Genomic DNA, 57,671 nt, shown 5'->3' with positions numbered 1-57,671 from the left:
GCCGATCTGGAACTCGACCACGCCAGCCAGGAACTGCTGGACGACCCGATGATCGAACCCTCGCTCAAACTCAAGTACACCCTCGCGCAGGAGTACGCGGGCGGGCGGCGCGATCCGGCGAACAAGCGGATTGTCTTCCGCTACCTGGCCTCGCCGATCGCCGTGCACGGCTCCGACAAGGTCGAATCCCTCGAATTCGTGCACAACGAATTGTTCAACGAGGAAGGCCAGCTGGTGGCGCGGGCGACCGACCGCACCGAGACCATCGAGACCGGCCTGGTGCTGCGCTCGATCGGGTACAAGGGCGAGGCCGTCGCTGACCTGCCGTTCGACGAGCGCCGCGGCGTGGTGCCCAACGAGCACGGCCGGGTCATCAGCGCCGACGGCACCCCGCTGGACGGCGTGTATGTCAGCGGGTGGATCAAGCGCGGGCCGCGCGGTGTCATCGGCTCGAACCGGATCGACTCCGAGGAGACGGTCGAGCACTTGATCGCCGACTTCACCGCGGGCAAACTCGCCGCGCCGCAGGGCGACCGAGCCGCGTTGAAGGCGCTGATCGGCGCGCGGCAGCAAGATCTGGTCGATCGGGCGGGCTGGAAAGCCATCGATCAAGCCGAGAAGACGGCCGGTAAGGCCGCCGGGCGCCCTCGCGTCAAATTCACCACCCGCGAGGATCTGCTCAAGGCCGCACGCGACTGAACGGGTTCGGACGCCGGTCGGATCGTCACGTTCCGGCCGGCGTCCGCGTATCCGCTTCGCGCTAAGGAAGCGGCATGATGCGGACGACCGTCGTCGTCGTCCCGCCGACCACGAACCACAGGCGTAGGACCGGCCGCCCCGACCGATCGCCCGGCTCGTACCGGCTGCGTACCGACACATGCTGGCGCGCCAGCACCGGCGCGACATACTCGATCACCGCGCGGTGCGGCCCGGCGACCAATTTCGGATACTCCACCAGGAACTGTTCCACCGCCTGCCAGTAGCAGGCATTGTTGACGTGGTTGTACTGGTCGATATCGGTCGCCCGCACCGGAAACGGCAGGTCGATATCCGATTCGGGGGGAGTGGCATCGGTGAGATACGGCCGCCACCGCAGTCGGTGCTCATTGGTGGTCTGCGCCATGTAGGCCAGGCCCTCGTCGCTGATCCTGGCGGGCATATTGCTCGACTCGCTGATATTGATCCAGAAACCCTCTGTCTCGATCAATCCACCGTTTCCACTGGTGATCCGCACTCGCATATTGGTCCAGCGGGTCGACATACTCGAGCACCACCGCAGCAACCGCACCTCGTCAGGCCACAGGATCGGCCGGATGACATCGATGACCGTGCGCCGGACGATCCACACCGGATCGGTGCGGTGCAACGAGGTCTGATGCAACTGCTCCCAGGCGATATCCTGCAGGTAGCGGGCGACGCCGTCGAACCGCAGTCGGTCGTACGGATCCACATCACCAGCCCGGATGGGCCACGCCGAAGCAAAGCCCATGCCCTCCTGGGGAAGCGGGGCGAGTGGCTGATCGAGTGACACTTGTGCTCCTCGCGCTGCACGGTGTGCCGCGTTTTCTTGCGGTGCTGTTGTGAGACGACTTTACGGGGCCTGGGTCACACCCACGCGTCGAGCCGTCCGTACTCGCAGGTACACCATCCATCGGGGGGTGCCCCGATACCCCGCCCACCCGGTACTATCCGGCTAGCACCGAGGGGAGGGGCGAGGGTGTGAAACCGCTGGGGCGAAACGATCCACAGACCGTCGGCAGGCACCGGTTGGTCGCGGTAATCGGACAGGGGGCGATGGGCAGGGTTCTGCTCGGCCGAGCGCCGGACGGCCGATCGGTCGCGGTCAAGATGATTCATCGTCACCTCGCGAGCAGCCCGGAATTCCGCGCCAGATTCCGCCGGGAAGTCGAGGCATCCCGGCGTGTGACCGGGGCGTACACCGCCGCCGTTATGGACGCGGATCCGGACGCGCCCGAACCGTGGCTCGCCTCGGTTTTCGTTCCCGGGCCCTCGCTGCGCGACGCGATCGACCGGTTCGGTCCGATGGCACCCGGTGGGCTGCGGCTGCTCACCGCGGGGTTGGCGTCGGCGCTGATCGAAATTCATCGCGCTGGGATCGTGCACCGTGACCTCAAACCCGGCAATGTGCTGCTCGCCGACGGCGGTCCTCGGGTCATCGACTTCGGTATCGCGCGAGCGCTGACCGCCGATCTCCAGTTGACCAGCACCGGATCGGTGGTCGGGTCACCGGCGTTCATGTCACCCGAGCAGGCCCAAGGACGGACACTCAGCGCTGCGAGCGACGTGTTCTCTGTCGGCGCGATGCTGGTACTGGCGGCGACGGGGGAGAGCCCGTTCCATGGCGCCTCGACGCCGCAGACGTTGTACAACGTCGTGCACAACCGAGCCGACACCGCCGGGCTGCCTCCCATGCTGCGCTCGGTGGTCGAGGCGTGTCTCGACAAGAATCCCGCGCACCGTCCGACCCCGAACCAGCTCCTCGAATCTGTGGACGCCACGACAGCGGGTGCGGGCTGGCCTGCGGGGTTGCGGCGGGAGATCGCCCGGCAACGAGTGGCAGCCGAGACGTGGATCGCTTCTGATGGACAACCATCGACCGAGCCCGGTCCGCGCCGGACCGTGCGGTGGTTCGCCGCAGCCTCAATCCTGACCCTTCTTGCCGTGGGCATCGCCGCGGCGGTGCTGCTCGGAAAGGGTTCCGAGGTTACCGATCCGATCGGGAATCGCACCCTCGACTTGAGCGACGATCAGTTGCGGCTCATGAATACCTGCGCACTGCTCGGCGATGACGTCGTCGGTGCGCTGGGACAGCCGGGTACGGCCGAACTCTCGAACTCGGCCGAATGCGCCGTCGATCTGACGACATCGGAGGGGAGAAGAATGCGCGCGAGCGTGGGGGTGGGAACTGCGGTAGCGCCGTCGGATCCGGAGGTCGGCGCCGTTGTCGCGGGTAGGCAGATCGTCGGGCACTCCGAAGCCGGATTCTGTGGTCGGGCGGCCATCATCCGGGAACAGCCGAAGCTCGGTGTCGGAGTGACCATCGCCGCCGAGAGCGACGCCTGTGCGCTCGCCACCGAAGCGCTGGAGGCCGTCGTCACCCGGTTGATCACCGATCCACCGTTATCGAATCCGCCGAGGCAGTCGGTACTCCGGGTCGATCCGTGCGCCGCGGTCGATCGCGGGGTGCTCGACGCCGTGGTCGGCACCGGCGCGCAGCCTGCGCCGGTCGACGGGCATACCTGCAGGTGGGAGGGTGCCCCGTTCACAGTGACGGTGCGACCCATCGAGCAGCGCCGGGTCGACGCCGATCCTGCCTATGCGCGACTGGCCGTCGACGGGGGCAAGCTCGGCTTTCTCGATATCTCACGGCAGGCGGCTGCCGATGGAACGTGCTCGACCTACCATCTGTTGCGCTCGACCGTGGCGGATCGGGGTGAGTTGATCGTCGTATCGGCCCGGCCGACTTCGCCCGAAGCTGAGCAGAACGCTTGCACGGCAACGGAGTCACTGGTGATCTCGATCGTCGCTCGCATCCGGAGTTCATGATGGTGAAACAACTCGAGCCAGGCGACCCCGTGCGCATCGGCCGTTACCGCCTCCTCGGTCAGCTCGGCGCAGGCGGTATGGGACGGGTGCTGCTCGGCATTGGACCCGATGGGCGTTTGGTCGCGGTCAAACAGATCCATACACATCTGGTGCACGAGGAGGACTTCCTCCCGCGCTTCCGTCGCGAGGTACAGACCTCCGCACGGGTTTCGGGGGCGTACACCGCCGCGGTCATCGACTTCGATGTCGATGCGGAGATGCCATGGCTTGCTTCGGTGTTCGTCCCCGGTGTGCCACTGGATCGGGCGGTAGAACAATTCGGTCCGCTGTCTACACAGCAGGTGCGCACACTCGCGGTCGGCCTTTCCTCGGCGCTGCACGCGATACACGGCGTCGGATTGATCCACCGAGATCTCAAGCCCGCCAACGTGATACTCGCCGAGGACGGTCCCCGAGTGATCGACTTCGGCATCGCCCGAGCGGCCGAGGAACATTCCGAACTGACGCATACCGGCTCGATCATCGGATCGCCCGCGTTCATGTCACCGGAGCAGGCGCAATCGATGCCGCTCACACCGGCAAGCGATGTGTTCTCCTTCGGGGCCGTGCTTGCGATGGCGGCGGGCGGCATAAGCATTTTCGCCGGTTCCTCCATGCCGCACACGCTGTACAACATCGTTCACACCGAACCGGACCTGGATGGCCTGCCGGCTGAGGTCCAGCATCTTGTCGAACCGTGTCTGCGTAAAGATCCAGGCGCGCGGCCGACCGCTGCCGAAATTCTCGACTTTCTCGGACCTCTTCCACCGCAGGCATATCCGTGGTCGGTTGCCGTGCATGAGGCGATCCGCGCGCAGACCGCAGACCTGTCCGTCCTGTCCAACGACCCCGAGAGCACTCGGATCATCGGCGCGGACGAGGTGACTCTGCCCGAGCCGAGTTTCGATGAGCGACTGCGTCGGCTGGAGGCGCAGGCACATGCCGAATCCTATCGTCGTCGGCGCCGACAACGATGGCGACTCGCTGCCCTTGCGGGGGCGGTTTCGCTGGTGATCGCCGCTATCGGCGCCGCGGTAGTGATCAGCCGTGACGGTGATGTGTCGAACGAGACGAATCCGCTCGGCGGCCTCGACCTGACGGCGTTGCGCTCCACCGATCTGTGCGAGGTGATGAGGGATCCGCTGGTTCGATCGGCCGAAAATTGGACGGTGGAATCCGCTACGCCCCAATGGGGTACATGCGCCGCGACGTCGGGTTCGTCCCGATACGTCGCGGAAGTCGGGCGCACGGAAGCGTATCGGGACGCCGGACGTAGATCCGCCGGTGTTCCTGTCCTCGATGAGATCTCGGCCTCGAATGGCGTCTGTGCGCGCGCATTGCGGCCTGCCGCCATGGATCCGCAGTTCGGACTCGTCGTGCGGGTCACCGGCACGGAGTCCGCCGACGGATTATGTGCAATCGCCGACGAAGCGACAACGCAGATGGCGCAGCGGATGAAGAAGAATCCGCCGAAACTACCGAATATTCGGAACTCATTGGCACGGCTCGATCCATGCGCACTGGTTGCACCCATCGAGATTCAACTCTCGGTGGGGCCCAAAGTTCCCGGAACGCCCGAGCAGTCGCATTCGTGCACATGGTTCGGCACCAACGCGTTGACCTTGACGCTGGAGCGGACGAAGAAGTTCACCGACGCGCCGAAGTCCATTCCGTTCGACGCGGGGGGCAGGGTGGTCTACCTCGACGGCGAAGAGTTGACGGCGACGACCTGCGTCCGTCGATACACCTACCGATCCATCGATGCCGACAATGTGGAGGCAGTGCGTGTGCAGACGACGAATCCATCTATGGATCATCCGGAAACCAAATGCCTTGCCGCGCAATCCGTTCTCGACCATATTGTCGCCAATCTGCCACAGGTGAACTGAATGCCGCGAAACGCAGGCCGGGTGCTCTCGGCGCTCGTCCTCACCGTGCTGCTCGTCCTGGTCGGCTGCGCGTCGACCATCGACGGTACGAGCGTCGCCGGTGAGGTTGATGTGCGAACCCTGGATACGGGACGGTTCCCGACGGAATCCCCGACGTTCATGGCGCAACTCTTCCGATCGGACTACCTCGGCCTCGAAGCCGCGCGAATGGCCGATGCTGTGTTGAGCCCGCATCTCGTCGATTCCGACTATGCCTTGGGGGCGACCGCGAGTGCGCATATCGCGCCGGAATCGGTAGTCAGGTATCTGTTCGATACGACCGTTCCCGTGCTGCGCAAATACGGGATGATCGTCGCTTTCTCCACCGCCTCCGCGGATACCCGCGTGCCACCGGAGAAGGCGCTGTACGACACGACCGGACAGCAGCGCGAGGGATTGACCGTCACCGTGACTCGATTCCCCGATGAGTCCTCTGCGCGGGCCGCTGCCACCGAACTCGATGCAGTCGACGCGGCGGCCAACGCCGACAATGTTCGGGTCCAGCTTCCGAAATATCCGCGCGCGGTCGCCCATTGGCGTCCCTCGTCTCCGACACTGGGCAGCACGACCCCGCACGGTGTTTTCGTCGTCAGTGTCTATGCCGTCACCCGTAAGACGGACCTGGCAGTCCTGACCGAAATGACCCAGAAATATCTGGATGCCGAAGTTGCGGCTCTGGACGCCTTCACCCCGACACCCCTCGGAAAACTGTCGGAGCTGCACCAGGATCCGGATCGGCTGCTGATACGCACGCTGCACGACAACGGCGCTGTCGGGCGACCGGACGGCAACAGCGAAGTCGTCTACACCACCCGCGGCTACCTCAACTATGTTCTGGATCAACCGGGCCGGTCGAAGGTACTGAACGATGCTGGGGTGGACCGGGTCGCGGTGGCACCGCTGACGTTCGCGTTCCGCACACGTGACGCCACCGCGGCGCGCCGATGGGTCCGAGATTCCGCGGGGCTGGGCGATCCCGCCGACATACGCGCGGTCGATTCGCCGGTCGATGTGCCCGACAGTTCGTGTGTGGAAGACCGATTCACCAGCACCCCACAGCGTTTCCGCTGTTTCGTCGCCTACGACCGCTACGGCGTATTGGTCCTGGGTAGTCGGCTCTGGGAGACGCAACAGCGCGCGGCGGCTCAATACGCTCTGCTGGCGAACACGCGGTAATCAGTAACCCTGGTAGGCCCCGCCACTGTTGACGGCGGCGACACCCGGCACGTTGGACAACGATCCGTATCTGTCGATGGCGTACCGCGTGCCAGCGATGATGTTGTCGACCGGGTCGAAAATATTGTCGTGACCAGGTGCTTTGTAGGCGTCGAAGGTGCTGTCGATGGTTTGCATCAACCCCTTCGACGGGTGGCCCGCCGAGGCATTGCTGTCCCAGCCGTTCACGATCAATGGGTTACCGCTGGACTCGTGCTGGATGATCATCGCGAGGGCACGTTCATCGATCTCGTCGGGGCTGTAGCCCATCTCGATCAGTTTGGCCTTGGCCTGCTTGATCCATTCCGCCACGTCACCGGTCGGCATAGGCCCGGTGGAGTTGTATGTCGAGCCGTTGGACGATGGTGCGCCCGAGTGTGAGCCGGAACCGTTGCCGCCGTTATTGCCCATGGCGTAGTTGGGTTTGTTACTCGAACCGGATGACGGCGAATAGGACGCGACGGGGGCGGCGGCAGCGGGGGTGGTCGGGGCCGGAGTGGCGACCGCATTCGGATCGCCGAGCCCGTCGTAGGCTCGCTGCAAGGCGGCGACCGCGTTCTGCACGTTGGTTTTCGCCTCGTTGGCGACGTTCTCGGCCTGGGCGAGGGCGTTGACGATGTCGGTATGCCAGTTGGCGGCATCGAGGCGGGCTTGGTCGGACAGGCGGGTGGCTTCGTATTCGCTGAGATTGTCGCGGTACCACTGGATTCGGGCGTCGGCGTTGACGTCGCCGTTGGCGGCGACCTCGAAACCGGGTTCGTGTTTGCCCTGGTCGGCCCAGCACTGTCCACCGGATCGGGCTGTCTCGCGCAGGCTCAGTACTTTGGATTTGGCTTCGTTCAGGTTGCCGACCTGGGAGGTGAACGCGGTGTGGAGTTCGAGAAGGGCGCGGCTCACTTCGGAGGCGCGGGTCTTCTCGGTGCCCATGCGGGTGTCGGCGGCCTCGGCGGCGGCTCCGGACCATACCTTGTCGGTGCCCAGTACGGCCGTCTCGTCGGTGGCTGTGCGGATCGCGGTGTCCAGGCCGGTCGAGATCGTCTGCGCGTTCGTGCCCGCCGTGGTGAGCTGGTCCGGCTGCCAGGCGGCGACGTCGTCGATGGTGAGGGTCATGACAGCCGCAGCCCGATCGTCTCGAGCCTGGAGGTGAAATCGTCTTCGGCCACTTCGTAGGCCTTCGCCGCGTTCTGGGTGCTGTCGGCGATCTTGGTGAGCCGCTCACCGATCCGCCGCAGACACCTGTCGACGACGTCGGTGGCCTGCTGGGTGGCCGCGCCGAATTCGGTACCGGGTAGTGCCGCGAGGGCGAGGTGGAAACCGTCGTCGGCATTCAATCCGGTCACCGCGCCGGATTCGGTGCGCAAGTTATCCGCGAAGCGGCGTAATCCCTCCGGATTCACCCGCAGCGTTGTGCCCGCCGACTGATCCGCGCCCTCCATGAGATCCCCCTTCGCCCCGACCTGGAAGTCGCGGCCAGCATAGCAAAATGAGGGCATGTGAACAGGGGGTATGGGTTCGGCGGGGCTGCTCCGAACGCGCCCGTTATGTTGGTGCGAGCGTCGGCGGCGGACCGTGTCGCCGAAGTCAGAAGAGAGGTCGGCACATGCGCGCAGCCCAGGTCAGCAAGTTGGAGGGACCGGAAGCGATCGAGATCGTCGAGATCGCGGAGCCCGCCGGATATCCGGGGGGTGTGGTCATCGACGTGCACGCGGCGGGGGTGGCCTTTCCCGATGTGCTGATGACGCGCGGGAAGTACCAGATGGATCCGGGACTGCCGTTCGTCGTCGGCGGTGAGGTCGCCGGTGTGGTGCGAGAGGCTCCCGAAGGCGCGCACGTCGCGCCGGGCGATCGGGTGGTGGCGCTGACCATGCTCGGCAACGCGGTCGCCGAGGTCGCGGTGGCCCCGGCGGAGATGGTGTTCAAATTGCCGGACAATATTTCGCTGGAGGCGGGGGCAGGCATCGTCTTCAACGATCTGACGGTGCATTTCTGCCTACGCACCCGGGGCAGGCTGGCCGAGGGCGAGACGGTGCTCGTGCACGGCGCCGCGGGCGGTATCGGCACCTCGACCCTCCGCATGGCGGCGGCGTTGGGCGCGGGCCGGGTGATCGCGGTGGTGAGCACCGAGGAGAAGGCCGAGGTCGCGCGGGCCAACGGCGCGACCGATGTGGTGCTGACCGAGGGCTGGCTGGCCGCGGTGAAGGAACTGACCGGTGGGCGCGGCGTCGATATCGTGCTCGACCCGGTTGGCGGCGATCGTTTCACCGACAGCATCCGGTCGCTGGCGTCGGCCGGGCGTTTGCTCGTGGTCGGATTCACCGCGGGTGAGATCCCCACCGTGAAGGTGAATCGCCTGCTGTTCAAGAACGTCGAGGTGACCGGCGCGGCGTGGGGCGAATGGGTGATGAGCCACCCGGGGTACCTGCGGGAGCAGTGGGCCGAGGTCGAGCCGCTGCTCGCGTCGGGCAAGATCGCGCCGCCGACGCCGGTGATCTATCCGTTGGAGCGGGCCGCCGAGGCCGTCGCCTCCCTCGATAATCGCACCGCGGTAGGCAAGGTCGTCGTCGCGCTGCGCTGATCCGTCCGCGATGGTGATCGGTCCGGCGTGGGCCGATCACCATCGTCGCGAAAACCGGCCCGCGAGTACTGTGATCGCATCATGAAGCTGTCGAATCGGGTGCTGAACAGGACCCTGCTCGCCCGCCAGCGTCTGCTGGAACGTTCGGCGCTGACGGTGCCGGAGATATGCGATCACCTCATCGGGTTACAGGCCCAGGATGTGCTGCCGCCCTTCATCGGATTATGGAGTCGCATAGCCGATTTCGACCCCGAGACGGTGTCGGCGGGGCTCGATGATCGTTCCCTCGTCCGGATCACCCTGATGCGCGGAACCATTCATCTGGTGACATCGACGGACGCGTTGCGGATCGCGCCGCATATCCAACCCGAACTCGAAAAAGTGCCGTTCCGTAAGGGTTTCAACTTCGGGGCGATGGTCGGATTGGATCCCGACGAGGTGCGCGCACACGGTGAGGCGGTCCTCGGCGACGAGCCGATGTCGTCGTCGGCGATCCGCGCCGAGGCGGCCCGGCTCTACCCGGACCGCGACGCGGGGGCGGTCTCGCAGGCATGGCTGGCGCAATTGCCGGTTCTGCAGATCCCGCCGCGCGGGAAGTGGAAGAACAACAGCAGGCCGATCTGGTCACGGATCGAACCGTGGCTCGGTGCGCCGCTGGATAGGGATTATCCGTTGGCGGAGTTGCTTGTTCGATATCTGCGCGCCTTCGGTCCCGCGTCCAGCATGGATATGCAGACCTGGTCCAAGTTCACCGGGATCAAATCCGCGCTCGACACCCTCGGTGACCGGGTGCGCACCTACACCGACGACCGTGGCCGCACCCTCTACGACCTCGCCGACGCCGAACTGGCCGATCCGGACCTGCCCGCACCGGTGCGCCTGCTCGGCTGGTACGACAACGCGGTGCTCTCGCATCAGGATCGAACCAGGATCGTGCCCGACGGCAAGGCGCCACCGTTGCGCGCGTTCGCGACAGCGGTCGCGCCGGTGCTGGTCGACGGATACCTCGCCGGGCTGTACAAGATCTTTCCGAAGGGTGCCTCGGCCCGGCTGCGGGTCACCCCGAGCCGTCCGTGGACGACCGCCGAACGCCGCGAGGTCGACAGTGAGGCGTACGCGCTGCTGGCCTTCGTGGAGGGTGATAAGGAGCCCAGCGTGGAAATCCTGGAACCGGGTGCGGATCTGCGTCTCTGAACCGGGGGAGCGGGCATTCTCGGGCGATCCGGGCAGGTATCCGTCGCGCGCGGCGCGCAGTGTCCGCCCAGGCCGGGGCTACTCGGCCTGGGCGGACACTGCCCGATAAGCGGGCGCCTTACTGCCGTGAGTCGGCGCGAGGGTCCGCAACAACGGCAGCGAACGCCGCGGCACCACCGTGGACAGCACGATGACGCTGTGCGATCGCACCACAGAACTGGTGCGATCGATACTGAGCAGCACAGTCTGCAATCCGGCGTGGGAATCCGCGCCGATCCGGCACAGGACGTCACCCGAGCCGGTGGTCGCATACGCCTCCAGCACCCCGGCGATGGCATCCAATTCGGCCGCGACCAGGTCGAGCGCGCCCTGCGCGATCTCCAGGGTGACGAATGCCTGGACGTCGAAACCCGCTGCGGTGACATCGATCTGCGGATCATAGGAGGCGATGACGCCCGATTCCTCCATCCGGCCGATCCGGGATTGCACGGTGGCCCGTGCGACCTTCGTGCGACGCGACAACTCCAGGATTCCCGCCTTCTGGTACTCGTGCATCGCGGTGAGGATCGCGAGGTCGAGCTCATCCAACTTCGCCTGCGTGCGGGACATGACGGCCTCCCTATCGGCGAGGGGCGCGGTTGCTGGCGGTCCGGCCCATGCTATTCAAATTGTCCAGCATCAGCGCCGTCTTGCTAGGCGAATTCGCCACAGTGTCTACCGAAATTAGATGCGGTTGCCTACCAGTGGGCGACAGCGATTTGCTTGGTTGCATGACCATCGAACAGCTGCCCTCCGACGGTGAGCTGCGTGGACTCGTCGGTCTGATCGACCACGACGACAGCGTCGACCCGTTTCCCGTCATCGGCTGGGACGCCCTGGTCTGGGTTGTCGGCAACGCCACCCAGACCGCGCATTTCCTGCAATCCGCCTTCGGTATGCGAATGGTGGCGTACTCGGGGCCCGAGACCGGCAATCGCGACCACAGGGCATTCGTGCTGCGCAGCGGTGCGGCGCGCTTCGTCGTGAAGGGCGCGGTCGACCCCGGCAGCGCGCTGATCGCCCATCACGATCGACACGGTGACGGCATCGTCGATATCGCGCTGGAGGTGCCGGATGTGGACCGGTGCGTCGAGTGGGCACGCGGGCACGGCGCCACGATCCTGGTCGACCCGCACGAGGAGAGTGACGAATTCGGCTCCGTGCGTCTGGCTGCCCTGGCGACCTATGGCGAGACCCGGCATACGCTGGTCGATCGCTCCGGCTACCACGGGCCGTACCTGCCGGGATATGTGACGCGCGGTTCCGGCTACGAGCCGCGCGAGGGCCGTCCGGCTCGGCTGTTCCAGGCCATCGATCACGTGGTCGGCAATGTCGAACTCGGCATGATGGATCGCTGGGTGGAGTTCTACCGCCGCGTCATGGGCTTCACGAATATGGCCGAATTCGTGGGCGACGATATCGCCACGGAGTATTCGGCGCTGATGAGCAAGGTCGTGGCGAATGGCAATCACCGGGTGAAATTCCCGCTCAACGAGCCCGCGGTCGCCAGGAGGCGATCGCAGATCGACGAATATCTGGAGTTCTATCGCGGCCCCGGCGTCCAGCACATAGCCCTCGCCACCGGCGACATCCTGGCCTGCGTCGACGCGTTGCGGCGCGAAGGCGTCGAATTCCTCGAGACGCCCGACGCCTACTATTCCGATCCGGGATTACGCGCCCGCATCGGCCGTGTCCGTGTCCCCGTCGCGGAGCTGCGTCGGCGTGGCATCCTCGTCGACCGGGACGAGGACGGCTACCTGCTCCAGATATTCACCAAACCTCTTGGCGATCGGCCCACCGTCTTCTTCGAATTGATCGAGCGGCACGGCTCGCTCGGTTTCGGCAAGGGCAATTTCAAGGCGCTGTTCGAGGCGATCGAACGAGAACAGGACGCGCGGGGAAACCTGTAGTAGGCAGCGGTTCGGGTCGGTATTCCAACCCGAGTGCGGTTGTGCGGCGGTCCTGATTCCGGTTCCCGTGCGCTGCGCTCGTAGTGTTCACGCCATCATGCCCACATCCAATGGTTCACGCGCTCACGACATTCGAGCTGTCGTCTTCGACTGGCGAGGCACACTCGTTTCCGAACTCACGCCGGTGGGCTGGGTTCGCGAGGCCCTGCGCCGGGTAGGTCGCGACTACGACGACCACGCCGTCACCACGGTGCTGCGGGCCATCCAAACGCCCGAGTCGCTGAGACGAATGCGATCGCCGCAGGGCAACACCAGTGCCGAGCGGCACCGCGACACCTATTACGGGGTGTTCACCGCGGCCGGCCTCGATTCCGAACTCGCCGACGAACTCTGGGCGGTGGAATCGGATCCGGCCTACAACCGGTTCGCGGTCGATGCCGCGGAAACGTTCGCATCCCTCGCGAAACGCGGCTGCAAGATCGGCGTTCTCAGCAATATCCACTTCGATATCCGCCCCGTCTTCGAGCGGGCGCGACTGCTCGACTCCGTCGACGCCTTCGTGCTGTCGTGCGAGCACGGCATCCAGAAACCGGATCCGGCCATATTCCACCTGGCGCTCGAGGAACTCGGCACCGGCCCCGAATGCACCCTGATGGTCGGGGACCGGCCCTCGCGCGACGGCGTCGCCGTCGATATCGGGATGTCGACCCTGCTCGTCCCGACATTGCTCGACCACGAGCGACGCAGGCTGCACCTCGTCACCAGCACCGTCGGCGCACACCGTGAGCACCGAGGCGCTCGTCGGGCCCGGCGTCGTCATCGCGCCACGGCGGCGGTCGCGCCGAACACAGTAGAGTTCACGGCATGCGGATCTCGTCGGCGCTCCTCACCGGAATGGCCCTGACGCTGGTGCTGTCGGCCTGCGGCTCGGATGGCGATTCGGGCGATTCCGCCCCGCTGCGCCCGCCGCCGAAGGTGGCCTCGCTCGGCCCGTTCGTGGGGGAATGCGGACATGTCAGCGACGACGAGGTGCGCGATGTCGCCGGGCTCGCCCAGATCTCGCGGGTTTTCAAGAATTCGACCGGCTGCAACTGGCAATCCGCCGGGCTGTCCTCGCCGAGTGTCACCTTCGCCTCCTACCGGGGCAGTCCCATCGACCGGGAGAAGGCCTGGGTGACCAGCGTCGGCCGGGCGCCGGACGCCATCGAGGTCGGCGGTCACAAGGGATGGCGCGCGCTCGACCCGAGCGGGTCGGTCTGCGATCTGGCGATTCAGCTCGATGACGATTTCTTCGAATGGTCCATGTCGTACGGGATTTTCGAGGCGAGGGGCAATCCGTGTGACAAGACCTACAAACTGGCTGAGCTGACCGTGCAGCGGCTGAAATGAGGGGTGCGGAATTGAGCGGGGCACGGATCGGCATTCGGCGGACGGGTATCGCGGTGATCGCGCTGGCGCTGGCCGCCACCGCGGCGGGCTGCGGTCAGACCATTTCGGGTACCGCCTACCCGGCGGGCGGCAGCCAGTCGGTGAACACCAACTTCGACAAACTGCTGCGCGAATGCGAAGTGGTGGAGCCGGAGAAGATCGGCGAGGCGGTCGGCGACGCCAAGTATGTCGACGGCTCGTTCAACGGCGCGGTCTGCATGTGGGACGTGGAGGACGCACCGGGCGGCAACGCGATGGTCACGCTGAACTGGTACGAGATCGGCTCGCTGAACAACGAGAAGACCACTAACGATAAGCTCGGCTACACCACGGGGAATATCACCGTGCAGGGCAGACGTGGTCTGGAGACGCGGCGGCCCAACGATCCCGATTCCTGCGGTGTCAGCGCCAGCGCCGCCGATACCGGTGTCGTCGGCTGGTGGATCAACTATCGGGCGGGTTCCACCCACCCGGATCCGTGCGCCGCGGCCAAGAAGCTGGTCGAGCTGACCTTGAATCTGGCCAGGTAGGCGTGTCGGTTGCCTACCCCGCTTTGACCCTGTAGAGGGACCACGGGTATCGTGGATCGCTGTGCCCGGAACCTTGCGGGCAAATTCGTGCTCTGACGTAAGCCAGCGAAAGCGGCCGACCTCTCCGGCATGCCCGGATTCCGGGACATGTCCGGCGCACGACACGCCCGACCTCGGGACGCGAGAAACGTGGTCGGACGTGCGAGTGAAGGCTCGATGAAAGCGGAATGAACGTTGGTCCCGGAGGCGCGTGCCCGAGGAACCCGGGAACGCCGCCAACTGAACAGACATGAAGTTCCAGACACCGCGTTACTAATAAGGAAAGCCGGTCTATGCCAACCATCAACCAGCTGGTCCGCAAGGGTCGTCGCGACAAGGTCTCCAAGACCAAGACCGCGGCCCTCAAGGGGAGTCCGCAGCGTCGTGGCGTGTGCACCCGCGTGTACACCACGACCCCGAAGAAGCCGAACTCCGCGCTGCGCAAGGTCGCGCGTGTTCGCCTGACCAGCGCGGTCGAGGTCACGGCGTACATCCCGGGTGAGGGCCACAACCTGCAGGAGCACTCGATGGTGCTCGTGCGCGGCGGTCGTGTGAAGGACCTCCCCGGTGTCCGCTACAAGATCATCCGTGGCTCTCTCGACACCCAGGGTGTGAAGAACCGCAAGCAGGCCCGCAGCCGTTACGGCGCCAAGAAGGAGAAGAGCTGATATGCCACGCAAGGGCCCCGCACCCAAGCGTCCGCTGATCAACGACCCGGTCTACGGGTCGCCGCTGGTCACTCAGCTGGTCAACAAGATCCTGCTGGACGGCAAGAAGTCCACCGCCGAGCGCATCGTCTACGGCGCGCTGGAGCAGGCTCGCGAGAAGACCGGCACCGATCCGGTCGTCACCCTCAAGCGCGCGCTGGACAACGTCAAGCCCGCCCTCGAGGTCAAGCCGCGCCGCGTCGGTGGCGCCACCTACCAGGTGCCGGTCGAGGTTCGTCCCGGCCGCTCCAACACCCTCGCGCTGCGCTGGCTGGTCAACTACTCGCGGGCTCGCCGTGAGAAAACCATGGTCGAGCGTCTGGCCAACGAACTGCTCGATGCCAGCAACGGCCTCGGCGCTTCGGTCAAGCGTCGCGAGGACACCCACAAGATGGCCGAGTCGAACCGGGCCTTCGCGCACTACCGCTGGTGATGCCCTCCCGGCCCGTCGCTCGTGTCGGCGCCGGAAGGCACACGGCAGGACCGGTCGGGGCCCGGCGGCGGCAGCCAGTCGCCACCACGTAGGGCCTCCCGGATCTGCCTGGTCGATACAGTCGGGCGGGGCACCCAGGTGTCGCTTCCGGCGTTGACATAGCGATGACCCGACAGGGTCTCGTACCCGAAGATCCCAACTAGCTGATCTACGACAAGCAGAGCGGGGAAGATTTCCGTGGCACAGGACGTGCTCACCGACCTGAACAAGGTCCGCAACATCGGCATCATGGCCCACATCGATGCCGGTAAGACCACCACTACCGAACGCATCCTCTTCTACACCGGCATCACCTACAAGATCGGTGAGGTCCATGACGGCGCGGCCACCATGGACTGGATGGAGCAGGAGCAGGAGCGTGGCATCACCATCACCTCCGCCGCCACCACCTGCTACTGGAACGACAACCAGATCAACATCATCGACACCCCCGGGCACGTCGACTTCACCGTCGAGGTGGAGCGGTCGCTGCGCGTGCTCGATGGCGCGGTCGCGGTATTCGACGGTAAAGAAGGCGTCGAGCCCCAGTCGGAGCAGGTGTGGCGTCAGGCCGACAAGTACGACGTGCCGCGTATCTGCTTCGTCAACAAGATGGACAAGCTCGGTGCCGACTTCTACTTCACCGTGCAGACCATCAAGGATCGTCTCGGCGCCAAGCCGCTGGTTCTCCAGCTGCCGATCGGCGCGGAGGACACCTTCGAGGGCATCGTCGACCTGGTCGAGATGAACGCGAAGGTCTGGAAGGGCGAGACCAAGCTCGGCGAGAAGTACGAGGTCGAGGAAATTCCGGCCGATCTCAAGGAGCGGGCCGAGCAGTACCGTCAGGAACTGCTGGAGACCGTCGCCGAATCGGATGAGGCGCTGCTCGAGAAGTTCTTCGGCGGCGAGGAGCTCACGATCGATGAGATCAAGGGCGCCATCCGCAAGATGACGGTCAACTCCGAGCTCTACCCGATCCTGTGCGGCTCGGCGTTCAAGAACAAGGGCGTGCAGCCCATGCTCGACGCCGTGATCGACTACCTGCCCACGCCGCTGGACGACGGCGGCACCGACGGTCACGTCCCGGGTAAGGAAGAAGAGATCATCCACCGCGAGGCGAGCGTCACCGCGCCGTTCTCGGCGTTGGCGTTCAAGATCGCCGTGCACCCGTTCTTCGGCAAGCTGACCTACGTCCGCGTGTACTCGGGCAAGGTCGACTCCGGCGCCCAGGTCATCAACTCGACCAAGGGCAAGAAGGAGCGTCTGGGCAAGCTGTTCCAGATGCACTCCAACAAGGAGAACCCGGTAGGCGAGGCCCAGGCGGGCCACATCTACGCGGTCATCGGTCTGAAGGACACCACGACCGGCGACACCCTGTGCGATCCGCAGAACCAGATCGTGCTGGAGTCCATGACCTTCCCGGACCCGGTCATCGAGGTTTCCATCGAGCCGAAGACCAAGTCCGACCAGGAGAAGCTGGGCACCGCGATCCAGCGTCTCGCCGAAGAGGATCCGACCTTCTCGGTGAAGCTGGACGACCAGACCGGTCAGACCATCATCGGCGGCATGGGCGAGCTCCACCTGGACATCCTGGTGGACCGCATGCGTCGCGAGTTCAAGGTCGAGGCCAACGTCGGCAAGCCGCAGGTGGCCTACCGCGAGACCATCACCAAGAAGGTCGAGAAGCTCGAATTCACCCATAAGAAGCAGACGGGTGGCTCGGGTCAGTTCGCGAAGGTGATCATCGCCCTGGAGCCGTTCGTCGGCGAGGACGGTGCGCACTACGAATTCGAGAACAAGGTCTCGGGTGGTCGCGTTCCGCGCGAGTACATCCCTTCGGTGGACGCCGGTGCGCAGGACGCCATGCAGTACGGTGTGCTCGCCGGCTACCCGCTGGTCAACCTCAAGGTGACCCTGCTCGACGGCGCTTACCACGACGTCGACTCCTCGGAGATGGCGTTCAAGATCGCCGGCTCGCAGGCTCTCAAGGAAGCGGCCCGTAAGGCCGGTCCGGTGATTCTCGAGCCGCTCATGGCGGTCGAGGTCATCACGCCCGAGGACTACATGGGCGAAGTGATCGGCGACCTCAACTCCCGCCGTGGCCAGATCCAGGCCATGGAGGAACGCAGTGGTGCCCGTGTCGTCAAGGCGCTGGTTCCGCTCTCGGAGATGTTCGGCTACATCGGTGACCTGCGGTCGAAGACCCAGGGCCGGGCGAACTACTCCATGGTGTTCAACTCGTACGCGGAGGTTCCGGCCAACGTGTCGAAGGAGATCATCGCCAAGGCGACCGGCGAATAAAGACAGGTTCGGGGCTGGGTTTGCGCTCTAGTGGCAAACTTGGCCCCGACAACCGGGCGCAAGTACCACCCGATCCCCGCGCCCGCGGGGATGATCCACGCACTGCTGCAAATGCACGCACCAACAAGTCCAGGAGGACACCACAGTGGCGAAGGCGAAGTTCGAGCGGACGAAGCCGCACGTCAACATCGGCACCATCGGTCACGTCGACCACGGCAAGACCACGCTGACCGCAGCGATCACCAAGGTGCTGGCTGACAAGTACCCGGATCTGAACCAGGCCTCGGCCTTCGATCAGATCGACAAGGCGCCGGAGGAGAAGGCTCGTGGTATCACGATCAACATCTCCCACGTCGAGTACCAGACCGAGAAGCGCCACTACGCGCACGTCGACGCCCCGGGTCACGCCGACTACATCAAGAACATGATCACCGGTGCGGCGCAGATGGACGGCGCCATCCTCGTGGTCGCCGCGACCGACGGCCCGATGCCGCAGACCCGCGAGCACGTGCTGCTCGCCCGTCAGGTCGGCGTGCCCTACATCCTGGTCGCGCTGAACAAGTCGGACATGGTCGACGACGAGGAAATCCTCGAGCTCGTCGAGATGGAGGTCCGCGAGCTGCTGGCTTCGCAGGAGTTCGACGAGGATGCCCCCGTCGTGCGCGTGTCGGGCCTGAAGGCGCTCGAGGGCGACCCGAAGTGGACCGAGTCGGTTCTGGAACTGATGGCCGCCGTCGACGAGTCCATCCCGGACCCGGTTCGCGACACCGAGAAGCCGTTCCTGATGCCGGTCGAGGACGTGTTCACCATCACCGGTCGTGGCACCGTCGTCACCGGTCGTGTCGAGCGCGGCATCATCAACGTGAACGAGGAAGTCGAGATCGTCGGCATCCGTCCGGACAAGACCAAGACCACGGTCACCGGTATCGAGATGTTCCGCAAGCTGCTCGACCAGGGCCAGGCGGGCGACAACGTCGGTCTGCTGGTTCGTGGCATCAAGCGTGAAGATGTCGAGCGCGGCCAGGTCGTCGTGAAGCCGGGCACCACCACCCCGCACACCGAGTTCGAGGGCCAGGCGTACATCCTGTCGAAGGACGAGGGCGGTCGCCACACCCCGTTCTTCAACAACTACCGTCCGCAGTTCTACTTCCGCACCACGGACGTGACCGGCGTCGTTACCCTCCCCGAGGGCACCGAGATGGTCATGCCGGGCGACAACACCGAGATGCTGGTCAAGCTGATCCAGCCGGTCGCCATGGACGAGGGCCTGCGCTTCGCGATCCGCGAAGGTGGCCGCACCGTCGGTGCCGGTCGTGTCACCAAGATCATCAAGTGATTCTCTGAATCTCTGATCGTCGAACGGCGTCGCTCCGCAAGGGGCGACGCCGTTTCGTCGTTCGAGGGATAACGCACCGGGCCTTGGCATGAGCGAGATCGGTGGAACCGGAAGGCGATCTGTCGCGTCGAAGGAGTATGAGGCGCGATCCCGGTTCCTCGCGTTCTGCGTCCTGTTCGGTCTCGTCCTCGGCTGGCTGCGGATGAAGTCGGGCAGTGTCTGGCCGTGCGTCGTCGCGCACGCGGCGCTGAACGCGAGCGCGCTGGGCGTCAGTCCTTTCTCCTCCTTCGACGACTCGCTGAGCCACCGTTCCGATCGTCGTCCTGGCAAGATAGCGCCATGGAACGTGTGCTCGGTATCGGCGGATACTTCATGCGGGCCGCCGACCCGGTGGCCCTTGGCTCGTGGTATCGCGAGTGCCTCGGCCTGGACGCCGATGAGAATGGCCTGTGGCGTCAGGAAGCCGGGCTGACGGTGTTCGCGACGTTCGAGTCCGAGACGGACTACTTCGGATCCCGTGCCCAGCAGGCGATGATCAATTTCCGGGTCCGCGACCTGGACGCGATGCTCGCGCAACTGCGCGCCAAGGGAGCGGACGTGGCTACAGAGACCCAGGATATGGAGGGTGTCGGCCGATTCGGCTGGGTCACCGATCCCGAGGGCAATCGGGTCGAGCTGTGGCAGCCGGCCTGACCCGCTGACCCCGACGCGATATTCGCCGATAGACGATCTCACCTCACACGATGTCGCCATCTCGGTGACCATGGAGGACATGAGCAAGCTCGACGTCGAATTCGCGGTCACCGAGGGCGCGCTCGCCCACGGCCTGCCCTATGTGGCCTTCGGCGCGGGCAGGCCGCTGGTCTTCCTGCGCTGGTTCAGCCCGGATCACGCGAATCCGGCCGGATGGATACGGAACTCCGAGATCAAGACGCTGGCGCGGCTGGCACGGCGCTTCCGGGTGTATGCGGTGAGTCGCGCGCCCGGGATGGCCATGGGAACCACGATGGCCGATATCGCGGATCAGCACGCGGACGCGCTGCGATCGGAATTCGGCGGCCCGGTGGATGTGCTCGGCATCTCCTCGGGAGGTTCGGTCGGCCTGCAACTGGCCGTGGATCACCCTGAGTCCGTGCGCAGGCTGGTGATCGCGGCCGCGGGGTACCGGTTGGAGGAGCAGGCGCGTGTCGATCAGCTCGGTTATGCCGAAGCGGCGGCGGCCGGCCGGCGCGCGCTACACCATATGGCGCCGCATTCGTCGCGGGTGCGGGATCGGTTGTTGACCGCGGCGATGTGGCTGGCCGATCCCTTCCTCCGCCCCGTCGATCCCGCGGACACCCTGGCCTTCGTGCGCGCCGAGGACGCCTTCGACCTCTCGGCGCGCCTCGGTGAGATCCAAGCGCCCACGCTGGTGATCGGCGGTGAGCGCGACGAGTTCTATTCCACCGCGAACTTTCGCCGCACGGCCGACGGAATTCCGCGGTCACACCTGATCATCTACCCGAATGCCGGGCATATCGCCGCGATCACGCACCGCAGGTTCGCCCGCGATGTCGCGGATTTCCTCGAGGCCGGGTGAGCGGGTCAGCAGTTCGTCGGCGCCGGTTCGCCGCGGAAGCGGGCGTCGACCCAGGCCAGTGCCGCGGGCAAGCCGAGGATCGCAGCGGACATATGTTCGAATGCGATGCTCGGCTCCGCCTGGAGTCGGACGCCCGCGTCGCAGTAACGCCGGTTCGTGTTGATGATGGAGTCGACCGGAATCAAGGGATCGGAGGGCGAATGCCATTCGAAGATGGGGATTCTCGGCACGCCGTCGAATAATTCGAGACTGTTCTCCTCGACGACTGATCGAGCTTCGGGATCAGTGACGAGCGACATACTGCTGGCGAAATCATGCACACTGCGGCCGGCCCCGGCGGCGAGAATTTCGTTGGTGCATCCGTTCGCCAGGGATTCTCTGGCCCGCAACCCTTGGACATTCAGCGAATCGCCGATGGGGAATCGATCGGGATATTCCCGTTCGAGTCCGATCGCGGCGGCCATGATCAAACCGAAGGCCGGATGTGGATTGGTGTTCACCCCCTCGACCATCCGCACCAGATTCGCGGGTATGCCACCGGCCGCGGCTCCGACTATGTCGAGTTCGGGTGCGTAGGTCGGCGCCAGCGCTGCCGCCCAGGCCGTCGCCATACCGCCGCCGGAATAACCGGCCATGGCGACCGGGCTGTTGTGCAGATTCAATTCCGGCACCGCGCGCGCGGCGCGGATCCCGTCGAGCGTGATCTGGCCGCCCAGGCGTGCCGCCCCGTAGGCGAAGGTGGGACCGAGGTGGTCGGGCAATGCGACACTCCAACCCCGCGCCAGCACCGCGTTCAGTGCGACGGCCTCGCGGACCTGCAAATTCGGATCGGGGCTGTAGAGCACCCGGGAGACAGCGCATCGGGGGCCGAGGCCGTTGATGATGTGCTGGTAGGACAGCAGCGGGCCGCCGGGGGTCCGCCATTGCGGGGTGAGCAACGTCGTCACCGCCGCGATCGGAAGTCCGCGCGAATTTGTCGAACGGAATTTGACGAGTGTCACCGTGGTGCCGGGAAATATCAGCAGCGGGGGCATCGCGCGGGTTTCGAGTACCTCGCCCGGAGATTTCTCGGCGATATCGGCGGGGGCCGAGTAGATGGGATCGGGATCGGGTTCCGGATAGAGCGGAACGGCTCCGGCGCTACCGGGGCCGAGCATTGATAGCGCGGTCGCGCTGCTGATGAGCGCCGCACCGATGGCGCGGAATACATGATTTCGATCGGATATCGGAATCTGCACGACGCGATGATTACCACGGACCGGGCTCCGGAATCGTGAACGCGCGAATTTCAGCCCAGCTGTGTCATACCCGCGGCGACCACCTGGGCGACATTCACGACCTCGTCGGCGCTCGGCAGCGGCACGCCGTCGAGCGCGTGCAGCCGGTCGGTGCTGGCGATGGCGAACATCGCCGAAACCCACGCGGCCGCGCAGGCGCGCACGGTGCCGGGCCGCACGGGTGCGGGGGCGCTGGCCTGGAGTACCCGGGCGGTGACGTCGAGGAGTTGATCGCGCAGTCGGCGCAGTCGCCTTCGTACGTCCGGGTGGGTGTCGGCCTCGCGCCACATGATGACCCGCAGCACCGAGGAATGGTGGGCGCGCAGATTCAGGGCGGTGTCGAGATTGACCAGACTCGTCGCGGGATCGCCCGGCGCGACGACGGCGCTGATGTCATCGATGGGGTGGGCGGGCACCCGTTCGTCCATCAGCGCGGACAGGATCGAGTCCTTGGTGGGGAAGTAGTAGAACACCAAGCCCTTGGGCACGCCCGCGGCGGTGGCGATGGCGGCGGTCGGGGTCGCGTCGAAGCCCTGGGCCGCGAAGAGTTCTTCGGCGGCGTCCAGGATGAGATGGCGGGCGTCGCCGTCGACTTTCGCGCTACGGCGACGCCTGCCCGCTCGGCGCGGTTCCGGCATGTGCATCGGCGGTGCGCCTTACCTCTCACTGCCGGGTCGCACCGGCGTCGGTCGTATCAGTGGTGCGCCGCCGTATGGTGCAGCCGCGCGGACATGGCGGGGAGTGCCGCCACGGCGACCACGACCGTCACGACCCCAACGACCCATGCGGTCCAGGATGCGCCTCGGTAGGCGGTGAAGTCCATCGCCCACGGCGACAGGAACAGCAGCGCGCCGAACAGGCCCATGGCGTAGTCCAGCGCACTCATGGCGGGGCGATAGATCTGCGCCAACCCCGTCAGGGCGATGAGTACGCCGAGCACGATCAGCGACCACATGGCGCGGTTGTTGGTATCGACCCACAGGGGCGACAGCGCGGCGACGGCGCCGAGCACGACGGCGAGGCCGTCCTGTGCGCGGTTCTCGGTGAACATGAGCTACCTCCTCGGGCTTTCGAAATATGTCCTGACCTCGGTATAGACCTGATTGACCGACCGGTCAATACCGACCTGGATAAGATTGGGCGGCGACATCACCCGCACGGTGACGGGGGAGCTGGTAACCCACTTCCTCCCGAGCGGGAGTTATGGTGCTCGGTAACAGTTGGGTGAAGGGATGGCCGCTATGACCGCGCCGATCGTGATTATCGGAGCCGGGCTCGCCGGCCTGCGCACCGCAGAGGAACTGCGCCGAGCCGGATACGAGGGCGGACTCGTTCTCGTCGGCGAGGAATCGCGCCTGCCGTACGACCGTCCGCCGCTGTCGAAGCAGTTCGTGCGCGGCGAAACCGACGACACCACGCTGCGGCCCGCCGAATTCTTCGACGAGAAGGCCATCGACGTGCGGCTCGGCGCCGGGGCGACCGGTGTGGACACCGCGAACCGCCGGGTGACGCTGGCCGACGGCAGCACCCTCGATTACGACCAGCTCGTCATCGCGACGGGTCTGCGTCCGCGCCGACTGCCGGGGCTGCCGGATCTGAAGGGCGTGCACGTGCTGCGCGACCATTCCGACGCCGCCGCGTTGCGCGACGAGCTGAAGAACGCCGGGACCGCGCTCGTGGTCGGTGCGGGATTCATCGGCTGCGAGCTGGCCTCGAGTTTCCGCGACAGCGGTGTCGAGGTGGTGCTCATCGAGCCACAGCCGACTCCGTTGGCATCGGTACTCGGCGAGAAGATCGGCGCTCTGGTCGCCAGGCTGCACCGCGCGAAAGGCGTCGACCTGCGCTGCGGGACCGGCCTGGATACCCTGCTCGGTGACGACGAGGGCCGGGTGCGCGGTGCGCGACTGTCCGATGGCACCGAGATCGCCGCCGATCTGGTGGTCATCGGCGTCGGTTCACGACCGGCCACCGAATGGCTCACCGATTCCGGCATCGAACTGGCCGAGCCGGCCGCGGGCGGCGGGGTGCTCGCCGACGAGGTCGGACGGACCTCGGCCGAGGGCGTCTGGGCGCTCGGCGATGTCGCGGCGTGGCTGCACGAGACCGGACAGCGTAAGCGGGTCGAGCATTGGACCAACGCGGGTGAGCAGGCCAAGTTGCTCGCGTGCGCGTTGCTCGGTGTGGAAGTGCCCAATATCGCACGGGTGCCGTACTTCTGGAGCGATCAGTACGACCTCAAGATTCAGGCGCTCGGCACCCCGGGGGCGGGCGATGACGTCGATATCGTCACCGATGACGGCCGCAAATTCCTCGCCTACTTCTCCCAGGACGGCACTCTCACCGGTGTGGTCGGCGCGGGAATGACCGCCGGGGTCATGAAGGTCCGCGCCAAGATCGCCGCGGGCGCTCCCGTGGCGGACCTGCTCGCTCCGACGACCTGACGCGGGCGCGGGCGGCGGCCTCGGGTGCGGCGTGTGTGGCTCCGGCCGTGTCGGGGCGCGCGACGGCCTGTAATACGGTGGTCGGTGTGATCGTCGCGCTCATTGATTCCGGATTGGGGTTACTGCCCACGGCGGCATGGTTGCGCAAGCTGCGGCCGGATGTCGATCTGCTGCTGCAATTGGATCCCGACGGCGCGCCGTGGGGACCGAAGCCCGAGCAGTGGGTGGTCGACCGTGTGGTCGGGGCCGCGCGAACCTCGTTACGCCACGGCGCCGAGGTGATCGTGCTGCCATGTAATACGGCCAGTGTGACCGCGCTGGAGCACGTGCGCGCCGAGGTCGGTCCGGGGGTGCCGGTCATCGGCACCGTGCCCGCGATCAAACCCGCTGCGGCGGTCTGTAGTTCGGTGGCGGTCTGGGCCACCGCCGCCACCACCGCGAGCAGGTACCAGGCCGATCTGATCGCGCGATTCGGGGGTGCGGCCAAGGTGATCGGCGTGGCCTGCCACGGACTCGCGGACGCGATCGACGGCGGAGATCTGTTGGCCGCCAGGGAATCCATCGCGGCGGCCGCGGCCGAGACGCCCGGTGACGTCGAGGGCGTGGTGCTCGGCTGCACCCACTATCCGCTCGTCATCGATGACATCCTCGCGGCGCTGCCCGAGGGCGTTCGACTCTTCGACAGCGCGCAAGCTGTTGCCGCGCAGACCATTCGGCGCATGGACGCACTGGGCCGACCGGCGACGGGCAGCGGGGCGGTGCGGGTGATGAACAGCGGTCGCTCGGGTGAATTGCCGCCGGGAGCGGCGGCTTTCGAATCCGGACGGGTGCTCGGCGCCGAATTCTGACCTGCCCGCGGGAGTGATGCGCGATGACCGAGACGACGCCGACCGCCGCCGAGGTGGCGCGGGCGCTGGCGGCGGTGGCCGATCCCGCCGCCGCGATCGCGCTGCGGCGCTTCTTCAAAACCGGTATCGGCGAGTACGGCGAGGGCGATGTGTTCATCGGCGTTCGGGTGCCCGCGACCCGTGCCGTCGCGAAAAAGTTCGCGGCGCTGCCGCTCGGTGAGATCGACACGCTCCTCGACAGTGTGGTGCACGAGCACCGGCTCGCGGCGCTGGTCATCCTCAACGCGCGCTTCGCGAAAGCGGCCGGGCCGCGCACCCTCGACATCGACGCGCAGGAGCGGATGGTCCGGCTCTACCTCGACGCCGTCCACCGGGGCCGGGTGAACAACTGGGATCTGGTCGACGTCTCCGCCGAGAATATCCTCGGCCCCTGGTTGCTCGACCGGCCGCGGGATCTGTTGTTCGAACTCGCGCGCTCCGATTCGCTCTGGGAGCGGCGGGTGGCGCTGCTGAGCACCTTCGCCTTCATCAAGGCGGGTGACGCGACGACGACCTTCGCGCTCGGCGAACAACTGCTGACCGATCGTCGCGATCTGATCCAGAAGGCGCTCGGCTGGATGCTGCGCGAGGTCGGCAAGCGGATCGATCGCGATCTGCTCACCGGCTTCCTCGACAGCCACGCCGCCGTGATGGGCCGGACCGCGCTCAGCTATGCCACCGAACATCTCGACCCGGCCCAGCGGGCGGCCTACCGAGCGCGGTAGGCCGGGTTCAGAACTGGATCTTGAGGTGATCGGTGACCGGGCGCGCCTGGCAGCCGAGGATGTAGCCGTTCGCGATGTCCTCGGGATCGAGGATCTCCGAATTGGCCATCTCCACCTCGCCCTCCAGCACCGTGCAGGCACAGGAGCCGCATTCGCCTTCCTGGCAGGAGTACGGCACGTCGAGACCTTTGGACAGCATGATGTCCACCAGCGTCTGGGTCCGCGGCCAGCTCAGTTCGTGCACCTCGCCGTCGAGTTCCACCTCGACGGTGGCGGCGTCGGCGGCGTCGGCGTCGCTGACCTCGATGGGCGCCTGATCCGCGAACGGGTCGCCTGCCAGCGAATTGAACACCTCGGCGTGGGTGCGCGAGCGCGGCACGTCCAGTTGCGCCAACGCGTCGTGCACCCGGTCCATGAAGGGTTTCGGACCGCACATGAAGGCGTGGTACTCGCGGTAGGGCGCGACCAGGGTCGCGAGCCCGTCGGTGGTCGGTAGTCCCTGGAGGTTTTCCAGCCAGTGCACGACGACGAGTCGCTGGGGATGTTTGGCGGCGAGTTCGCTCAACTCGCCCGCGAAGATGACGCCGTCCGGATCTCGGTTGGCGTATACCAACACGATTCGGCCGTCGCCGCGCGCCAGCGCCGATTTGAGGATGGACATCACCGGGGTGATACCGCTGCCCGCGCCGAAAAGCAGCAGATCCTGGTCGAGATCCTTCGGGGTGAAGACGCCCGACGGCGGAAGCACTTCGATGCTGTCGCCCGCTTTGACGTTGTCGCACACCCAGTTCGAGCCATAGCCGCCCGCCGTCCGCTTGACGGTGACCTTCGGCTTGTCGTCGGTATGCGGCGAGCTGGCCAGCGAATAGCAGCGAGCCACCGAGCCGGTGAGGTCGCTGGGGATCCGCAGGGTCAGGAACTGTCCCGGCTTGTACGCGAACTTCTCTCGCGATTCCTCTGGCACGTCGAAAACCAGTGAACAGGCGTCGGCCGTCTCGGCGATGACCGCGGCGACCCGCAGCACGACCGATCGCGAGCCGTGCGGCACCTCGACGGTGCTCACGACAGGACCTCGCGGTGGCTCGGCTCGGTGCCGAACACCGCCTCCGATGCTCGCTGGCTGCGCTCGTTCACTCTCGTCCTCTCGAACGTCGCGACAAAACTAGAACGTGTTTCAGTTTCATCGTACGTCGGGGTCCGGCCGATGGACAAGCTGAGCTTCCAGACCGGCGATCAGAACCTCCATGCCGAAGTCATAGGCGTACTTACCGCGCAGGTCGGGCAGGTATTTCGCGGCCCGCGCCACCACCTCGGGCAACGCGACGTCCGACAGCGCCGCGCTGTCGCGTGGATTGACCCTGCTGCGGCCGAACAGATACGTGTGGATGGTCGCGTAGGCGGCGAGCACGTTGCGATCGGTGAAACCCGCCTCGAACAGGATCTCCATCACAGCGGTGATCAGGTCCAGCTGTTTGCCGAGCATCTGCTCGATCAGGACGTCACCGAGTCCGGGATGTTTGCGCAATTTCTCATCGATCTGATCGATGAGCTCGCGCAGCCGCCGCTGCCACGATCCGGATTCCGGAGGTGGGGTGCGTACCCCCGTCAGCGCCGCGGTGGCGACGAGATCGAGCAGCTCCCGCTTGTCGGCGACGTAGTAGTAGGGGGCCATCGGGGAGACGCCCAGTTCGCGGGAGAGTCGCCGCATGGATAGTTTCTCCACACCGTCCTCGCGCACCACGCGCAACGCGGCCTCGACGATCTCGGACTCCGACAGTGTGCTGCCGCCCCCGCTCGCCTGCATTCGTCCGACTCCCATGCCACCTCTACCGCCGCGGGCGCGTCGGCGCCCGGCACGAACTTGTCCAGCTGCTTACCTCGGGAATTCTAGAGTGCGCCACCTCGGGCCGGTCCGGCTGCTGGTCGACGACTTCTCCGCCGGCTCGTTCCCCGGGTGGTCGGCCGGCTCTCGATTCGCCGTACCGGCGACGCGGGCGCGTTCGGTTCTTCGGGCCCGCGTCGTCCGTATCGTCGCGTCGCACCGTGGATCCGGGCTTTTGGCGCGATCCCGCGCGGATGCGATGATCGTCGGCGCGCCGCGCACGAGATCGGCGCCCGCGGGTTCTGCGCCCGCGGCGGCGCGGACCGTCCGGCCCGACGCGGGGGTGGTCCCGCGGTCGGACGGTGCTGTGCCCGGCGTGCGGTATTCGTGTGGCCGTGACCGGCGTCGATTCGATTGCCGTCGATCCGGATTGCCGGGGATGCGCTGGAAATTCGAAAAGGTACCGCCGTCGCGGGCTGATTCGATGATTGCCTTCGCGTTGCCGGATGAGGGAATCCGAGTGTCGGCAACCCTGTCGCAAACGGATCTTCCTCGCCGCTGGGAACTCCCGCGAACAGATTCACGCGGAATTCCGTCCTTTTTTCCGTACCGATGATGCCTGCGCGCGAAAGTCCGCCTAGCATGCCAGGAATGCGCCATGATCGCCTGCCCGACGGATTCGGGGTGCGGATCGATCCTCGGGTGCGCGCATACTCCGGAGGACGCATCCTGATCGGCGGCTCACCCGCCCGGTTGCTGCGTCTTGCCCCGGAGGCCGCCGAGATGATCGGTGACGGCTATCTCGAGGTCACCGGCCCGAAGTCCGCCGTTGTTGCCAGACGGCTGCTCGACTCCGGGGTCGGCAATCCACGCCCCAGGCTGCTGCCCTCCCCGGACGACGTGACCGTGATCGTGCCGCTGCACAACAACGCGGACGGTCTCGCCCGGTTGCTCGCGGTCCTGCGCGGTCACAACGTGATCGTCGTCGACGACGGCTCGGATCAGCCGGTGCAGATTCCGAACAACCGCGGCACCCGCTGCCGGGTGACGGTGCTGCGGCAGGACCACAAACAGGGGCCAGCCGCCGCGCGCAACGCGGGGCTGCGGGCCGCGACAACCGAATTCGTCGCCTTCCTCGATTCCGATGTGGTGCCGCGCAGCGGTTGGCTGGAGGTGATGCTCGGCCATTTCAGCGATCCGGAGGTCGCGCTGGTCGCGCCGCGCATCGTCGCGCTCGATCCCGAATCCAACGCGCTGGCCAGATACGAGCACACCCGCTCCTCCCTGGATCTGGGCAGGCGCGAAGCCGCGGTGCATTCGCGTGGCGTGGTCTCCTACGTGCCGAGCGCGGCTCTGCTCGTGCGCAGGCGCGCACTGCTGACCGAGGGCGGTTTCGACGAATCCATGCAGGTGGCCGAGGATGTCGACCTGTGCTGGCGGCTGGAGCAGGCGGGCTGGCGGCTGCGCTACGAGCCCGCCGCCCACGTGGCCCACGACCACAGGATCTCCTTCCGCGCCTGGTTCGGCCGAAAGCTGTTCTACGGCACCGGAGCCGCGCCGCTGGGTGAGCGGCACGACCCCAGCATGGTTTCGCCGCTGTCGGTGCCGTCCTGGACGGTGCTCGCGACCTTCCTGTTCGCCACGCTGTCGAAGTGGGGACTGATCGGCGGACTCCTCACCCTCGCGACCGCCCTGATTCGATTGCGGCGGGTTTTCACCGAATTGGACAACCCGACCAGAATCGCCGCGATCTATCTCTCGCGCGGATTCTTCGCTGGCCTGTGGCGGCTGGCCTCGGCGATGTGCAGGCATTACTGGCCGGTGACCCTGGTGGCCATGGTGGCATCGCGCCGTATCCGGCGCATCGCGGTCACCATGGCGGTGGCCGACGGATTGGCCGACTGGTTCACCCACCGGGACGCGGGCGGGCTCGATCCGCTCCGGTACCTGGCCTACAAACGCATGGACGATATCGCCTACGGCAGCGGGCTGTGGCTCGGCGCTTTCCGCGCCCGCAGCCTCGAGGCGCTGAAGCCGACGGCCCCGCGTCGCTGAGACCACCGCGTCGCCGGACCGGATGATGGTGTTCGTGGTCGATACGTTGATCGTCGGTGCCGGCACCGCGGGCTGCCTGCTCGCGGCGCGGCTGAGCGCCGATCCCCGCCATGTCGTGCGACTCGTGGAGGCGGGGCCGGTGTGGTCGAGCGCGGCCTCGACACCGCCGGAGGTGCGGCGCGCCGACCTCATGCCGATCGGTCCCGAATCGCCCTGGGTGTGGCGCTATCCGGCGTTGCTGGCGGCGGGCGGCGGCGATCCCGATAACGTGGCCGAACTGGTGCGCGGCCGGGTGCTCGGGGGTTCCGGCGCGATCAACGGCGGCTATTTCGTCAGGGCCGTAGCCACGGACTTCGCGGCGTGGTCCGATGAACTCCACGGTGGCACGGAATGGTCGTTGGACACCGTATTACCCGCCTACCGGCAAATCGAGCGCGATCATGATTTCGGTTCCGCTCCCGGCCACGGCGCGGCCGGTCCGATTCCGGTGCGCCGCGTCGTCGATCCCGCACCCCAAGGTGTCGAATTCATGGCGGCTGCCGCCGCGGCGGGTTTCACCGAAATTCCCGACTTGAATGCCCTGCCCGACGCGGTGCCCTCGACCGGGTTCGGACCGGTCCCCTGCAATGTCGAGGATGGTTTGCGCGTCGGTACCGCGACAGCCTTCCTGCTACCCGCGCTGTCGCGGCCCAATCTGACCGTATCCGGCGGAATCATGGTGACCCGCATCCGTTTCCACGGCACTCGCGCGATCGGCGTCGACTACGCGGCCGGCGAGGACTACGGCACGATCGAGGCCGATCGCGTCGTGGTGTGCGCGGGCGCGGTGGAATCGGCCGCGCTGCTGCTGCGCTCCGGCATAGGTCCGCCAGCACACCTGCGTGCATTGGGCATTCCCGTCGTGTCCGAAGCTCCCGTCGGGGCCTGGTTCAGCGACCATCCCGAAATCGGTCTCGAATATCGGCTCGGTGTCGGTTCGCCTGCCCGCGCGCGCGTGCCGCTCGAATACGTGTTGACGCTGGACGATATCGAGATTCGGCCCTATGCGGTGGCGTTCACGCCCGATCCGGACAGTCATCGGCTCGGAGTCGCGATGATGCGTCCGCATTCCTCCGGTGTGCTACGACTGCGCGACGCCGATCCGGGCAGCACGCCGATTCTCGAGCACCGGTATCTGTCGGCCGAATACGACCGGATCGCGCTGCGCGCGGCCGTCGATGTCGCGGGCGACGTGCTCGCCCGCGTTCCCGGCGCGCGGATCGCACCCGTGCCGCCGGGGGGAGCCGACGCGGCCTGGCTGCGCGCGAATCTCGGTACCTCGCAACATTTGTCCGGCACCTGCCGGATGGGCGTCGACACCGACGAGCGTGCCGTTGTCGACCCGATGTGCCGGGTGCGCGGGGTGACCGGAGTATCGGTCGTCGACCTATCGGTGGTTCCGGTTCCGTTGAGCCGGGGACCGCAGGCCACGGTCATGATGATCGCCGAACACGCTGTGGGCTACTTCTCCTCGTGATGTGAAAGACGAATGGGTCACATTCTCCGGGGGTATGCGCGGGATGTGACCTGGCGGACAAACAGCAGTAACCGCCCTTGCCCAGGAATACGCGCCGGTACAGTCTGGGGCAGGAAGAAAGGCAAATGGTCAGCAATTTAGCAGGTGGGCGGCCCCCACGGCGAAGCGGCAATCGAGTATCGGTGGAACCGGGCACACAACTCGGCGCCCTCGAGGCCTATGCCGCGCAAGCACACGGATATCTCAGCGCGGGTGGTGAAGAACTGTCGCAGCTTGCCGGTTTGCTGCGCCCGCTTGTGCTCGAATCCTGGCTGCGCAGTGTCCGGGGCGGCGTCGACCCCATGGACGTCCTGAGCGAGCGTGGCCTGCGCGGCGCTGACCTGCAGCGGTATCGTGACGCGCATCCGGTGGCCGCGCTGATGCCGCTCATCGACAAATTGCTTGTGCAGGATACGGCCAGAACGGGTCTCATCGTCGCCGTCGCGGATCAATTCGGTCGTGTGCTGTCCATTCACGGCAGCGCCGACCAGGTCACCGCCGCCGCCGAAATCGGCCTGCGCGCCGGTGACGATCTGAGCGAACGCCGCGTCGGGACCAATGCTGTCGGCCTTGTCGTCCGCACCGGGCGGGCCACCTGGATCCACGGGCCGGAGCATTTCCTTCATCGCATGCACCAGATCACCGGGGCCGCGGCGCCGGTGCACGATCCGGACGGCAGGCTGGTCGGCGTACTGATGATCGCGGGCGGGGTGCGGGTGGCGAAGCCGGAAATCCTCGCGCTGGTGAAGGCGGCGGCGACCGCCGCCGAAATGGATCTGCTGCTGTCGGCGATGCGCGCGAATCAGCACGGTTCGGCGCGCGGCGGTCAGCGCGAACCCGACGTGGCGGAGTCGGGCAGGTTCGGCCTGGATGTGCTCGGTCTCGGTCAGCCGCAGCTGACCATCGCCGGTGATCGGGTTCCGTTGTCGCAGCGGCATGCCGAGATCCTGTTGCTGCTCGCCGAACATCCGGAGGGGTTGGGCGCGGATCACCTGGCGCTGCTGCTCGACGATACGGATCTGGACAATGGCACGATTCGGGCCGCGATGTCGCGGTTGCGCGCGGTGATCGGGTCGACCGTCGTCGGTTCGCGCCCCTACCGTCTGCGGGTGCATGTCGCAACCGATATCGACGCGCTGCGCGTCGCTCTCGATTCCGGTGATGTCGATTACGCATTACGGCTCTACACCGGTCCGGTGCTTCCCCGATCGACCGCTCCCGGCATCGTCGACATCAGAGACGAGCTCAGAGTGCGGTTGCGCACCGCGGTGCTCAGTTCCGGCGATTCCGGGGTGTTGCGTCGCTGGACGGCGGGTGCGGAGGGGCGCGACGACGCCACGGCATGGGCCGCCTACCGGGCGACCGTCGACCGGGACTCCCCGCTATATGCCCAGATCGAGGCCAAGATTCGGGTTCTCGACCGGCGCATGGGCGCGGATGCAACGCGGATGCAACGTTCCGGCTCATAGTCTGCACATCCGGACGTGTGACAGCTCACATAATCGGCACTTCGGTGATCGTGAGCACAGCCCTGCCTCGGGTTTCGAGCCTTCGCGCCAATCTGAACAAGCGTCCAGAAGTTTTTAACGGAATTGGTTCCTTTTTATTACATTTCGGCCTAGTGTTCGCAATGCACGGCGGCACTTCCGTGTGATGTAGGGAACACAGCCGAGACGCAGGACCGGCGTCACGGCAGCGAAGTTGGAGGAACGATCACGGGCTAGGCACAACCCCGTCGGCGGCACGGTGTTCGCCACGGCGGTGACCACGAGGGTCACCGAACTCGTTTCACATAATCAGTCGGATCCCCGCGTCGGTGGCGTACCTACGTCCCGCGCATTCGCCGAATCCTCACCGGTGGCACTCACGCGCCCCGCGTCCGGATCACTCGAACCGGGCCGGTGGCTCTATTTGTGCTGTCCGAAAACGTTCGGCCAGAAGTTGTTTCACCAAACGAGGAGGCTCTGGTGCACGGTACGGAGTTGGGTGGGTTCAGCGCGCGGACGGAGGCGTCCGCCGATACCTCGACACCCGAGCCGATCCCGTTTCCGCTCGCGCCCGCGCAACTGGGCCTGTGGTACGCACAACTTCTCGATCCCGACGTGCCGATCAATATCGCGCAGTACGTCGACGTGCGGGGCGAACTGGATGTCGCCGTCCTCGCGGAGGTTTCGCGCGAGGCGGCACTGGACTACGAGTCCACCCTGGTCCGGCTCGGCGCTGCCGATGGAGCCCCGAACCAGTGCGTCGATCCGGCCCTGACGATCGAGATCCCCCTGGTGGATTTCCGCGCGCACGCCGACCCGGTGGCGTCGGCGCACGAATGGATGCGCGCGGACGCGGGCGCTCCCGTCGATCTGCTGCGCGACCGGCTCTTCGCGGGCGCGGTGCTGCGAGTCGCCGACCAGCGGTATTTCTGGTATCTGCGGGCGCACCACATCGTGCTCGACGGTTTCGGCGCGCTCACCAACACGATGCGGGTCGCCGAGCGCTACACCGCCCGGGTACTCGGCGCCGAACTCCAGCCGGTGCGCCCCGGCACGATGCGCGCGTTGGTCGAGGGCGAACTCGCCTACCGCGACAGCGGCCGATTCGATACCGACCGCGCGCACTGGGCCGAGCGGGTGGCCGGACTCGACGCCCCGACCAGTCTGGACGGCCGCGCCGCACCGCGCTCGGCGAATAATCTGATAGCGGGTAGGGCGCTGCCGCAGCAACTCGTCGACCGGCTGAACACCCTTGCCGCCAGCCAGGATTCGACGATCGCGGTGGTACTGCTCGCCGCCTTCGCCAGCTATCTCGGCCGGATAACCGATCGCGACGACGTGGTGCTGAGTCTGCCCGTCACCGCGCGCACCACCGCGGTGATGCGGCGTTCGGCGGGCATGCTGTCCAATATCGTGCCGTTGCGCGTGGCCGTCGGCGATGGCGTGAGCTGGGGTGAGCTGTTGCGCGCGACCCGGGTCGAAGTGGCGGGGGCGCTGCGCCACCAGCGCTACCGACACGAGGACATCCGGCGCGATGCCGAACACGACGGCAGGCCCGCGCGGCGCGCGCTGTTCGGGCCGATCGCCAATATCATGCTGTTCCGCAGCGATCTCGCGCTCGGGACCACGGTCGGTCGCTATCACGTGCTGTCCACCGGTCCGGTGGAGGATCTGAGTCTCAACGTCTACTACGGCGAACGTGACCGCGTGCACGTGGATTTCGAGGCCAATCCGAATCTCTACGACTCCGACGACCTCGCTCGCCACCACGCACGGTTCGTGCGCTACCTGCAACGCCTCGCCGACACCGAGCTCGACGCCTCGGTCGCCGCGGTCGCGGTCGCCACCGAGCTGGAAGTCGAGGTCAGCACCCGGATCTGGAATGCCACCGACTTCGACGTAGCCGAGGCGCTGCGACCAGGCAATACCGCCCCCGCGACCTTGGTATCGGTATTCGAGGACCAGGTCGCCCGCACGCCCGACGCGCCCGCGCTGCACGCGGCGGGCGCACCCGAGCAGAGCCTGACCTACCGCGCGCTCGCGGGCCGTGTCCATCGGCTCGCGCGCTATCTGATCGCCGCTGGTGTCGGTCCGGAGACGGTGGTGGCGTTGCATATTCGGCGCTCCACCGATCTGGTCGTCGCGATGTACGCGATTCTCGCGGCCGGAGGCGCTTATCTGCCGCTGGATCCGGACCATCCGGCCGAGCGCACCGCGCATATCCTCGCCACCGCCCGCCCGGTCTGCGTGCTGAGCGCCGGAACCGCGGACGCACCGGAGGTTCCCGGGTCTGGGCTGGTGGATCTGGACCGGCTCGACCTATCGGGTTATTCGGACGCCCCGATCTGGGACCGTGAGCGCACCGCGGCGCTGCGGCCCGCCCACCCCGCCTACGTCATCTTCACCTCGGGTTCCACTGGATTGCCGAAGGGTGTTTCGATCACCCACGAGGCCATCGTGAATCGGCTGGTGTGGATGCAACAGACCTACGGGCTGCGCACCGACGACGTGGTGTTGCAGAAGACGCCGGCCACCTTCGACGTGTCGGTGTGGGAGTTCTTCTGGCCGTTGCAGATCGGCGCCACCCTGGTACTCGCCGAACCGGACGGACATCGCGATCCGGCGTACCTGCGTGCGGTGATCGCCGAATACGGCGTGACCATCGCACATTTCGTACCCTCGATGCTGGAAGTGTTCCTGGCGCACCAGGACATCGCGCGCAGCACTTCGTTGCGTTCGGTCTTCGCCTCCGGTGAGGCGTTGCCCGCGACGCTGGCGCAGCGTCTGCGGGTGATGACGGGTGCGCGGCTGCACAACCTGTATGGACCCACCGAGGCCGCGGTCGACGTCACGTTCCACGAAGTGACCGACACCGATACCGTCTCGGTGCCGATCGGCGCGCCGGTATTCAATACCAGGCTCTATGTGCTCGATTCGCGGCTGCGGCCCGCGCCGGTCGGGGCTCCGGGTGAGCTGTATCTGTCGGGGGTACAGCTCGCCCGGGGTTATGTCGCGCGACCGGAGTTGACCGCCGCGCGTTTCGTCGCCGATCCCTTCGGCGGACCGGACGGGCCGTCGCCGGTCGGCGCGCGGATGTATCGCACCGGCGATCTGGTGCGCTGGACCGCCAACGGTGAACTGGAATATCTGGGCCGCACCGATTTCCAGGTCAAAGTGCGTGGTCTGCGGATCGAACTCGGCGAGATCGAATCGGTACTCGGGGCCGTGGATTCGGTGGTGCGCGCGGTGGTCGTCGTCCGTGACGACGCGGGCGTCGGCGAGCAACTGGTGGCCTATGCGGTGGAGTCCGAGCCGGGGACGTTATCGGCCGCGCATCTGCGCGCCGCCGCCGCCCGCGCCCTGCCCGGCTATATGGTGCCCGCCGCCTACGTGGTGCTCGACGCGCTGCCGGTCAATGCCTCCGGCAAACTCGACCGGGCCGCGCTGCCCGCGCCGGACCGGGGCGCGAACGCGTACCTGGCCCCGGTCACGCCGGTGGAGCGAGCGGTCGCCCTGGTATTCGGTGACGTGCTCGGACGCGAACGCGTCGGCAGGGCAGACGATTTCTTCGCCCTCGGGGGAAACAGCCTGGTCGCCACCCAGGTCGCCGCGCGACTGAGTGCGGAACTCGGATGCGATCTCGGCGTTCGCGACGTGTTCACCGCCACCACGGTGTCCGAACTCGCCGAACTGATCGAGCGGGCGGGCGGAACGGGCGCCGCTGCGATCGTGCCGCTGCGGGCGCGACCGAGGCCGCCGCTGGTCCCCCTGTCTCCCGCGCAGCAGCGGATCTGGTTCCTGAACCGGTTCGAGCGTGCGGGCGCGGGATACAACATGCCTTTCGTCGTGCGGATGCGCGGCGAGGTCGACCTGGCCGCGCTGCGGTCGGCCATCGGTGACGTGGTCGAACGTCACGAGGTGCTGCGCACGCTGTTCCCCGCGCTTCCGCTCGGCCATCCCGACGGGGTCGCCGCCCAGCAGATCGTGCCCGAGGTGGTGCTGGCCGACGAGCCGGAGCCGATCGCGGCAGGCGCGCTCGAGCGCGAATTGTTCGACTTCGCCACCACGGGATTCGATCTGGAACGCGAGATCCCCTTCCGGGTGCGCGTTTTCACCGTGGACGACGGCGGCGTCGCGCTGGCGCTGGTCCTGCACCACATCGCCGCCGACGGCCTCTCGTTGCGGGTGCTGGCGCGCGATGTCATGCGCGCCTATATGTCTCGATGCGGCGGGGCGGCGCCCGACTGGACGCCGCTGCCGGTGCAGTACGCGGATTACAGCCTGTGGCAGCGCGAAGTGCTCGGCTCACCCGCCGACGCGACGGCGACGCTGTCGCGGCAACTGGCGTACTGGACCGAGACATTGGCGGGCGCGCCGGAACAGTTGGATCTGCCCGCGGACCGCGCGCGTCCCGCGACCGCGTCGGGGCGCGGTGCGGTCCACCGCTTCGTTATACCGGGCCACGTGGTCGTCGGCGTCGCCGATATCGCACGGTCGCGTGGTGTCTCGGCGTTCATGGTGTTGCACGGCGCGATGGCCGCGCTGCTGTCGCGGGTCACCGGCGTCGCCGATATCGTCATCGGCACTCCGGTCGCCGGGCGCGGCGAGCGGGCGTTGGACGAACTCATCGGCATGTTCGTCAACACCCTGGTGCTGCGGACCGCCGTCGATGCGGCCGAACCCTTCTCCGCGCTGCTCGAGCGGGTGCGCGATACCGACCTGGCGGCCTACGGTCACGCCGACCTGCCGTTCGAGCAGTTGGTCGAGGCCGTCAATCCGCTGCGCTCACAGGCCAGGCATCCGCTGTTCCAGGTCATGCTGGCCTTCGACAACGCGGCGGCGGTGGAATTCGAACTGCCCGGTCTCGCGGTGTCCACCGAGGTCATCGATACCGGGGTGACCAAATTCGATCTCCAGCTCACCGTCGCGGGAGGATTCACCGACTCCGAGCCGGTTCCCGCTGAATTCGGTTATGCCACTGACCTTTTCGATGAGGAAACGATCGCCGATCTGTCGCGGTGGCTGTTGCGGCTACTCGGCGCGCTCATCGCCGATATCGACGCGGTGATCGGCGACCTGCCGTTGCTCGACGCGGCGGAGCGCACGCGGGCGGTCGAACTGGGTGTGCGCGGCGGGCCCGTCACTCCAGCGGGGGATACCGTTCTCGACGCGTTCGCGGCCCAGGTGCGCCGCACCCCGGACGCGGTGGCCCTCGTCGACGGTGACCGCGTCCGGACATACGCGGAATTCGCGGCCGAGGTCAACCGCCTGGCGCGGGTGCTGATCGGCACGGGCGTCGGCCCGGAAACCCGGGTCGTGCTCGGGATGCGCCGTTCGGCGGAATTCGTCACCGCCGTCTACGCGGTACTCACCGCGGGCGGGGCCTATGTGCCGGTCGATCCGGACCAGCCGGTCGCGCGCCTGGCCCACGTCGTCGCCGAGGCGGACCCGGTCTGCGTGCTGACCCGTTCCGCGGACGGGTGGGGCCCGGTCGATCCGTCGATTCCGGTGCTCCTCGTCGACGAGGTCGACCCCACGGGGGACGCGCGGGAGGTCGTCGACGCCGAGCGGATCCGTCCGTTGCGGGCCGCCGATACGGCTTACCTCCTCTTCACCTCCGGTTCCACCGGCCGTCCCAAAGGTGTAGCGGTGCAACATCTCTCGGTGGCGAACCAGATCCGCTGGATCACCGACGAATACGCCGTCGGCCCCGCCGATGTGGTGCTGTTCAAGACTCCGGCGACCTTCGACGTGTCGGTCTGGGAACTGTTCGCCCCGCTCACCAGGGGCGCGCGGCTGGTGGTCGCCGAACACGACGGGCACCGTGACACCGGCTACCTCGCGTCGACGATCGCGACGCACCGGGTGACGATGACATCCTTCGTGCCCTCCATGCTCACGGTGTTCGCCGCTGTCGCCCCGCCGGTCGCGCTCGCGTCGCTGCGGACGGTTTTCGTCGCTGGCGAGGCGATGACCGGTGAGGCAGCCGCGGCTTTCGCGGCGATATGCTCCGCCGACCTGCACAATCTGTACGGTCCGACGGAATTCACCGTGCACGCTACCCATGCCCCCGTCGACGCGCGGACCACCGGCCCTGTCCCGATCGGACGGCCGGTATTCGACAGCACGACCCTGATCCTGGACCAGCGGCTGCGCCCTGTTCCCGAATCGGTGGTCGGTGAGCTGTACCTGTCCGGTGTGCAGGTGGCGCGGGGCTACCACGGCAGGTCCGCGCTGACGGCGCAACGGTTCGTCGCCAACCCGTACGGCCCGGCCGGGGACCGGATGTACCGGACAGGTGATCTGGTGCGCCGCAACCGCTCCGGTGCGCTGGAGTACCTGGGGCGCGGCGACTTCCAGGTGAAATTGCGCGGCCAGCGCATCGAACTCGGGGAAATCGAGGCCGCGTTGCTCGCCGACCCCGCCGTGGCGTCCGCCGCGGTGCGGGTCCACAGCGGCGCCGCCGGTGAACTGCTCGTCGCGTACGTGGTCACCGACCTGGACGACGCGCGAGTGAGCGCGGTGCTCGGCGAGCGGCTGCGTGAGGTGCTGCCCTCCTATATGGTGCCCACCGCGTTCGTCCGGATGGCCGCGATGCCGCTGACGAGTTCGGGCAAGCTCGATCGCGCGGCACTGCCGGAGCCGGTGCTGACCGCGGTGGCCTACCGTGCCCCCGCCACCGAATACGAGCGGCTCGTCGCGGCCGAATTCGCCGAGGTGCTCGGCCTGGACCGGGTCGGCCTCGATGACGATTTCTTCGCTCTCGGTGGAAACTCGCTGGTCGCCACCCAGATCGCGGCGCGGCTCGCGGCGGCGATCGGCGCCGAGGTGCCGGTGCGGATGCTGTTCGAGCGTTCGACGGTCGGCGGGTTGGCCGCACACCTGCCGAGCCGGGACCTGGCGCGGGTCCGTCGTCCGCTGGTGCCCGCGACCAGGCCGGATATCGTGCCGCTTTCCTATGCGCAGCAGCGGATGTGGTTCCTGAACCAGTTCGACGGTGACTCCGTCGCGAATAATCTCACCGCCGCCATGCGGTTGCGCGGCGAACTCGACCATGCGGCGCTGAACGAGGCGGTCGCCGACCTCATCGCCAGGCACGAGGCGTTGCGCACGAGATATCCCTCGGTGGAGGGGATCGCGCGCCAGGAAGTGCTTTCCCCCGACGCGGTCGCGATCGATCTCACGGCCGAGCCTGTCACGGAGCGGCAGGTGACGGAGCGGATCGCGGCGGTGGCCGCCGCCCCGTTCGCGGTGGACAGGGAACCGCCGGTCCGTCTCGCGCTGCTGCGCGTCGGGTCCGCCGACCATGTGCTCGTCGTCTCGATGCATCACATCGCCGCGGACGGGTGGTCCATCGCCCCGCTGACCCGAGATCTCATGCGCGCCTACGCCGCACGCCACGCGGGCACGAGTCCCGACTGGTCGCCGCTGCCGGTGCAGTACGCGGATTTCGCGCTGTGGCAGCGCGATACGCTCGGCGCGGAAGACGATCCGAGCTCGCCCATCGCCGCTCAGCTCCGCTTCTGGTCGACCGAACTCGCCGATCTGCCCGAGGTGCTCACACTGCCATCGGACCGGCCACGTCCGCCCGTCGCCTCCGGCCGGGGCGCGCGGCACAGCTTCGATATCGACGCGCGGACCTATCGTCGGTTGCGCTCGATCGCGGCGGGGGCCAATGCCTCGCTGTTCATGGCGTGCCACGCCGCCTTCGCCGTGTTGCTGTCGAAATTGTCCGGGCAACAGGATATTTCGATCGGAACGCCTATCGCTGGGCGCGGTGACCGGGCGCTCGACGAGCTGGTCGGGATGTTCGTCAACACCCTGGTCCTGCGCACCGGGGTGCGACCCGATATCGGCTTCGCCGATCTGCTCGCGACGGTGCGCGACGGCGATCTGCGCGCGTTCGGTCATGCCGACGTCCCGTTCGAGCGCCTGGTCGACGCGCTCGATCCGCAGCGATCCGAGGCGCGTCACCCGCTGTTCCAGGTGATGCTCGATTTCCAGAACACCGCGCGGACCGCGCTGGAACTGGCCGGACTCGGCGTCTCGGAACTGGAGATCGACAGCGCTACGGCGAAATTCGATCTGCAGCTGACCCTGCGCGAAGCCGCCGACGGCTCCGGGCTCGCCGGGGTCTTCGAATATTCGACCGATCTGTTCGACCCGGACACCATCGCCTCCTTCGCGACCAGGTTGCGGCGGGTGCTCGACGCGGTGGCCGCCGATCCTCGGATGCCGATCGAGACGATCGACATCATGTCCGCGGTGGAACGGACGCAGCTGCTCGAGACCTGGAATGCCACCTCCCGCCCGATCGAGCCCGGCGCGACGCTGGTATCGCTGTTCGAGGCGCGGCGGATGCGCACCCCCGACGCGGTCGCGCTCACCGGTGACGCCGTGTCGCTGACCTATGCCGAATTCGCGAGCCGGGTGAATCGGCTGGCGCGGCTGTTGATATCGATCGGCGTCGGACCCGAACGCACGGTCGCCATCGCCATGCGCCGCTCGACCGATCTCGTCGTCGCCGTGTACGCGGTGCTGACGGCGGGCGGGGCCTATGTTCCGGTGGACCCGGAACATCCGGCCGAGCGCATCGAGGACGTGCTGTGCGCGGCACTGCCGGTCTGCGTGCTGAGCCGTACCGAGGACGACGTGGCACTGCCGGTCGGCGGCCGGTCGTGGGCGGTACTGGACGTGGACGGTTTCGATACCGCCGACTATCCGGACACCCCCCTGTCCGACGCGGATCGGCACGGCGCGCTGCGCGCGGGCCATGCCGCCTACGTGCTGTTCACCTCCGGGTCGACCGGTCGCCCGAAGGGCGTCGTGGTCACGCACGCCGCGATCGTCAACCGGCTGGTCTGGATGCAGGACAGCTACCGGCTCACTCCCGGGGACGCGGTATTGCAGAAGACGCCAGCCACCTTCGACGTGTCGGTGTGGGAATTCTTCTGGCCGCTGCAATGCGGTGCGCGCCTGGTGGTGGCGAAACCCGACGGCCACCGCGATCCTCGCTATCTGGCCGAGGTGATCCGGCGCGAACGGGTCACGGTGGCGCATTTCGTGCCGTCGATGCTGTCGGTGTTCGTCGCCGAATCAGCCGTCGCCGCATGCGGCGAGCTGCGTCTGGTCTTCTCCTCGGGTGAGGCGCTGCCGCCCGATCCCGCGCACCGGCTGCGGCGGGCGACCGGCGCGCGGGTATTCAATCTGTACGGGCCGACCGAGGCGGCCGTCGACGTCACCCACCACGAGGTGACCGATGCCGACACCCAGACGGTGCCGATCGGCGCGCCGGTCGCCAATACCCAGGTCTACGTCCTCGACGCCCGGTTGCGGCCGGTCCCGTCCGGGGTACCCGGTGAGCTGTATCTCGCGGGCGCCCAGCTGGCGCGCGGCTATGTGGGCCGTCCGGATCTGACGGGTGACCGCTTCGTGGCGAATCCCTTCGGCGCGCCGGGTTCGCGCATGTACCGCACCGGTGATCTGGCCGCGTGGAACCGCGGCGGCGAACTGGAATATCTGGGCCGCACCGATTTCCAGGTGAAATTGCGTGGTCTGCGCATCGAACTGGGCGAAATCGAGGCCGCGCTCACCGCCATCGATGCCGTCGCCCAGGCCGCCGTGATCGTGCACGAGGCCACCCGCCTCGTCGGCTATCTCGTCCCGGACAGTTCCGGCGTCGACGTGGAGGCGGTGCGGGCCGCGCTGACGCGCCGACTGCCCGCCTACATGGTGCCTGCGGCCTACGTTGTGCTACCGGAATTCCCGGTCAACGCCTCCGGCAAACTGGATCGAAAGGCGCTGCCCGCACCGGATTTCGAACCGGTGGCCTTCCGGGCTCCGGTGACCGCGACGCAGCGGGTCGTCGCACGGGTTTTCGCCGAAATCCTCGGTGTCGACCCCGATGTGCGCCGGATCGGCCTCGATGACGATTTCTTCGCGCTCGGCGGGAATTCGCTGTCCGCCACTCGCGTCGTCGCGCGGATCGGCGCCGCTGTCGACGCGCGGTTGCCCGTGCGGACACTGTTCGACGCCTCCACCGTGGCAGCGCTGGCCGAACGCGCCGACCTGCTGCGCGGCGACGGCGCGCGGATCGCCCTGAGCGCGCGAGCACGACCGGATCGGATTCCGCTCGCGCCCGCACAGCAGCGCGTCTGGTTCCTCAACCGTTTCCTCGCGGACGCGCCGGAGGGGCCGGGTGACGCGGTCGACAACATTCCCGTCGCCCTGCGCCTGACCGGACAGCTGGACCCGGCGGCATTGAGCGCGGCGCTGGCCGATGTGATCGCGCGCCACGAATCGTTGCGTACCCGCTATCCGGCGGGTGCGGACGGCGCGGAGCAGGTGATCGTGGCCGCGGAGCAGGCCGTCGTACCGCTGCGTCCCGAGCCGGTCGCCGAATCCGAACTGGCCGAACGGCTGCGTCGGTGCATGGCGAGAACTTTCGACCTCACCGCGGATCTGCCGCTGCGCGCCGACCTGTTCGCGCTCGGCCCGGCCGAACACATCCTCGTCCTGGTCCTGCACCACATCTGCGCCGACGGTTTCTCGCTCGGCCCGCTGGCGTCGGATCTCATGTCGGCGTACGCGGCTCGCCGATCCGGCGCCGACCCCGAGTTCGCGCCGCTGCCGGTGCAGTACGTCGACTACACGCTGTGGCACAACGAGATCCTCGGCGCCGCAGACGATCCCGGTTCCCTCGCGCACCGCCAGCGGGAATTCTGGCGTCGCACCCTCGACGGACTTCCCGAACAGCTGGACCTGCCCACCGATCGCCCGCGTCCCTCGGTGTCCAGTTTCCGCGGCGCGGCCCACCGGTTCCGCATCGATTCCGATCTGCACGGTGAACTGCGTGAATTGGCGCGCAAGCGCGAGACCACGCTGTTCAGCACCGTGCACGCCGCACTCGCCGTGCTGCTGGCCAGGCTCTCCGGCGGCACCGACATCGCGATCGGCACCCCGGTCGCGGGCCGGGGAGAAGCCGAACTCGACCGGTTGGTCGGCATGTTCGTCAACACCCTGGTCCTTCGCACCGACATCGACCCGAGGGCCCGGTTCGAAACCGTTCTCGACGCGGTGCGCGGCGCGGATCTGGACGCACTCTCGCACGCCGATCTCCCGTTCGAACAGATCGTCGACCTGATCGCGCCCGCGCGGGCGCAGAACCGGCATCCGCTGTTCCAGGTGGCGCTCAGCTGGCAGAATTTCGCGTTGCCCGCACTGGAAACCGCGGGTCTCACCGTCGCCCCGGTCGAATTCGACACCACCGTGGCGAAATTCGATCTGCAACTGACCGTCGTCGAATCCGATGACGCGGACGGCCGCGCCGACGGTATGGACATCGAGATCGTCTACGCGACAGATCTCTTCGACGCGGGCACGGTCGCGGTACTCGCGCGCCGATTCACCCAGGTGCTCGCGGCGATAGCCGCCGACGCCACGGTCGTCGTCGGCGATATCCAGGTACTCAGCGCCGAGGAGCAGCAGCGCGCCCTCTACGAATGGTCGCGTGTCGGGGCGGGTACGGCGATCTCGACCGGAACCGTCGCGGATCGCTTCGCGTCGGCGCTCGCCATCGATCCGGCGGCGGTGGCCGTGCGCTGCGGCGGCTCCGCGCTGACCTACGCCGAACTCGACACGTGGTCGAACCGGCTGGCCCGCAGGCTCGTCGCCGCCGGGGTCGGACCGGAAACACTGGTGGCGGTGGCGCTCGCGCGCTCGGTGGAACTGATCGTCGCCCTGCTCGCGGTCCTCAAGGCCGGTGGCGGTTACCTGCCTGTCGACCCGAACTACCCGGCGGACCGGATCGGGTACATCCTCGACGACGCCAGGCCGATCTGCGCGATCGGCAGCGTCGCGACCGGACTCGCGCGCGATTGGTTCGACGGCCAGGTCCTCGACGTCGACGCGGCGAATCTCGCCGATATCGACCCCTCCCCGCTGACCGACGCCGACCGGCGCGCGCCGCTGCTCCCGGCGCATGCCGCCTACGTCATCTACACCTCCGGGTCGACGGGACAACCCAAAGGCGTGGTGGTGCCGCATCGCAATATGCTGGCGCTGCTGGACAATACGGCGGCGGATTTCGATTTCGGGCCGTCGGATGTGTGGACGATGTTCCACTCCTACGCTTTCGACTTCTCGGTCTGGGAGGTGTGGGGCGCGCTGCTGAACGGCGGCCTGCTCGTGGTCGTCGACTACTTCACGTCGCGATCGCCCGAGCAGTTCCGTGAGTTGCTCGTCCGCGAGCGGGTGACGGTGCTCAACCAGACGCCGTCGGCCTTCTATCAGTTGATCGCCGCCGACGCGGCGCTCGAACCCGCCGAATTCGCTTTGCGTTACGTGATATTCGGCGGCGAGGCGCTGGAACCGCAGCGTCTGGACGGCTGGTTCGCCCGGTACCCGCACGCGCCGCGGCTGGTGAATATGTACGGCATCACCGAGACCACGGTGCATGTGTCCTACCGCCCGATCGAACCGGGCGGCGCGACGGCGGGCATCATCGGCCGTCCGATTCCGGGACTGATCGTGCGGGTGCTCGACGCCAGGCTGCGCCCCGCGCCGGTCGGCGTACCCGGTGAGATCTATGTCTCCGGCGGACAACTCGCGCGCGGCTACCTGGGCCGCCCCGGGCTGACCGCCGCCAGATTCGTCGCCGACCCGTACTCGAGTGACGGTTCGCCCGCCTACCGGTCCGGTGACCTCGCGCGCTGGACCGCCGATGGCGACCTGGAATATCTCGGGCGCGCCGATCAGCAGGTGAACCTGCGCGGATTCCGCATCGAGCCGGGTGAGATCGAGGCGATGCTGCTCGAATCGGGCGCGCCCGATATCAGCGAAGCCGTGGTGATCGTGCGCACCGATCTCGCCGACGAAGCGCGCCTGATCGCCTACGTCGTCGCGGCGCGGATCGACCGCGCCCCCGCGCAAATCGATACCGCCGCGTTGCGGCAAATCGATACCGCCGCGTTGCGGCAGCTTGCCGCTGACCGGCTTCCCGAGCATATGGTGCCCGCCGCCATCGTGGAGGTCGACCGCATTCCGTTGACCGTCAACGGGAAACTCGATCGCGCCGCACTGCCCGCCCCGCTGTTCGATGGCGCCGTCTACCGCAAACCCGCCACCCTCGCGGAGGAGATCGTCGCCGGTGTCTTCGCGGAGGTGCTCGGGCTCGCGACGCGGGACCGGCAGGTCGGCGCGGACGACGATTTCTTCGCACTCGGCGGCAGTTCGCTGCTCGCCGCCAAGGCCGTCGCCCGCATCGGGGCGGCGCTGGCCCGCTCGGTCGGCGTGCGCGCGCTGTTCGACACCCCGCGCGTCGCCGATCTGGCGGCCGCGGTGACCGCGGTCGCGGCATCGGGTCGTACCAGGCCCGCGCTGGCGGCGCGGGCACGGCCGAGCCGAATCCCGCTCTCGCCCGCGCAGCAGCGCATGTGGTTCCTCAATCGCTTCGACAGCGCCTCGACCGCCTACAACATCCCGCTTGCACTGCGGTTGTCGGGCACGGTGCGGGTGGCCGCGCTGCAAGCCGCGCTCGGCGATGTGATCGCACGACACGAATCGCTGCGGACCACCTACCCCGAGGTCGACGGCGCCCCGACACAGCTGATCATCCCTGTCGCACAGGCGGTTCCGGCGCTGTACCCGATCGAGGTGACCGAGGCGCAACTGCCCGCCCGGATCAGGGAACTCGCCGACACCGCGTTCGACGTCACGGCGGAGGTGCCGATTCGCCTGCGGCTGTGGCGGGTCGGAGGAGCCGAAAGCACCGAATACGTCCTCGCCGCGGTCCTGCACCATATCGCCGCGGACGGCTCCTCCCTCACCCCGTTCGTCCGAGATCTCATGCTCGCCTACGGTGACCGGCTCGACGACCGCGCGCCCTCGTGGAAGCCGCGAGCGGTGCAGTACGCGGATTACGCACTGTGGCAACGGGAGCTGCTCGGCTCGGAGGACGATCCGGAATCTCTCGCGGCCGAGCAGATCGGGTACTGGTCCGACGCGCTGGCCGGACTGCCGGATCAACTGACCTTGCCGACCGACCATCCGCGTCCGGCGCGCCAGAGCCTGCGCGGGGCCAAGGTCGACTGGACTGTCGACGCCGATCTGCACGCGGAGCTCATCGCGGTCGGGCGAGCGCGCGGGGCGACACTGTTCATGGTGGTCCAGGCGGCGTTCGCGGCATTGCTCGCGCGTCTGTCCGGTGCGGCCGATATCGCCGTCGGCACACCCGTCGCTGGTCGCGGCGAGGCCGAACTCGACGACGTCATCGGCATGTTCGTCAACACCCTGGTGCTGCGGACCCGCGTCGAGGGCGGGGAAAGCTTCGATGAGCTGCTCGGGCGGGTGCGCGCGGCCGATGTCGCGGCCTTCTCTCACGCCGACGTGCCGTTCGAGCGCCTGGTCGAGGTGCTCAACCCGGAACGGTCGACGGCGCGGCATCCGCTGTTCCAGGTCGGCTACTCGTTCCAGAATCACGAGCGCGCCACCCTGCGACTGCCGGGACTCGACGTTCACCCGATCGAATTCGACAGCGGGGTCGCGCAATTCGACCTGCACCTGTTCGCGGTCGACCAGTACGACGCCGACGGCGCGCCCGCCGGTATCGAACTGACCCTCGGCTACGCCACCGATCTGTTCGAGCCCGCGACCGCGCACCGCATCGCCGATCAGTTGCGCCGGGTGCTCGACGCGGCGGCGCGGCGGCCGATGACGGCGGTCGGCGATCTCGACCTACTGGGGGAGACCGGCAGGGAACGCCTGCTGAGCGGCTGGAACAGGACCACGCACCGGGTGGTCGCCACCACGCTGGCCGATCTCTCCGCCGTCCAGGCCGCACGGACCCCCGAGTCCGTCGCGCTCGTCGACGCGCACACCGAACGGACCATCGGCTACCGCGAATTCGACGCCGCGATCAATCGGCTCGCGCGCAGACTCATCGCCGAAGGAGTCGGTCCGGAGACCACGGTCGTACTGGCCGTGCGTCGTTCGATCGAATTGGTCGTCGCGATGTACGCGGTGGTGCGTGCCGGTGGCGCGTACGTGCCGATCGATCTCGACCATCCCGCCGACCGGATCGCCTACGTCATCCAGACCGCGGACCCGGTCTGTGTGCTCACGACCGCCGCGGACGCCGGGGCGGTCGAGGCCGCCGTGCCGGTGCTCGAGATGGACCGGCTCGATCTCGCGAGCTACGCCGCCGACCCGATCTGCGACGCGGACCGGATCCGCCCGCTGCTCCCCGACCATCCGGCCTATGTCATCTTCACCTCGGGCTCGACCGGTCTCCCCAAGGGCGTGACCATCTCACACGCCGCGATCGTCAACCAATTGACATGGCTGCGTGATGTTTTCGCGCTCGACGAGCACGAGCGCGTGCTGCTCAAAACCCCGGCGACCTTCGATCTGTCGGTCTGGGAATTCTGGTCGCCGCTGACGACAGGCGGGCGGTTGATCGTGACCGCGCCCGGCGTCGAACGCGAACCCGACCGGCTGCGCGCGCTGCTCGACCGCTACGGCGTGACGGTTCTGCACGCGGTGCCCTCGCTGATCGGTCTGCTGCTGGCGGCGGCCCCGGAGCAACCGCTGCCCGCGACGCTGCGGCATGTGCTCGCGATCGGCGAAGCCCTGCCGCCCGCCACCGCCGCCGACTTCCTGCGCGCGGCGGACGGCGGAACGCGGCTGTGGAATCTCTACGGACCCACCGAAGCCGCAGTGTCCATCACCGCGTTCGAGGTCGCCGATGAGCCGGGACATGTGGTGCCGATCGGCGCGCCCGCCTGGAACAGCCGCGTCTACGTGCTGGACAGCAGGTTGCGGCCGGTGCCCGTCGGGGTCGCGGGCGAGCTGTATCTGGCGGGACGGCAGTTGGCCCGCGGGTACCAGGGCAGGTCCGCGCTGACGGCGGACCGGTTCGTCGCGAACCCGTACGCCTGCGACGCCTCCCGCATGTACCGGACCGGGGATATCGTGCGCTGGCGCCCGGACGGCACGCTGGAGTACCTCGAGCGCGCCGATTTCCAGGTGCAGATCGGTGGATTCCGCATCGAACTCGGCGAGGTCGAGACGGCGCTGCGGCGACAGCCGGGGGTACACGCCGCCGTCGCGGTGGCACACCGGGACGAGCGGGCGGGTACCCGCCTGATCGCGTACGCGGCGGTGGCGCAGTCGCACGCCCGCCCGGAACTCGCCGCCGACCTGCGCGTGGCGATCGCGGCCGATCTGCCCGCGTACATGGTGCCCGCCGCGGTCGTCGTGCTGGCGGAGCTTCCGCTCAACGCCAATGGCAAGGTGGACCGGGCGCGGCTGCCCGAACCGGTTTTCACCGAGGCCGTCTTCCGTGCGCCGAGCACCGAATCGGAGCGAGCGGTCGCGCAGATCTTCGCCGAGGTCATCGGTGCGAGCGCGGTCGGGTTGGACGACGATTTCTTCGCACTCGGCGGCAATTCGCTGCTCGCGACCAAGGTGGTGGCGCGACTCGGTGCGGCGCTCGGCGTCAGGGTGCCGGTGGCGGCGGTTTTCGAATCGCCCACGGTGACGGCTCTCGTCGCGAGGATCGCCGAACTCGGCGCGGGCGAGGCGGGACCAGCGCTGGTGCGCCGCGCCGCCGCCGGTCCGGCCCCGCTCGCGCCGGCCCAGCAGCGGATGTGGGTGGTCAACCGGCTCGCGCCGGAGTCGGCCGCGTACAACATTCCCGCGGCCATCCAGCTGACCGGCGCGCTGGACCCGGCGGTCTTGGCCGCGGCGATCGCCGACGTGGTCGAGCGGCACGAGACATTGCGCACCAGGTACCCGGATACCGAACAGGGGCCGGTGCAGCAGGTACTGCCCGCGAGCGCCGTACGCGTCGACCTCACCCCCGTTCCGGTGTCGCCGGATGCGCTCACCTCGCGCGTCCGCGAATTCGTCGCCACCGGTTTCGATGTCACCGCCGCGCCCCCGGTACGCGCGACGCTGTTCGAAACCGGTGCATCGCAGTGGGTTCTGGTGGTCGTGCTGCACCATATCGCCGCCGACGGCTATTCGGTGGCGCCGATGACGCGCGATCTGATTCGCGCCTATCTCGATCGTGCCCGGGGTGAATCCCCCGCATTCGCACCTCTCGAGGTGCAGTACTCGGATTACAGTGAGTGGCAGCGCGAGCTGCTGGGCGAACAGTCCGATTCCGGCAGCCTGATGGTGCGTCAACTCGGTTATTGGATAAAGGAATTGGCGGGTCTGCCCGAAGTGCTGCCGCTGCCGACCGATCGGTCGCGGCCCGCGCGGCGTGATATGCGCGGCGGCATAGTGGATTTCCAGGTCGGCGCGGATCTGACCGCTCGGCTCGACGCGCTCGCCAGGGAATACGGCACGACGCTGTTCACCCTGATCCACAGCGCGCTCGCGGTGCTGCTCGCCAAACTCTGCGGGACTACCGATATCGCGATCGGCGCTCCGGTCGCAGGACGGGGTGCGCGCGAACTCGACGATCTGATCGGCATGTTCGTCAACACGGTCGTCCTGCGCACCGAGGTGGATCCGAGGGTGAGTTTCGCGGATCTGCTCCGGCAGGCACGAGACCGGGATCTGGCCGCGCTCTCCCACGCGGATGTGCCGTTCGACCAGGTCGTCGAGGCCATGGGGCGGGCGCGATCCAGTGCGTACACGCCGCTTTTCCAGGTGATGTTCACCTTCCAGAACATGGCGACCGGGCCCATCGCGCTCCCCGGACTCGAGGTCGAGGTCCTCGATCCGGACCTGGGCGAGGCGAAATTCGACCTCCAGCTCACCGGAATCGAACGTTTCGGCGCGGACGGATCACGCACCGGGATCGACCTCCGGTTCGGCTACGCCACCGATCTTTTCGACGCCGCGACCGTCCAACGCTGTGCCGAGCGACTACTCGCGATCCTCACCGCGGTCGCCGAGCAGCCGACGATCACCGTCCGTGCCATCGATATCCGCACCGACGCCGAGCAGAAACGTCCCGCGCGCACCGCGGACCTGCCCGCGGCGAGTACCGATGACCTGCCCGAACTCATCGCGGCGGCGGCCCGTGTCGCCCCGGAGGCCATCGCCTTCACCCACGGTGCGCGCGCGGTCTCCTACCGCGAGCTGGCCGGGAAGGTGACGACGGTGGCGAAGGCCATGGGCGCCGCGGCGAAGCCGGAAGCCCTGATCAATGTCTCCCTCGCCGGGCTCGTGCCCGGTGTGCTGGCCGCGCTCGGCGGTGGTGGTCTCGCCGAGGCCATGCGCGCCCTGCTCGATGACGCGCGGTCGGTCGCCGCGCTCAGCCACCCGGAAATCGATTCGGAAGGAATTTGCTGATGTCCCCAGCAGAATCGGTCACATCAAGCAATCGCACCAGGCCGTACAACCATCCGGCCCTGCGGCGCGCCTACGGCATCGATGACTTGCCCGTACTGATCGATACCGTCGCCGAGTTCGCGCCCGATCGGGTCGCGCTGCGCCACGAGGGCGTCGGCGTCAGTTACGGGGCGCTGGCATCGGAGATCACCCTGCTGTCCGAGGCCATGGGCGGCGGTCTCGGACCCGACGCCCTCGTCCCGGTCGTCATCTCCGGTCAGCTGCCGACCCTGCTGGATTCGGGCGACGGCGCGCTCGGCGCGGTACTCGAGCAGTTGCTCGATGACGCGCTCGTCGCCGCCGGTCCCGTGCTCAGCACCGAATTCGCCCCGGTCGAAACGCTGGTCACCGAATTCGAGGCGCAGGTGCGCCGGACCCCGGACGCGGTGGCGCTGGAGTACGCGGGCGAGACGCTCAGCTATTCCGAATTCCATGCGCGGGTCACCGCCCTTGCCCGGCATCTGATCGGACTCGGCGTCGGTCCCGACGTACTCGTCGGCTTGTCGGTGCGGCGGTCGTTCGAACTGCTCGTCGGCATGTACGCGATCCTCGAGGCGGGCGGCGGATACGTCCCGATCGATCCGGAGCATCCGGCCGAACGCATCGCGTATGTATTGGAAACCGCCGCGCCCGCGCTGGTTCTGACCACGACGGGCGACGAGCCCGAACTGGGTGCGCTGGTACCGGTGCTGCGTATCGACGAATTCGAATCGGGCGCGGCCCATTCCGGCGATCACGTGGAAATCGCGCGCATCGCGTCGGCGGACAATACCGCCTACGTGATCTTCACCTCCGGTTCGACGGGCCGCCCCAAGGGCGTCGCGATCTCCCACCGCGCGATCATGGCCAATCTGCGCTGGCGGCAGCGGCTTTTCCGGCTGCGCGACGACGATGTGGTGCTCCAGAAGACCCCTTTCACCTTCGACGTGTCGGTGTGGGAGTTCTTCTGGCCCTTGCAGGTCGGCGCGCGATTGGTGATCGCCGCGCCGGACGGACACCGCGATCCGGCGTATCTGGCGGAAACGATTCGGCGCGAGAAGATCACGGTCGCCCATTTCGTGCCGTCGATGCTGTCGGTTTTCGTCGGCGAGCCCGATATCGAAGCGGCGGTGCCGACACTGCGGCTGGTCTTCGCCTCCGGCGAGGCGCTGCCCGCCGCGACGGCCGCCGCGTTCCGCGAGATCAGCGGCGCGACCCTGCACAACCTGTACGGGCCGACCGAGGCGGCGGTCGACGTCACCGCGCACGAGGTGACCGGTGCCGATATCACCACGGTGCCGATCGGCGCCGCGGCCGACGACACCGATCTGCTGGTCCTCGACGACAATCTGCGTCCGGTGCCCGACGGCGTGGTCGGCGAACTGTATCTCGCCGGTGTGCAATTGGCCCGCGGCTATGTGGCGCGGGCCGGGCTCACCGCCGACCGGTTCGTCGCCAATCCGGAGGGTGCGCCCGGTGACCGGATGTACCGCACCGGCGACCTGGTCCGCTGGGTGTCGGATGTGGACGGCGGCCCGGCGGAACTGGAATACCTCGGCCGCACCGACTTCCAGGTCAAACTGCGCGGCCTGCGCGTCGAACTGGGTGAGGTCGAGGCGGCGCTGCTGCGCGGCGAACAGGTGGCCCAGGCCGCGGTGGTGCTGCATCGGCACGCGGGCGGGGAGCACCTGGTCGGCTACGTGGTCGGCGCGGGCGGACGCGCGCCCGACATCGCGGATGTGCTCGACCAGGCTCGCAGGCAGCTGCCCGAGTACATGGTGCCGACGCTGGTGCAGGTACTCGACGAGATGCCGTTGAACGCCAACGGAAAACTGGACCGCCGCGCCCTGCCCGAGCCGGAATTCGCCTCGGCGACGGGCGAGTTCCGTGCCCCGGCCACCGAGGCCGAACGGGTGGTCGCCGAGGTGTTCGGCGAGCTGCTCGGGCTCGATCGAGTCGGTGCGGACGACGGCTTCTTCGTCCTCGGCGGCAATTCACTCATCGCGACACGGGCGATCGCCCGGGTCGGCGAGGCGCTCGGCATCGCGGTGGACGTGCGCGATTTCTTCGACAATCCGACGGTGGCCGCGGTCGCCGCGCTGGCGCGGTCGGCGACGCCGCGACCGCCGCTGGTCGCGGGCACGCGCCCCGACACCATTCCGCTCTCGCCCGCGCAGCGGCGGATGTGGTTCCTCAACCGCTTCGGCTCCGGCGGCGGAAGCGGTGTCGATACCGCGGCGGTGGACAATATCCCGGTGGCGCTGCGGCTGCGCGGGCCGCTCGATCGGGACGCGCTCGCCGCCGCCGTCACCGATCTGGTCGCGCGCCACGAGATCCTGCGTACCGTCTACCCGCAGACCGAAACCGGTCCGGTGCAGGTGATCCGCCCGCTGCACGCCGCCTTCGATCTGTCGCCCACCGACGTCGCGCCCGAGCGGCTCGCCGCCGCCATCGCCGACGCCGCGGCGCAGGGTTTCGATGTCGCCGAGGAGATCCCGGTGCGGGTGCGGCTGCTGCGCAGCGCCGCGCAGGATCACACGCTGGTGCTGGTGGTGCACCATATCGCCGCTGACGGCGTGTCGTTCGCGCCGCTGCTGCGCGATCTCGTCACCGCCTACGGCGCGCGCCGCGACGGCCACGGTCCCGACTGGGAACCGCTCGCGGTGCAGTACGCCGATTACGCGCTGTGGCAGCGGGAACTCCTCGGCGAACCCGACGACCCCGCATCGGCGGCGGCACGCCAGCTCGCCTTCTGGAAATCCGAATTGGCCGAGCTGCCCGCCCAATTGGATCTGCCCTCGGACCGGCCGCGACCCGCGTCGTCCTCCTATCGCGGAGCCACCCACGCCTTCGTCATCGACGCCGGACTGCGCGAGGCCGTCGACGCGATCGCCGCGAACAGCGGTGCGACGCCGTTCATGGTGCTGCACGCCGCCCTCGCCGCGCTGCTGGCGCGACTGTCCGGCACCGCCGATATAGCGATCGGCAGCCCGGTCGCCGGACGCGGGCACCGGGCGCTCGACGATCTGGTCGGCATGTTCGTCAATACTCTCGTCCTGCGTACCGAGGTGTCGGCGGCGGATTCCTTCGCCCAGTTGGTCGCGCACGCCAGAGACCGCGACCTGCGTGCCTTCGCCAACGCCGACGTGCCGTTCGAGCAGTTGGTCGAGGTACTCGATCCGGCGCGGTCCCAGGCGCGCCATCCGCTGTTCCAGGTCGCGCTGTTCATGCAGAATATGGCGCGGATCGCCCTAGAACTGCCCGATCTGGCCGTGGAGATGGTCGATTTCGATCCCGGCTTCGCCAAATTCGACCTGCAGCTCACCGTCTCCGAGCCGGATGTCCCCGATTCCGGGTATCGCGCCGAATTCACCTACGCCACCGATCTTTTCGACGCACCGACGGTGGCGGAGTTCGCCGCCAAATTCCTCCGGCTGCTGCACGCCGCCGTCGCCGATCCTGACCTGCCCGTCGGGGATATCGAACTGCTCGACGCGGGCGAACTGGACTATGTCACCGCGAGCTGGAATGCCAGCGGTCGCAAGGTCTCCGACAATTTCCTACACGAGGGATTCGACAACCAGGTTCGCCGCACGCCGAACGCGATCGCGCTCATCGCCGACGGCCCGGCCGAGACCGCCCTGACCTACACCGAGCTCTCGGACCGGGCCAACAGCCTCGCGCGACTGCTCATCAGGGCCGGTGTCGGCCCGGAATCGCTTGTTGTCCTCGCTATCCCGCGTTCGGTCGAGTTGGTGATCGCGATGTACGCGGTGCTGCGGGCCGGCGGCGCGTATGTCCCTATCGATCCGGCGCATCCGGCCGGGCGTATCGGCCACATTCTCGACACCGCGCGTGCGCATTCCATCCTGACCACCCGCGCGACCGGATTCAACACCGCGCACCCGGTACCGGTGCGCTACCTCGACGAGGTCGATCTGTCGCGGTTCTCCTCGGCCACGATCTCCGACAGCGAGCGGCGCGGCGCACTGCGTCCCGACCATCCGGCCTACGTCATCTTCACTTCCGGCTCGACCGGGACACCGAAGGGCGTCACGGTCAGCCACCGCGCCATCGCCAATCAGATGGCCTGGATGCACGACGAGTACCGGCCGCGCACGGGAGATGTCTACCTGCAGAAGACCGCGACGACCTTCGACGTGTCGCTGTGGGGCTACTTCCTGCCGTTGCGCGCGGGCGCGACACTGGTGCTCGCTACCCCGGACGGACATCGGGATCCGCGCTACATCGCGGAGACGATCGCCGGCCGCGGCGTCACGCTGACCGATTTCGTGCCGTCGATGCTCTCGGTCTTCGCCGCCCATGCCGAGCCGGGCGAATTGGATTCGCTGCGTGACATCTTCGTCATCGGCGAGGCGCTGCCGCCGGAGACCGTCGCGGCCGTCCAGGCCGTCTGCGCCGCCGGTGTGCACAATCTCTACGGTCCGACCGAGGCGGCTGTCTCGATCACCTCCCGCGAGGTCACCGCCGAGGACGCGCCCGTCGTGCCGATCGGCGAGCCCGAATGGAATTCCCAGGTGTACGTGCTGGATTCGCGGCTGCACCCGGTGCCGATCGGGGTGCCCGGCGAGCTGTACCTGGCGGGCGATCAACTGGCGCGCGGCTATCACGGCCGCGTCGACCTGACCGCGGACCGATTCGTCGCCAACCCGTTCGGAACCGGGGGCGAACGGATGTATCGCACCGGCGACCTGGTGCGCTGGAGCCAGGACGGCGAACTGGTCTACCTCGGCCGGATGGATTTCCAGGTGAAATTCCGCGGTCAGCGCATCGAACTGGCCGATATCGAGACCGCGCTGCTCGCCACGCCCGAGGTGAGCCAGGCGGCGGTCAGGCTCGTCACCGGCGCGGCCGGCGACTACCTCGCGGGCTATGTGGTCCGCACGTCCGAGGACGAGTGGAACCCGGACGCGCTGCGCCGGGAACTCGCCCGGCGACTGCCCGCGTACATGGTGCCGACCGCACTGGTCGAGCTGCCGGAATTCCCGCTCAACACCAGCGGCAAATTGGATCGCAAGGCACTGCCCGTTCCCGTTCCGCTGACCACCGAATTCCGTGCCCCGGTCGAGGCCACCCAACGCGCGGTGGCGACCGTCTTCGCGGAGGTGCTCGGGGTGCGACAGGTCGGCCTCGACGATGATTTCTTCGCCCTCGGCGGCAGTTCGCTCGCCGCCACCCGGGTGAGCGCGCGCATCGGCGAGGTCGTCGGCGCGCGTATTCCGGTGCGCGCCCTGTTCGAATCCGCCACGGTGGAATCCTTCGCCTCGGCCGTCGACGCGCTCAGCCGGACGAGTACGCCGCGACTGCTGCCCCTGCGGGAGCGTCCGTCGCGGGTGCCGCTGTCACCCGCGCAGCAGCGCCTGTGGTTCCTGAACCGGGTCGAGACCCAAGATGCCGCCGCCGATTCGTCCGCCGCCGATTCGTCCGCCGCTGACGCGAGTGTGTACAACCTCCCCGTCGTGCTGCGTCTGCGCGGCAGACTGGATGTGGCCGCGCTCAAGCGCGCCGTCATGGATGTGCTCGCCCGCCACGAATCGTTGCGAACCCTCTATCCGCAGGACGAGGACGGTCCGTACCAGGAAATTCTCGGCATCGACGATATCGGCCTCAATCTCACGCCGATGCTCGTCGAGCGCGCGGCGTTGATCGACACGGTCGGCGCCATCGTCGGCGCCGGATTCGACGTGACCACCGAGATCCCCGCGCGGATGGCGCTGCTGACGGTGGAGCAGGCGGGCGCCGCGCGCGGCGTGCCCGTCGAGGAACATGTCCTCGTCATCGTCGTCCACCACATCGCCGGTGACGCGCTGTCGATGACGCCGCTCATCGGCGATCTGGTCCGCGCCTACCGGGCCCGGCTGATCAGCAGGCGACCCGACTGGACCGAATTGCCGGTGCAGTACGCCGATTACAGCCTCTGGCAGCACCGGCTGCTCGGATCCGAGAACGATCCCGCGGCTCTCGCGGCCAGGCAGCTGCGCTACTGGCGAACGGCGCTGGACGGGCTGCCCGCCGATCTCGCGCTGCCGACCGATCGCCCGCGTCCCGCCCAGCCGACGAACCGGGGGGCCGCAATCGATTTCACGATCGACGCCACGGTGGCCGCGCGCCTGCGCACGCTCGCCGAGCGCAACGGCGCGACCCTGTTCATGGTGTTGCACGCGGCCTTCGCCGCGACCATGGCCCGGCTGAGCGGCACCGACGATATCGTGGTCGGT

Annotated in this window: 34 protein-coding genes (2 of these 34 cut by a window edge); 25 read left to right on the top strand and 9 right to left on the bottom strand. The window is 67.6% G+C overall.

Annotated features, from left to right (window positions below):
* Positions 1-699, top strand: the 3' portion of a protein-coding gene (locus ABZS43_RS22750; RefSeq protein ID WP_355037942.1) for an FAD-dependent oxidoreductase. Its footprint begins 972 nt before the window's first position; 699 of the gene's 1,671 nt are visible here — the last part of the coding sequence; its start codon lies off the left edge, out of view; the stop codon is at positions 697-699.
* A 61-nt stretch (positions 700-760) separates the two neighbouring features.
* Here ABZS43_RS22750 and ABZS43_RS22745 read toward each other — a convergent pair whose 3' ends face one another.
* Positions 761-1,531, bottom strand: coding sequence for an acyl-ACP thioesterase domain-containing protein (locus tag ABZS43_RS22745; RefSeq protein ID WP_355037941.1), 771 nt, complete (start codon positions 1,529-1,531; stop codon positions 761-763).
* A 188-nt stretch (positions 1,532-1,719) separates the two neighbouring features.
* Between ABZS43_RS22745 and ABZS43_RS22740 the strand changes: the two genes are divergently transcribed.
* The 3 genes from ABZS43_RS22740 to ABZS43_RS22730 are packed head-to-tail and all read left to right on the top strand — an operon-like array spanning position 1,720 to position 6,710.
* Entirely contained in the window at positions 1,720-3,567 is a 1,848-nt protein-coding gene (locus ABZS43_RS22740; protein ID WP_355037940.1) for a serine/threonine-protein kinase, read from the top strand.
* The gene (locus tag ABZS43_RS22735) at positions 3,567-5,495 is read left to right on the top strand and encodes a serine/threonine-protein kinase (protein ID WP_355037939.1); all 1,929 of its coding nucleotides are present in this window, start codon (positions 3,567-3,569) and stop codon (positions 5,493-5,495) included. The genes ABZS43_RS22740 and ABZS43_RS22735 overlap by 1 nt, the downstream gene beginning before the upstream one ends.
* The gene (locus ABZS43_RS22730; protein ID WP_355037938.1) at positions 5,496-6,710 is read left to right on the top strand and encodes a hypothetical protein; all 1,215 of its coding nucleotides are present in this window, start codon (positions 5,496-5,498) and stop codon (positions 6,708-6,710) included. It abuts the gene before it with no gap.
* Here ABZS43_RS22730 and ABZS43_RS22725 read toward each other — a convergent pair whose 3' ends face one another.
* Positions 6,711-7,859 carry a transglycosylase SLT domain-containing protein gene (locus tag ABZS43_RS22725; RefSeq protein ID WP_355037937.1) on the bottom strand — a complete coding sequence of 383 codons (1,149 nt, stop codon included), beginning with the start codon at positions 7,857-7,859 and terminating at the stop codon, positions 6,711-6,713.
* The gene (locus ABZS43_RS22720; RefSeq protein ID WP_355037936.1) at positions 7,856-8,185 is read right to left on the bottom strand and encodes a type VII secretion target; all 330 of its coding nucleotides are present in this window, start codon (positions 8,183-8,185) and stop codon (positions 7,856-7,858) included. Before ABZS43_RS22720 ends, ABZS43_RS22725 begins: the two co-directional genes overlap by 4 nt.
* Positions 8,186-8,349: 164 nt before the next feature.
* Between ABZS43_RS22720 and ABZS43_RS22715 the strand changes: the two genes are divergently transcribed.
* Complete coding sequence (locus ABZS43_RS22715; protein ID WP_355037935.1) at positions 8,350-9,324, top strand: NADPH:quinone oxidoreductase family protein; 975 nt, start codon at positions 8,350-8,352, stop codon at positions 9,322-9,324.
* An 81-nt stretch (positions 9,325-9,405) separates the two neighbouring features.
* A complete protein-coding gene (locus ABZS43_RS22710; RefSeq protein WP_355037934.1) occupies positions 9,406-10,518 on the top strand; it encodes a winged helix DNA-binding domain-containing protein in 1,113 nt (370 codons plus the stop codon).
* Between the two features lie 78 nt (positions 10,519-10,596).
* On the opposite strand, the gene ABZS43_RS22705 is transcribed toward ABZS43_RS22710, so the two are convergent.
* On the bottom strand, positions 10,597-11,127 hold the full coding sequence (locus tag ABZS43_RS22705) for an Lrp/AsnC ligand binding domain-containing protein (protein WP_355037933.1): 531 nt from the start codon (positions 11,125-11,127) through the stop codon (positions 10,597-10,599).
* Positions 11,128-11,288: 161 nt separating this feature from the next.
* Here ABZS43_RS22705 and hppD point away from each other — a divergent pair, with 161 nt between their 5' ends.
* From hppD to ABZS43_RS22650, 11 genes are all read left to right on the top strand, one after another.
* Positions 11,289-12,467, top strand: a complete 1,179-nt coding sequence (gene hppD / locus ABZS43_RS22700; RefSeq protein ID WP_355037932.1) for a 4-hydroxyphenylpyruvate dioxygenase — start codon at positions 11,289-11,291, stop codon at positions 12,465-12,467.
* Between the two features lie 97 nt (positions 12,468-12,564).
* Positions 12,565-13,371 (top strand): HAD family hydrolase, encoded by an 807-nt coding sequence (locus tag ABZS43_RS22695; protein WP_355037931.1) that lies wholly within the window; start codon positions 12,565-12,567, stop codon positions 13,369-13,371.
* Positions 13,332-13,856: a DUF3558 domain-containing protein gene (locus ABZS43_RS22690; RefSeq protein WP_355037930.1), complete on the top strand. Its 525-nt coding sequence runs from the start codon at positions 13,332-13,334 to the stop codon at positions 13,854-13,856. Before ABZS43_RS22695 ends, ABZS43_RS22690 begins: the two co-directional genes overlap by 40 nt.
* An 11-nt stretch (positions 13,857-13,867) precedes the next feature.
* Complete coding sequence (locus tag ABZS43_RS22685; RefSeq protein ID WP_355037929.1) at positions 13,868-14,425, top strand: DUF3558 domain-containing protein; 558 nt, start codon at positions 13,868-13,870, stop codon at positions 14,423-14,425.
* 332 nt (positions 14,426-14,757) lie between these two features.
* Positions 14,758-15,132: a 30S ribosomal protein S12 gene (gene rpsL / locus ABZS43_RS22680; RefSeq protein ID WP_019049359.1), complete on the top strand. Its 375-nt coding sequence runs from the start codon at positions 14,758-14,760 to the stop codon at positions 15,130-15,132.
* A gap of 1 nt (position 15,133) precedes the next feature.
* Positions 15,134-15,604: a 30S ribosomal protein S7 gene (rpsG, locus tag ABZS43_RS22675; protein WP_040739280.1), complete on the top strand. Its 471-nt coding sequence runs from the start codon at positions 15,134-15,136 to the stop codon at positions 15,602-15,604.
* A gap of 237 nt (positions 15,605-15,841) precedes the next feature.
* Positions 15,842-17,944: an elongation factor G gene (gene fusA, locus ABZS43_RS22670; protein WP_355037928.1), complete on the top strand. Its 2,103-nt coding sequence runs from the start codon at positions 15,842-15,844 to the stop codon at positions 17,942-17,944.
* Between the two features lie 145 nt (positions 17,945-18,089).
* On the top strand, positions 18,090-19,280 hold the full coding sequence (gene tuf / locus ABZS43_RS22665) for an elongation factor Tu (protein ID WP_355037927.1): 1,191 nt from the start codon (positions 18,090-18,092) through the stop codon (positions 19,278-19,280).
* A gap of 88 nt (positions 19,281-19,368) precedes the next feature.
* Positions 19,369-19,752 (top strand): CPBP family intramembrane glutamic endopeptidase, encoded by a 384-nt coding sequence (locus ABZS43_RS22660; protein WP_355037926.1) that lies wholly within the window; start codon positions 19,369-19,371, stop codon positions 19,750-19,752.
* A complete protein-coding gene (locus ABZS43_RS22655; RefSeq protein ID WP_355037925.1) occupies positions 19,653-19,973 on the top strand; it encodes a VOC family protein in 321 nt (106 codons plus the stop codon). Before ABZS43_RS22660 ends, ABZS43_RS22655 begins: the two co-directional genes overlap by 100 nt.
* 79 nt (positions 19,974-20,052) lie before the next feature.
* Positions 20,053-20,859 (top strand): alpha/beta hydrolase, encoded by an 807-nt coding sequence (locus tag ABZS43_RS22650; RefSeq protein WP_355037924.1) that lies wholly within the window; start codon positions 20,053-20,055, stop codon positions 20,857-20,859.
* 5 nt (positions 20,860-20,864) lie between these two features.
* Here ABZS43_RS22650 and ABZS43_RS22645 read toward each other — a convergent pair whose 3' ends face one another.
* The 3 genes from ABZS43_RS22645 to ABZS43_RS22635 form a co-directional block, all read right to left on the bottom strand.
* Entirely contained in the window at positions 20,865-22,016 is a 1,152-nt protein-coding gene (locus ABZS43_RS22645; protein WP_355037973.1) for a lipase family protein, read from the bottom strand.
* 131 nt (positions 22,017-22,147) lie between these two features.
* Positions 22,148-22,780 carry a helix-turn-helix domain-containing protein gene (locus tag ABZS43_RS22640; RefSeq protein ID WP_355037923.1) on the bottom strand — a complete coding sequence of 211 codons (633 nt, stop codon included), beginning with the start codon at positions 22,778-22,780 and terminating at the stop codon, positions 22,148-22,150.
* A gap of 50 nt (positions 22,781-22,830) precedes the next feature.
* On the bottom strand, positions 22,831-23,187 hold the full coding sequence (locus tag ABZS43_RS22635) for an SPW repeat protein (protein WP_355037922.1): 357 nt from the start codon (positions 23,185-23,187) through the stop codon (positions 22,831-22,833).
* A gap of 190 nt (positions 23,188-23,377) precedes the next feature.
* Between ABZS43_RS22635 and ABZS43_RS22630 the strand changes: the two genes are divergently transcribed.
* From ABZS43_RS22630 to ABZS43_RS22620, 3 genes are all read left to right on the top strand, one after another.
* Complete coding sequence (locus tag ABZS43_RS22630) at positions 23,378-24,577, top strand: FAD/NAD(P)-binding oxidoreductase (RefSeq protein ID WP_355037921.1); 1,200 nt, start codon at positions 23,378-23,380, stop codon at positions 24,575-24,577.
* Between the two features lie 86 nt (positions 24,578-24,663).
* Positions 24,664-25,425: an aspartate/glutamate racemase family protein gene (locus tag ABZS43_RS22625; RefSeq protein ID WP_355037972.1), complete on the top strand. Its 762-nt coding sequence runs from the start codon at positions 24,664-24,666 to the stop codon at positions 25,423-25,425.
* A gap of 23 nt (positions 25,426-25,448) precedes the next feature.
* Positions 25,449-26,189 (top strand): DNA alkylation repair protein, encoded by a 741-nt coding sequence (locus ABZS43_RS22620; protein WP_355037920.1) that lies wholly within the window; start codon positions 25,449-25,451, stop codon positions 26,187-26,189.
* Between the two features lie 7 nt (positions 26,190-26,196).
* Here ABZS43_RS22620 and ABZS43_RS22615 read toward each other — a convergent pair whose 3' ends face one another.
* Positions 26,197-27,252 carry a ferredoxin--NADP reductase gene (locus ABZS43_RS22615; protein WP_355037919.1) on the bottom strand — a complete coding sequence of 352 codons (1,056 nt, stop codon included), beginning with the start codon at positions 27,250-27,252 and terminating at the stop codon, positions 26,197-26,199.
* Between the two features lie 117 nt (positions 27,253-27,369).
* A complete protein-coding gene (mftR2, locus tag ABZS43_RS22610; RefSeq protein ID WP_355037918.1) occupies positions 27,370-28,008 on the bottom strand; it encodes a mycofactocin system transcriptional regulator MftR2 in 639 nt (212 codons plus the stop codon).
* A 654-nt stretch (positions 28,009-28,662) separates the two neighbouring features.
* Here mftR2 and mftF point away from each other — a divergent pair.
* From mftF to ABZS43_RS22585, 5 genes are all read left to right on the top strand, one after another.
* On the top strand, positions 28,663-30,066 hold the full coding sequence (mftF, locus tag ABZS43_RS22605; protein ID WP_355037917.1) for a mycofactocin biosynthesis glycosyltransferase MftF: 1,404 nt from the start codon (positions 28,663-28,665) through the stop codon (positions 30,064-30,066).
* Positions 30,067-30,091: 25 nt separating this feature from the next.
* Positions 30,092-31,582: a mycofactocin system GMC family oxidoreductase MftG gene (gene mftG / locus ABZS43_RS22600; RefSeq protein ID WP_355037916.1), complete on the top strand. Its 1,491-nt coding sequence runs from the start codon at positions 30,092-30,094 to the stop codon at positions 31,580-31,582.
* 182 nt (positions 31,583-31,764) lie between these two features.
* Positions 31,765-33,090 carry a GAF domain-containing protein gene (locus tag ABZS43_RS22595; RefSeq protein ID WP_355037915.1) on the top strand — a complete coding sequence of 442 codons (1,326 nt, stop codon included), beginning with the start codon at positions 31,765-31,767 and terminating at the stop codon, positions 33,088-33,090.
* 498 nt (positions 33,091-33,588) lie between these two features.
* Positions 33,589-51,414 carry a non-ribosomal peptide synthase/polyketide synthase gene (locus tag ABZS43_RS22590; RefSeq protein WP_355037914.1) on the top strand — a complete coding sequence of 5,942 codons (17,826 nt, stop codon included), beginning with the start codon at positions 33,589-33,591 and terminating at the stop codon, positions 51,412-51,414.
* Positions 51,414-57,671, top strand: partial view of a non-ribosomal peptide synthase/polyketide synthase gene (locus ABZS43_RS22585; RefSeq protein WP_355037913.1) — the 5' end (the start) only. It continues 19,089 nt past the right edge of the window; the window shows 6,258 of its 25,347 coding nt (coding positions 1-6,258); its start codon is at positions 51,414-51,416; its stop codon lies beyond the right edge, outside the window. The genes ABZS43_RS22590 and ABZS43_RS22585 overlap by 1 nt, the downstream gene beginning before the upstream one ends.

It is taken from the genome of Nocardia sp. NPDC005366 (genome assembly GCF_040606855.1).
Taxonomy (GTDB): domain Bacteria; phylum Actinomycetota; class Actinomycetes; order Mycobacteriales; family Mycobacteriaceae; genus Nocardia.
Note: the sequence above shows the minus strand (reverse complement) of the source record. Positions and strands in the feature narration are given on the sequence as shown.

What these genes read in the sequence shown, in the direction of transcription:
- ABZS43_RS22735 (WP_355037939.1), top strand. Translation starts at nt 3,567, where the DNA reads ATGGTGAAACAACTCGAGCCAGGCGACCCCGTGCGCATCGGCCGTTAC.
- ABZS43_RS22730 (WP_355037938.1), top strand. Translation starts at nt 5,496, where the DNA reads ATGCCGCGAAACGCAGGCCGGGTGCTCTCGGCGCTCGTCCTCACCGTG.
- ABZS43_RS22725 (WP_355037937.1), bottom strand. Translation starts at nt 7,859, where the DNA reads ATGACCCTCACCATCGACGACGTCGCCGCCTGGCAGCCGGACCAGCTC.
- ABZS43_RS22720 (WP_355037936.1), bottom strand. Translation starts at nt 8,185, where the DNA reads ATGGAGGGCGCGGATCAGTCGGCGGGCACAACGCTGCGGGTGAATCCG.
- ABZS43_RS22715 (WP_355037935.1), top strand. Translation starts at nt 8,350, where the DNA reads ATGCGCGCAGCCCAGGTCAGCAAGTTGGAGGGACCGGAAGCGATCGAG.
- ABZS43_RS22710 (WP_355037934.1), top strand. Translation starts at nt 9,406, where the DNA reads ATGAAGCTGTCGAATCGGGTGCTGAACAGGACCCTGCTCGCCCGCCAG.
- ABZS43_RS22705 (WP_355037933.1), bottom strand. Translation starts at nt 11,127, where the DNA reads ATGTCCCGCACGCAGGCGAAGTTGGATGAGCTCGACCTCGCGATCCTC.
- hppD (WP_355037932.1), top strand. Translation starts at nt 11,289, where the DNA reads ATGACCATCGAACAGCTGCCCTCCGACGGTGAGCTGCGTGGACTCGTC.
- ABZS43_RS22695 (WP_355037931.1), top strand. Translation starts at nt 12,565, where the DNA reads ATGCCCACATCCAATGGTTCACGCGCTCACGACATTCGAGCTGTCGTC.
- ABZS43_RS22690 (WP_355037930.1), top strand. Translation starts at nt 13,332, where the DNA reads ATGCGGATCTCGTCGGCGCTCCTCACCGGAATGGCCCTGACGCTGGTG.
- rpsL (WP_019049359.1), top strand. Translation starts at nt 14,758, where the DNA reads ATGCCAACCATCAACCAGCTGGTCCGCAAGGGTCGTCGCGACAAGGTC.
- rpsG (WP_040739280.1), top strand. Translation starts at nt 15,134, where the DNA reads ATGCCACGCAAGGGCCCCGCACCCAAGCGTCCGCTGATCAACGACCCG.
- ABZS43_RS22660 (WP_355037926.1), top strand. Translation starts at nt 19,369, where the DNA reads ATGAGCGAGATCGGTGGAACCGGAAGGCGATCTGTCGCGTCGAAGGAG.
- ABZS43_RS22655 (WP_355037925.1), top strand. Translation starts at nt 19,653, where the DNA reads ATGCGGGCCGCCGACCCGGTGGCCCTTGGCTCGTGGTATCGCGAGTGC.
- ABZS43_RS22650 (WP_355037924.1), top strand. Translation starts at nt 20,053, where the DNA reads ATGAGCAAGCTCGACGTCGAATTCGCGGTCACCGAGGGCGCGCTCGCC.
- ABZS43_RS22645 (WP_355037973.1), bottom strand. Translation starts at nt 22,016, where the DNA reads ATGCTCGGCCCCGGTAGCGCCGGAGCCGTTCCGCTCTATCCGGAACCC.
- ABZS43_RS22640 (WP_355037923.1), bottom strand. Translation starts at nt 22,780, where the DNA reads ATGCACATGCCGGAACCGCGCCGAGCGGGCAGGCGTCGCCGTAGCGCG.
- ABZS43_RS22635 (WP_355037922.1), bottom strand. Translation starts at nt 23,187, where the DNA reads ATGTTCACCGAGAACCGCGCACAGGACGGCCTCGCCGTCGTGCTCGGC.
- ABZS43_RS22630 (WP_355037921.1), top strand. Translation starts at nt 23,378, where the DNA reads ATGACCGCGCCGATCGTGATTATCGGAGCCGGGCTCGCCGGCCTGCGC.
- ABZS43_RS22620 (WP_355037920.1), top strand. Translation starts at nt 25,449, where the DNA reads ATGACCGAGACGACGCCGACCGCCGCCGAGGTGGCGCGGGCGCTGGCG.
- mftR2 (WP_355037918.1), bottom strand. Translation starts at nt 28,008, where the DNA reads ATGGGAGTCGGACGAATGCAGGCGAGCGGGGGCGGCAGCACACTGTCG.
- mftF (WP_355037917.1), top strand. Translation starts at nt 28,663, where the DNA reads ATGCGCCATGATCGCCTGCCCGACGGATTCGGGGTGCGGATCGATCCT.
- mftG (WP_355037916.1), top strand. Translation starts at nt 30,092, where the DNA reads ATGGTGTTCGTGGTCGATACGTTGATCGTCGGTGCCGGCACCGCGGGC.